Consider the following 56,585-nt stretch of genomic DNA (forward strand, 5'->3'; position numbering starts at 1 on the left):
CGGTGCAGCTGCCGGGAACGGGCGAGGACGCCACGGCCGCCGACGGCGCTGATGGCGCTGACGGCGCCGAAACGGGGACGCGCACGGACTTCCGCGCGCAGTAGCCCGCCGGCCGCGTGCACCGGTCGCCGGCGCACGCTTCTTTCACCGAAGCTAGATCCTACGCTGAGCGCTCGACGGCGAGGTCCCGCAGGATCTCGCCGAGCCAGGTGACGGCGGGCGGTACGGGGCCACGCCGGGTCACGAACGAGACGCGGCGCTCCCCCAGATCCTGGACTGCAGGACGGAGGACGACGCCGAAGTCCTCGTCCACCGCGGCCGCCGTGGTGAGCGCGAGGCCGAGCCCCTCCGCGACGAGGCCGTGGATCATGGTGAGGTCGTCCGTGCGCATGACCTCCCGCACCGGCTGCCCGAGCGAGTGGTACACGCGACGAAGCACCCGGTCAGAGGCCTCATCCGGATTCCGGCTGCACACCCACGCCGCCTCCCCGAGCTCCGCGAGGTCGATTTCGCTCTGCTCGCTCAGCGGGCCGTCGCGCGACACCATCACCCGGTAGGGCTCCGAGAGCAGGGTGGCGCGCTCGATATCGGGGACGGCGAGCGTGAGCTCGTCGGACACGTCGTAGATGAGCCCGGCGTGGACCTCGCCGCCCCGGAGCAGACGCAGCACCTCCGTCGGCTCGGCCTCCACGACCTCCACGCGCACCGAGGTGCGCTGCTGCAGTCGAGCGATCGAGGCCGGGAGGAGGCGCGCCCCGATCGAGGAGAAGGTCCCGATCCTGAGTGTGACGACGCCCGCGTCACGCTGGTCGGCAACCGCGCGCTCCGCACGCTCGACGCGCGTGAGCACGGGCGCGATGTCGGCCGCGAACGACGCGCCGAGCGGGGTGAGCCGCGCCCCGCGGCGGTCCCGGACAACGAGTGGCACCCCGAGGTGCGCCTCGAGCGCGCGCAGGTGATGCGTGATGGTGGGCACGCCGTGGCCCAGTTCTTCCGCGGCCTGGGTGAGGCTGCCCGCGTCGCGGATTGCGAGGAGCACCCGGAATTGCTGCAGCGTCATCATGTCATACATTCTATGAGACCACGCGCGAAAAGATTATATATTGCAGGGGTCGATCCGAGTTCCTAACCTGGTGCCATGCAGACCGCTCCCGCATCCGCCATCGCGTCCGACGCGACCCCCAGCTCCCCCGTCGCGGGCGCGCAGCTCCCCACTGACGCGCCGTCCGCCGCCGTGGCCGGTGCGGGAGCCTCGCCCGAGTCCGAGCGCGTGCCCGCTCGCCAGCACGAGACGCCCTACGCGGACGCGATCCGCTCCCTCGCCGGAGAGGACTGGCAGCGCCTGCACGTCCCCGGTCACCAGGGCAGCGCTGCGAACGCCCCGGGCGTCGCGCGACTCGTCGGGGCGGACGCCCTGACGATCGACTTCCCGATGCTGTTCAGCGGCGTCGACCAGGAGACCTGGCGCCTCACGACGCCGGGCCGCGTAACCCCGCTGATGCGCGCGCAGGAGCTCGCGGCCGAGGCGTGGGGCGCGAGCCGCACCTGGTTCCTCACGAACGGAGCCTCGGGCGGCAACCACGTCGCCACGACCGCGGTCCGCGCGCTCGGCACGGAGGTCGTCGTGCAGCGCAGCGTCCACTCGAGCGTCATCGACGGCATCACCCACGTGGGCCTCACTCCGCACTTCGTCACCGGCCACGTCGACACCGGACTCGGATCCGCCCACGGCGTCACGGCCGAGCAGGTGGCCGAGGTGCTCGCTGAGCACCCCGAGAGCGCCGCGGTCTACATCGTCACGCCGAGCTACTTCGGCGCGGTCGCCGACGTCGCCGCGATCTCGCGCGTCGCCCACGATCACGGGGTGCCGCTCATCGTCGACGAGTCGTGGGGCTCCCACTTCGGCCTGCACCCGCAGCTCCCCGTCAACGCGGCCCGCCTGGGCGCCGACCTCGTCGTGTCGAGCACCCACAAGGCCGTCGGCTCGCTCACCCAGTCGGCCATGCTGCACCTGGGCCACGGCCCCTTCGCCGAGGCGCTCGCCCCGCTCGTGGATCGCGTGGTGCGCTCGCACCAGTCGACGAGCTGCAGCTCCCTCCTCCTCGCCTCGCTCGACGAGGCCCGCAAGAACATCGTCACGCGACCCGAGCTCGTCGAGCAGGCGCTCGCCTCCGCCGAGGACATCCGCGCCCGCGTGCGCGCCGACCGCCGCTTCCGCGATGCGACGCCCGACATCCTCGCGAGCCCCGACGCGATCACGAACGACCCGTTCAAGGTCGCGATCGACACCCGCGGCGCCGGGATCACCGGCAGCGACGCGCACTACCAGCTGCTCCGCGACCACCGCATCTACGCCGAGCTGTCGACGCCCTCCGCGCTGCTCCTCCTGATCGGCGCCGTTTCTCCCGTCAACGTCGACCGTTTCTGGGACGCCCTGCAGTCGCTCCCGGAGGCCGAGATCGAGCCGGAGCGCCCGATCGTCCTTCCGGCCCCGTGCGAGCGCGCGCTCGGCCTCGGCGAGGCCTTCTTCAGCGCGACCGAGATGGTGCCGTTCGAGCAGGCGATCGGCCGGGTGTCGGCAGACTCGCTCGCCGCCTACCCGCCGGGCGTCCCGAACGTGCTGCCGGGCGAGCGCCTGAGCGCCGAGGTCGTCGCCTTCCTGCGCACGACCGCTGCGGCACCGTCCGGATACGTCCGCGGCGCCGCCGACCCCGAACTCGCGACGTTCCGCGTCGTGGCCTAGGCTGCTTCCCGGCCACCCCACCGCCGCCGCGCTCCCTGCGCGGGGCATCCGACCCGCACAAGGGAGTGTCATGTCCAAGCCCTCACCCGCTGTCTCCACAACGTCCGCCGCGCCAGCGGCGGACGCCGGGGGGATGCAGCGCGGCCTGAAGAACCGCCACCTCCAGCTCATCGCGATCGGCGGCGCAATCGGTACGGGGCTGTTTCTCGGCTCCGGCAAGCTGATCAGCGTCTCCGGCCCGGCGATCCTGTTCGTCTACATGGTGATCGGGTTCTTCGTCTTCTTCATCATGCGGGCGCTCGGCGAGCTGCTGCTCTCGAACTTGAACTACCACACCTTCGGCGACATCGCGAAGGACATGCTCGGCCCCTGGGCCGGGTTCTTCGTGTCGTGGAACTACTGGTTCTCGTGGGTGATCGCGTGCGTGGCCGACATCATCGCGATCACGGCCTACGTGCAGTGGTTCAACCCGAACATTCCGAGCTGGCTGCCCGCCCTGATCACGGCCGGCGCGCTCCTGATCCTGAACCTGCAGCCCGTGAAGTACTTCGGCGAGACCGAGTTCTGGTTCGCGATCCTGAAGATCGTTGCGATCCTCGGCCTCATCGCGGTGGGCGTGATCCTCATCGTGACCGGGTTCAAGAGCCCCGACGGCACGCAGGCCTCGTTCGCGAACCTGTGGGAGCACGGAGGAATGTTCCCGATGGGCGCGAGCGGTTTCGTGCTCGGCTTCCAGATGGGGATCTTCTCGTTCATCGGCGTGGAAATGGTCGGCACCGCGGCGGCCGAGACGGAAAACCCGCGCAAGACGCTGCCGAAGGCGATCAACTCGATCGTGCTCCGCATTCTCATCTTCTACGTCGGCGCGCTCGCGATCATTATGAGCGTGACCCCCTGGGATCGCATCTCCCCCGACAAGAGCCCGTTCGTTTCGACACTCGCGCTCGCGGGCTTCGGTCTCGCCGCCGCGGCGATCCAGCTCGTCGTGCTGACATCGGCGGCGTCGAGCGCCAACGGCGGCCTCTACTCGGGCACCCGCATGCTGTTCGGCCTCTCGAAGGACGGTCACGCCCCGAAGTCCTTCTCGCTGACCGATTCGCGGGGCGTGCCGAAGCGGTCCGTGTTCTTCACCGGCGTCTTCCTGTTCGCGGCGATCCCGCTCCTCTTCGCGGGCGACGGCGTCGTCTCGGCGTTCACCTTCGTCTCCTCGATGTGCGCCACGATGATCCTGTTCACCTGGGGTTCGATCGTGGTCAGCTACATCGTGTACCGCCGCCGCTTCCCCGAGCGGCACGCCGAGTCCGGCTTCAAGATGCCGCTCTCCCGGGTCGCGCCCTGGCTCGTGCTCGCGTTCTTCGTGTTCATCGCGGGCACCCTGCTCTACGGCGAGGACACCCGCCCGCCGTTCCTGGCGACGCCGCTCTGGTTCCTGCTGCTGACCGTGCTGTGGCAGCTGCGCAAGCGGAAGCTGCAGCGCGAGGGCCGGCCCCTCACCGCCGCGATCGAGCTGCCCGGGACCGGCGCCGACGTGCGCGAGGGCGACGAGTAACCGCGCCGCGGCCGTGAGTCACGAAGGGCCCGGGCGGATCCGTGAGGGATCTGCCCGGGCCCTTCGCATGCCCGGCTCACGCGAACGCCGAAACCCCCGTGATGTCGCGGCCGATGATGAGCGCCTGCACCGTCTCGGTGCCCTCGTAGGTGTGGAGTGCCTCGATGTCGGCGAAGTGGCGTGCGACACGGTTCTCGAGCAGGATCCCGTTGCCGCCGAGGAGGTCGCGGGCGTTGCGCGCCATGTCGCGGGCCGTACGGGTGGCCGTGTACTTGCCGAGCGAGGCGCCGGGGCCGGAGAGCTCGCCGCGCTCCTCCGCGCGGGTGAGCGACATGAGCAGCGACTGCAGCGTGGTCAGCTGGCTCAGCATCTCGGCGAGACGGGCCTGCACGATCTGGGAGGCGGCGAGCGGGCGGCCGAACTGGACGCGCTGCTTCGCGTAGTGCACGGAGGTCTCGTAGACGGCGGTGGCCTGGCCGAGTGCGGCCCAGGCGACGCCGAGGCGGGTGGCCTGCAGGATGCGGGCCGTGTCCTTGAAGCTGCGAGCGCCCGGCATGCGGTCCTCTTCGCGCACGCGGACGCCCGCGAGCTCGATCTCGGCCTGCCAGATGCCGCGCAGCGACACCTTCCCCTCGATCGTCTTCGCGTGGTAGCCCTCGGCATCTTGCGGGACAAGGAAGCCCTGCACCTGGCCGTCGTCGCCGCGCGCCCAGACCACGGCGAGCTGGCCGACGCTGCCGGATCCGATCCACTTCTTGTTGCCCGTGATCTCGTAGCCGTCCTCGACGGCCACCGCGCGGGTCTCGAGGCTCACCGAGTCGGAGCCGTGCGTGGGCTCGGTGAGCGCGAAGGCGCCGAGTTCGGTGCCGCGGGCGAGGGGCTCGAGCCAGCGCTCCTTCTGCGCGTCGGAGCCGCAGCTCGCGACCGAGCGCAGTGCGAGGCCGCCCTGGACGCCGACGATCGTGGCGACCGAGCCGTCGCCGCGGGCGAGCTCCATCGTGGTGAGGCTCGCGGCGAGCAGGCTCTGCTCGGGGAACCCGGGGACGGAGACGCCGTCTCGCAGGAGGTCGAGCTCGCCGAGACGAACGGCGAGGTTGAGCGGGTACTCGGCGCGATCCCAGATGCCGGCGATCACGGGCCGCACCTCCTCCTGCACGAACGCGCGGGCACGATCGCGGTAGGCCTGATCCTCGGCGGAGATCCCGGTGAAGACACCGGCCATGTCGGTGTCGATGGGCTCCCAGAGCTGGTATTCCGGCTCGACGGTGCCCTGTGGCTCTGGTGCGTTCTTCGCGTTCGACATCGGGTTCCTCTCCGCCTCGGCGTTCGCGGAGGCATCGTTGCTTCGAGGATGCCTGAGACTCCGTCTCTCGTCAAGCCCGAGTTCGATCATCAGCGGGGTGAAATCCGCGAGAATTCAGGATCTTCAGATGTGAAACCAAGTCTCATTCGGCGATGCTGTGCTACGTTCAAGGCATGTCCACGAGACCATCGCGCCCAGCGCCCACCCTCGACAGCTCGGCCGCGGCGATCCGCTGCATCGCCGATCGCGGGTACGAGGCGACCACGGCCGGAGATCTCGCGGACGCCGTGGGAATGAGCCGCAGCACGTTCTTCCGCCGCTTCGGCAGCAAGGACGACGTGGTGTTCGCCGATCACGATCAGGCCCTCGAGACGCTCGAGGCCTTCCTCGCCGCCACCGAGCTCCCCCTCGCCGCGGCGCTCGTGCAGGGCACCGCCGACGTGCTTCGCCTCCTGATCCGCGACCCTGAGGCCGCCCGCCTCCGCTTCGACCTCATGCGACACACCCCGGCGCTCCGGGATCGCGAGCTCGTGATCACGCACCGCTACGAGCGCGTCTTCGCCCGCACCATCAGGGACCGCGCACCCGAGGGCACGCCTGAGTGGGTCGCCGCGGCGCTCGCGGCCTCGCTCGTCGCGGTCCACAACCAGACACTTCGCGACTGGCTCCGTGGCCGCGTGGCGGACGCCGACGCTGTCGCGACCCGCGATCTCCGTCGCGCCGTTTCGCTGTTCGAGGGCTACCTCTCACCCGACGCCGAGGGCGAGCGACGCCGCGTGGTCGTCGCGGTCTACGACGCGGCGGGATCGCCCGAGGCGATCCTCGACGCGGTCGCCGCGGAACTCGAGCGCGGGTAGCGCGCGCGAGGCGGGCGGATCCATGTGGAATCCGCCCGCCTCGTTCGCTGCCCTTCCGGGATCTGCGCGGGATCAGTGCCCGCGCGCGATCCACTCCTGCAGCTGCGGCTTCTCCGCGCCAATCGTGGTCGAGTCACCGTGCCCCGTATTGACGACGGTGTCGTCGGGCAGGGTGAAGAGCTCGCGCTCGATCGAATGGATGATCGTCGGGAAGTCGCTGTAGGAGCGGCCCGTCGCGCCAGGACCGCCCGCGAACAGGGTGTCCCCCGTGAACACGGTGCCGAGCTCGGGCGAGTAGAAGGACGTCGAGCCGGGCGAGTGCCCGGGCGTGTGCAGCGCCTTCAGCGTGATCCCGGCCACGACGTACACGTCGCCGCCCTCGATCTCGGCGTCGGGCTCGTCCCGGTACACCGCATCCCACAGCATCCGATCCTCGGGGTTGAGGAGCAGCGGCGCGTCAAGCAGGTTCGCCGCCTCTCGCGCGGCGCGGATGTGGTCGTCATGGCCGTGCGTGAGCAGCACCATGTGGGTCTTGCGGTCGCCGACAGCATCCTTCACGGCCTGCGCGTCGTGGGCGGGATCGATCACGATCACCGTCTCGTCGTCACCGACGATCCAGACGTTGTTGTCGACGTCCCACGTGCCGCCGTCGAGCGAGAACGTTCCGCTCGTGATCAGGCGTTCGATACGGGCGCCGCCCGCCTGCCCGGTCACAGTTCCACCACCGAGCGGAGCACCGTACCGTCGCCCATCTTCGCGAACGACGCCTCGACGTCGCCGAGGCCGACGCGCTCGGTGACGAAGCCGTCGAGGTCAAGCCGCCCGAGCTTGTACTGGTCGATGAGCATCGCGAAGTCGCGACTCGGCAGGCAATCGCCGTACCAGGACGACTTCAGCGATCCGCCGCGGCCGAACACGTCGAGCAGGGGCAGCTCGAGCTGCATCTCGGGGGTCGGAACGCCCACGAGCACGACTCGACCGGCGAGGTCGCGAGCGTAGAACGCTTGCTTGTAGGTCTCGGGGCGCCCCACGGCGTCGATCACGACGTCGGCGCCGAAACCGCCGGTGAGCGCCTGGATCGCAGCCACGGGATCCTCGTTCTTCGAGTTCACCGTGTGCGTCGCGCCGAAGCGCTTCGCCTGCTCGAGCTTCGCGTCGTCGATGTCGACGGCGATGATCGTGGTGGCCCCGGCGAGCTGCGCTCCCGCGATCGCTGCGGTGCCGACGCCGCCGCAGCCGATCACGGCGACCGACTCGCCGCGCTTGACCTCGCCCGTGTTGATCGCGGCGCCGATGCCAGCCATCACGCCGCAGCCGAGCAGGCCGACCGCCGCGGCGTCCGACTCCTCGTCGATCTTCGTGCACTGTCCGGCAGCGACGAGCGTCTTCTCGATGAACGCGCCGATCCCGAGCGCCGCGGACAGCTCTGTGCCGTCCTCGAGCGTCATCTTCTGGGTGGCGTTGTGCGTGTTGAAGCAGTACTGCGGCTGCCCCTTCGCGCAGGCCCGGCACTGGCCGCAGACGGCGCGCCAGTTCAGGATCACGCGATCCCCAACGGCGATCTCCGTGACGCCCTCGCCGACGGCCGATACCCGTCCGGTGGCCTCGTGGCCGAGCAGGAACGGGAAGTCGTCTGAGATTCCGCCCTGCTGGTAGTGGAGATCCGTGTGACAGACCCCGCTCGTGATGATGTCGACGACGGCCTCGCCCGGACCCGGATCCGGAACGATGACGGTCTCGATCGTCGCCGGAGCATCCTTCTCCCTGACGACGACGCCCTGTACTCGATAGGCCATGTGGTGTCCTCTCCCCCGCGCTTCCGCTGGAACAAGCACGCGTGCGTGCGGGCCGATTCGGCCGCTTCGCCGTGCCTCATCAGGCTATCCTGCGTCGCACGCGGGGGCCAGCCGGGTGCTGTCCCGGTGCGGCTCAGTCCCCGAGGCACGCGCCTCGCCGGTCACGGAGGGCGCGTGCGCCCGAACTGGCGCACGCCCCGGGATGGGTCGAACGCCCTGTGCCGAACCCCTCGGCGCCCCTGGCCCCTGGAACGACACCCTGCCTATGATCGGGGCACCTGCGGGGCCGGGTGATTCCTCGTCTCGAATTCTCCCCCCACGAGCCGGACGAGGATCCGGACCCCGCAGCGTTCTCACCGCGCCGATGCTTCTTCCTCGGTGCGGTGCGCCGACGATCGCCGCACCGCCCGGCCGGCGCCCGATCGAAAGGCACTTCCGATGACCAGTACGACGATCGACCTGCCCGTGGCCCGCGTACGAGTCCCGCAGATTGCGCTGTGGCTCGCACTCCTGCTTCCGCCCGTCGGCGCGGCGATCGGTATCGGGGCCGCGGTGTTCCTCTTCGACGCGATCGACCCTCTCACGGGGGATTACGGGCTGTGGGTCATGGCCCAGATGGCGATCATCTTCGTGGCGGCGGCGCTGATCGGGAGCGCGGCACTCCTCGGCGCGCGCGGGGACGCGCCCGTCTGGGCGGCGCTGCTCGGGACGGGGGCGGGCTTCGTCGTCGTGAGCGTCGACTACCTGCTCTACGGCAACGAAATGCTCTCCCAGCCGGGATTCTTCGCCGCTTTTCCCGGGCTGCTCGCGGCCTCCATCGTGCTCGCGATCGCGGGGGGCCTGCGCGTGCGCAACCCGCGCCCTACATCCACTTCTTCCGTTTGAAGAACCAGAAGAGTCCCGCCGCGAACGCGAACATCAGGACCACCGCCGTCGGGTACCCGAAGGCCCAGTGCAGTTCCGGCATCACGTCGAAGTTCATTCCATAGATCGCCGCGATCAGGGTCGGGGCGAACAGGATCGCGGCCCAGCCGGAGATCTTCTTCATGTCCTCGTTCTGCCGCTGCGCCACGAGGGTCGAATTGACGCTGAGCACCTGCGAGAGCGAGCTGCGCAGCTCCGTGACCTCGCTGATCACGCGCACGAGATGGTCGGCGACGTCCTGCAGATAGGCCTGCAGCTCGTCGGGGATCGCGTATTTCTCGGCGCCCCGCTGGAATCCTCGGAGCACCTGGGCGAGCGCCGTGTTCGCGTGAAGCAGGTCGATGACCTCCTCGTTCAGACGGTAAATGCGCTCGGCGGCCGAGTCGTCGCCGCTGAACACCTGGCGCTCGATCTGCTCCTTGTCGATCTGCAACCCGTCGAGCACGGGGAAGCAGGCGTCGACAATTGCGTCGAGCAGCTGATAGACAAGCGCCTCGGATCCCAGCCTGATCAGCTCGGGATTCTGCAGGCGGAGCACGCCCTTGAGGCGATCGTCGATGCCGGTGCCTGCCGCCTCCTCGGAGATGATCGAGCCGTCGAGGAGCCTCCCGTCCTGGCAGATCAGCACGAGCGCGCCCGGTCGGGTCAGGATGTGGAACTCGCTGAACTCCACCTCCTCGGTCGCGTCGATGTAGCGCGCCGCGCGCACCGCGATGAAGAGTACGTCGTCGTAGCGTTCGAGTTTGGGGCGCTGATCCGCGTGCAGCAGATCCTCGACGAGCAGCGGGTGGAGCTCCCACGCCGTCGAGAGCTCCGCGATATTCGTGGGAGTCGGGTGGGAGATGAGGGTGACAGCCATCCCCTCGGGCGTGTTGCGCGCGAAGGAGAGCGCATCAGCGAGTCGTTCCGAGTGCCAGCGATCCTGCTGCACGCCGTCGACGATGCGCGTGGTGAGGCTCGGGACCTCGGGTTTCGCGGGTGCCACCGCCGTTCTCGCGGCTGATCTGCCGAGCAGGTTCACCGCGCGACGTGGAGTGTGATGCGTGCTCTGACCTGCCATCGGTCACCTTCTCTCGATCCGTGAACCCCGTAACAGTATCGTGCGGCTCGCATGGGTGCCCGATCAGCAGGAGCGGTCGGGCTGATCGCCGTGTCGGGCCCGCTGCACTTCGCGGGGTTTCCGGTTCACAACGCCGAGGAGTCTGCCTCGCGGTCGAGGGCGAGGCGCACCCTGCGCTCCTCCTCGTCGTCGAGCCCGGTAAGCCGGGGGGACGTTCGCGTCTCCTCGTAGGCGAGCGCGTCCCGCAGCGTGTGGGTCAGCGGCCGGGTGACGAGGCCCGCCGCGCGCGCCCGCTCCGTGTTCATCGTCGCGAAGCCGCGCCAGTCGGCATCGTCGATCCACAGCGGGAGCGTCGCGGGTCCCATCCACCCTCCGACCCCCAGCTCGGCGAGTCGGGCCGCGGGGACCGGGCGCACGGGCACATCGCTGCCGGCCACCTCGGCTGCCGCCTCGAGGACGCGCTCCAGCGTCGTCGTCGGGCCGGTCGCGTTGAACACCCCGTCGATACGCTGTTCCGCGGCTGCAACGATCCAGTCGGCCAGGTCGCGGACGTCGATCATCGCGCACGGGAAGGTCGGATCGTCCGGAGCGATCACGTCGGGGCCCGTGGGATGAGCGAAACGCCACGGCCAGTATCCGCTGCGGCCCGTGGCATCCCCCGGCCCGGCGATCAGGCCGGATCGGACGATCGTCGCCGGCCCGTCCACCGAGCGAACCGCCTGCTCACACGCAACCTTCGCCGGTCCGTACTGCGACATGTCCGCCATCACGTCGGATGCGAGGGGTGCCAGCGTCGCCGCGTCCTCGTCCTGCTCGATCCGGGAGAAGTCCGCATAGGCGTTGCCTGATGAGACGAACACCCAGTGCCTGGTGCGCAGCTCGCGAACCGCTCGCCGGACCTGGCCGGGTTGCCGCGAGACGTCGATCACCGCGTCCCAGCGCCGGTCGCGGACGAGTCGCAGACCGTCGCTTTCGTCGCGGTCCGCGCGAACGAAGTCGACCCCGCCGGGGGCCTCATCCGTGCCGCGGGCGAGGCAGGTCACCTCGTGGCCCCGGACGAGCGCAGCCAGCGCGATCGCCCGTCCGAGAAACGCGGTTCCGCCAAGCACCAGAATGTTCATGCGACCAGCTCATCAGGCCGGCCGCGGAGGCGAAACCGGGTTCGCTGATGGCGGAGCACCATCGGGCCGCGGATCACACGCCGCCGGCTCACACGGCCGCACGGCCCCCTCGACGGATCAGGCCGGCCCGCACGAGCAGCAGATAGAGCTCGCAGCCGAGGCAGAAGCCGAACGCCGCGTTCAGGAACGCAGCCACGAACGCCGCCGCCCCCGCGATCACGAGCGCCCACGGCACCCCGATCAGGTGCAGGATCAGGCCAACCCCGACCACGGCGAGGCCAACGCCCTGCGCGAATCGCGGCGGTCTCGCGTCCTCCCACTCCCCCGGCGGGGTCAGTCGAGGCTGCACCAGGGAGCGGAAGAGCGCGGCCAGCGGTTGCGTCCGCGCCGAGACCAGCGACCAGGCGAAAAGCACCGCGACCGCGGCCTGCAGCAGGAACCCCGGGTCGAGGGCGCGTTCCGCGAGCGACGCCCCCGGCAATCCCGGCGAAACGCCGATCGTCGAGAGATAGACGCCGACGAGGAGCAGGGCCGAGGTGATCCCGGCGCCGAATCTCGGTCCGCGTGGATCGATGCTGCCTTCGGGGCGGGAGGGCGAGGCGTTCGTCATGGTGATTCTCCGGTGAGTTCGTTGACGGCAGCGGCGAGCTGCTCACGGGTGAGTGCTCCGCTCAGCCGAGATCGGAGGATCCCGTCTGAGCCGATGGTGAGCACTGTGGGGGTCTGCAGCAGCCGATACTTGGTGGCGACCTCAGGTTTTCGCGTGACGTCCAGGTGCAGGAACTGCAGGGACGCGTGCTGCCCGGAGAGAGCGGAGAGGTGGCGCTGCACGCCGGGGCACCGGGAACAGAACTCGGTGCTGAACTGCACCACCGCGCCCGCGGGTCCGAAGCGGTCCAGCCCGAAGTCCGCGGGGTCAAGGGCCTGTCCACTGCCGTCCCCGCGCTTCACACGCGACGAGCGCCGCCGAAGCACGAGTCCGATCAGCGTCGCGAGCGACACGAGGGCCGCCACACCGGCCGCGCCCGCGAGCGGATCCACTACCGCCCCTCCCAATCGCGCCCGGCCCGGCCGGCCACGCGCGCGAGCCCGGCGAACGCCCCGACCCTGAACAGCTGATGCGAGCGGGCACGGCCACCGCTCGCCGACCCCGCGAGGGCAGTCGGCTCGGCGGAACGAGTCGGAGGCAGCTCCTCCTCGCTGATCCGGGCGTGGAAGAAATCGGGCGCCGACAGCGAGACGGCGCACATGACCCGCGCCCGGGGGCCGGGTGCGGGTGCGTCGTCTCTGGAGGTGCTCATGCCATGCAGGCTAATCAGATTCCCGCGAGAGTTCGCCTGTTTTACTCCCTGCTACGCCGCGCAGGGAGACGCCTGAGAACGCCACGCACCCCCGCGCGGGACGGCGTCCGGAAGCGATCCAGCGGCGCGAATTGCGACGCGCGAATCCGAACTCCTGATCAGCAGCGGTGTGTGGGGCGCGGCCGCACCCGCGAGCCAGAGCTAGCCGAGCTGCTCCGAGAGTTCGAGCCAGCGCTCCTCCTTCTCCGCGACCTCGGACTGAAACGCCCCGAGCTCATCGCCGAGGGAGGCGAGACCCGCGTAGTCGGACTGATCGTGCGAGGCCATCCGCGCGTGGACACCCGCGATTTCGGACTCCAGCTTCGCGAGCCGCCGCTCGATCGCCTGCACCTCCTTCTCGAGGGCGCGGCGCTCGGCGCCACCGAGCGCGGGGGCCTTCTGGCCCGCGGCGGACAGGGGTGCAGACGCGCCCGATCCCGATCCGGACACCGATCCCGCACCCGCCCCGCCCCGAGCGGCACCGGCCGGCGCCGCTGCCGCAGCCGCCTTGGCCCGCTCCTCAGCGGTCCGAAGCTTCAGGTACTCCTCGACGCCACCGGGCAGATGCCGCAGGCGACGGTCGAGGATCGCGTACTGCTGGTCGGTGACGCGCTCGAGGAAGTACCGGTCGTGGGAGACGACGATCAGCGTGCCCGGCCACGAGTCGAGCAGATCCTCGATCGCGGCGAGCATGTCGGTGTCGAGGTCGTTGGTCGGCTCGTCCAGGATCAGCACGTTCGGCTGATCGAGCAGGATGAGGAGGAGCTGCAGGCGGCGCTTCTGCCCGCCGGAGAGATCCTTCACCGGGGTGGAGAGCTGGGCGCTCGAGAATCCCATTCGCTCGAGCATCTGCCCCGGCGTCAGCTCCTGCGCCTTCGATCCCGAACCGACGGTGAAGCTCGTCCGGAGGCGGCCGATCACCACGCGGACCGGATCGTTCAGGTGTTCCTCGAGCTCGTCGAGGCGCTGCGTGAGCGTGGCGACCTTGACGGTCTTGCCGCGCTTCACGCGGCCGCTCGTCGGTTCGATGTCGCCGGAGATGAGTCCCAGCAGCGTCGACTTTCCCGCCCCGTTGACGCCCAGAATGCCGGTGCGCTCTCCGGGGGCGAGCAGCCACTCCACGTCCTCCAGCACCACGCGATCGCCGTAGGAGACGCCGGCGTCGAGCAGGTTGACGACCTCCTTGCCGAGACGCGCCACCGCGAGCGAGCGCAGCGAGACCGCGTCGCGGATCTCCGGGACGTCCTCGATCAGGGCGTTCGCCGCGTCGATGCGGAACTTCGGCTTCGAGGTGCGCGCGGGCGCGCCACGGCGCAGCCACGCGAGCTCCTTGCGGGCGAGATTCTGGCGCTTCTGCTCCACGGCGGCCGCCTGGCGATCCCGCTCGACGCGCTGCAGCACATACGCGGCATAACCGCCCTCGAAGGGGTCCACGATGCGATCGTGCACCTCCCACGTCGCCGTGCAGACCTCGTCGAGGAACCAGCGATCGTGGGTGACGACGAGCAGCGCGCCCTGGCCGCGCGGCCAGCGGCGCTGCAGATGATCCGCGAGCCAGGCGATGCCCTCGACGTCGAGGTGGTTCGTCGGCTCGTCGAGGAACAGGATCTCGTCGTCGCCGACGAGGAGGCGGGCGAGCGCGACGCGGCGGCGCTGGCCGCCCGAGAGGCCCGACACCTCGGCATCCCAGTCGAGATCGGCGACGAGACCCGCGATCACCTCGCGAGCCCGCGGATCGCCGGCCCACTCGTGCTCGGGCCGATCCCCCACGATCGCGTGGCCGACCGTCTCCCCATCAGGGAAAACGTCGGCCTGATCGAGCACGCCGATCGTCGTTCCGCCGCGCATCGTGACCTGCCCGCTATCGGGTTCGCGGCGCCCCGCGAGCATCATCAGGAGGCTCGATTTGCCGTCGCCGTTGCGGCCGACGATACCGATCCGGTCGCCCTCGGCAACGCCGATCGTCACGGAGTCGAAGACGGTCTTCGTCGGGACCTCGAGGTGCAGGGCCTCGGCCCCCAGGAGATGCGCCATAACTGTTCAGGTGCTCGTTTCTGCGTGGAATGCTGCGCGCGGCGGGGCCTGCGCGCGGAGATTCCGGGAATCCCCGGCCGCATGCAGTCTACCGCCGGTCGTCACGGCGAAACGGGGCGCCGGTTCAGCTCTGGATCGGGCCGCTGATCAGGCGGCGGAACGGTCTGCGGATCGGTCTGCGGATCAGACGCTGCAGCAGGATCCTCCGCAGCAGGATCCGCCGGCCGCGTCGTCACCGAGAAGGTTGAGGATCTCCGCGGACTCGGCCGCGGCGAAGCCGGCCGCTCCGGCGATGCTCGCCTCGGGGTTGGTCTGCACGTCAGCTGCGCTCGCAGCGGCAGCCGACTCGGCTGTCGCGGGGTCCGCGGTCTTCGTGGTGTCGCTCATGTGGATGCTCCGATCGGGATATTCGCGTATTACGCGGTGGATACGGGGACGACGCAGTGATCCTGCGCCGCAAGAATCTCAGTTCGCGGGGGCCTCAACGGTGCCCCGGGCGAACCCGAGCACCTGCTCGAGGACGCCCTCGAACGCCTCGACCGGCTGTGCCCCCGAGACACCGTACTTCTGGTCGAGCAGGAAGAACGGGACGCCGTTGATGCCGAGCGAGCGCGCGCGCATAATGTCGCGCTGCACCGCCTGCCCGTACTCCTCGCTGTCGAGCGCCGCCAGCACCTCGTCGGGATCGAGCCCGGCCTCCGCGCCGAGCGCGGCGAGGGTTTCGGGGTCCGACATGTCCGCACCCTCCGAGAAGTACGCGCGGAACAGGCGATCCAGTGTCTCCTGCTGCAGCCCGCGCTCCTTCGCGAGGTGCAGGATCCGGTGCGCGCGCTGCGTGTTCGCGTGCTTCACCCGCGCGAAATCGAACTCGATGCCGTCGGCCCGACCGAGCTCGGTCATCTGCCCGAGCATCTGTTCGACCTGCGGCGCCGGCATGCCCTTGTGGCGCACGAGGAAGTCGATCTCGCTGCCCTGGAAATCGAGCGGGGTGTCGGGGGCGAGCTCGAAGCTGTGCGTTTCGATCTCCAGCGCGACGTCGGGGTGCTTCGCCGTGAACGCCTCGGTGGCGCTCGCGAAACGCTGCTTGCCGATGTAGCACCACGGGCACGCGATGTCGGACCAGACGTCGATCTTCACAGACTCACTCATGCTCTCCTCAACTCTCCTGCTCCCCGCACTATTCCTTGTTCCGTAGCCGTTCCCAGCGCCACGCGCCCCTGGCGCTCCGAACTCAGGCGCCCGGGACGGGATCGGGGCCGGCGCCGTGCTCGTCGACGTAGGCTCCAGGTCCCTCCTCCGCGGCCTGCGGCTCCATGTACGTGAACTCCAGCAGGTTGCCGTCCGGGTCGCTGAGACTGCGCTGGTACATGAAGCCGTAATCCTGCGGATCACGGTGCTCCCCGCCTCCCGCGGCGAGGCCAGCGGTGACGGTGGCGTCGACGTGCTCGCGGGAATCCCGGGTGAGGGCGACGATCACCTGGGCACCCGTGCGCGGATCGACGATGGGCTTGTCCGTGAACTGCGCGAAGTGGCCGTGCGTGAGGATCATGAAGAAGGTGTTCTCATCCCACACGACGCAGGCCGCGTTCTCGTCCGTGAACAGCGGATTGATCTCGCAGCCGAGCGCGGTGTAAAACGCTTTGCTTCGTTCGAGATCGGTGGTGGTGAGGTTGACGAAGATCATGCGAGTCCCCTTCGGCTCGTTCCGGTGTGCGCTGACCCCTCAAGCATGCAAAACACCGGGGAGCTTGCCAAGAGCAAATCGTGAAATTCCTCTGAAGCGTCTCTCGCCCAGCCCTGCTGCCCAGCGGAACAGCCCGGAGCGCGCGTCGGTCCGGCCGTCCGTCCAGGCTCAGGGCGCGTCGAGCACCCGCGCGCCGGGAACCGGACCGGAGGCGGTGAGGGCGCGGATCCCGTTGCGGGTGAGCATGCCGAGGAGCTCGGCGGCCTCCTGCGGGCTTCCCGTGAGAAAGGCGACCGTGGGCCCCGATCCGGAGACGATTCCCGCGAGCGCGCCCCGCGATTCGCCGAGCTCAAGCAATTCGGTCAGCTCTGGGGCGAGCTTCAGGGCCGCGACCTGGAGGTCGTTGTGCATCGCTTCGGCGAGGGAGCCAGCGTCTCCCACGCGCACCGCCTGCAGCACCGCGGTGTCGACCTTCACGAACTCCGGCTGCGGGCCGAGATCGCCGAGGTGCACGTCGCGATGCTGGTCGAGCGTGCGGTACACGACCGGGGTGCTGAGGCCCGAGTCCGAAAGCGCGAGCACCCAGTGGAACGCGCCCTTTGCGAGCGCGGGGCTGAGCTCGTCGCCGCGCCCCGTGCCGACGGCGGTGCCGCCCTCGAGCGCGAACGGGACGTCAGCGCCGAGCTCCGCTGCGAGCGGGAGGAGTCCGGCGCGGCCGAGGCCCGTGCCCCAGAGCTCGTCGCAGGCGACGAGCGTCGCGGCGGCGTCGGCCGAGCCCCCGCCCATGCCGCCCGCGATGGGGACGCGCTTCAGCACCGTGAGTTCCGCGCCTCCCGAGTAGCCGGTGCGCTCGGCGAGGAGCTTTGCGGCCGCCATGGCGAGGTTCGAATCGTCGACGGGCAGGTGGTCGGACTCGATCGGGCCGGTGAAGCGGAGCGAGAAGGCATCCGCCTCCGTGGCCGTCACCTCTTCGAACAGCGAGACGGCCTGGTAGAGGGAGGCCACGTCGTGGTAGCCGTCATCCTGGAGCGCGCCGACGCGGAAGAAGACGTTGATCTTCCCGGGTGCGCGCACGGTGACCGAACGCCGCTGATTCGTGCCCATGTCATAACGGTAGCGCACCGCGGGTGCACGATTTTCCATCCCGGGAGCGGACCCAGGTCGCGTAGCGGTTCCGATCAGGATCCCGCGGCGCGGCAGATCGCGAGGAAGTCCTCGATTCCGAGCTGTTCCGCGCGCGCCGTCGGGGCGACTCCCGCGGCCTCGAGCACCCCGACGGTGCGGGACGTGTCGCCGAGCACGGGCTGGAGCGCCTGGCGCAGCATCTTGCGGCGCTGCGCGAAGGCCGCGTTGACGAGCTCGAAGGTGAGCGCCCGCTCCGCCTCACTGCCGCGCGGCTCGGCGCGGCGCTCGTAGCCGACGAGCACCGAGTCGACGCCGGGAACGGGCCAGAAGATCTGGCGGCTGACCTTTCCAGCGATCCGCCACTCCCCGTACCACGCGGCCTTCGCGCTCGGGGCGCCGTACTCCTTGGAGCCGGGACCGGCGGCCACGCGGTAGCCCACCTCCGCCTGCACCATGACGAGGCCGGCCCGCAGCTCGGGGATGAGCTCGAGGAAGTGCATGAGGATCGGGACCGAGACGTTGTAGGGCAGGTTCGCGACGAGGACCTCCGGCGCCGCCGGCAGCGCTGCGAGCTGCTCAGCGGTGATCTCGAGCGCGTCGCTGCGAATGACGCGCAGGCGCGCGGGACCGTCCGTAGGGAAGACGCCCGGTTGCATCGCGCGGGCGGTCGCGGGAAGCTCCTCAGCGAGGCGGTGATCGATCTCAACCGCGGTGACGTCTGCGCCCGTCTCGGTGATGCCGAGTGTGAGGGAGCCGAGGCCGGGGCCGACCTCGATCACGCGATCCCCGGCTTCGACGCCCGCGAGGCGGACGATCTTGCGCACCGTGTTCGGGTCGATGACGAAGTTCTGGCCGAGCTTCTTGGTGGGTGAGACGCCGAGTCGCTCGGCGAGTTCGCGCACCTGAGCGGGGCCGAGGAGGCCGGCGGAATCGGCCCGCTCGGCCGGTCCATTCACCTCGTCGGTTTCGGGGCTCATGCCTCGTCCGTCTCGGGGTCCCACAGGCCGTAGACGCGTTCCGTGTTCTCCGCGAGGCGCGCGCAGAGCTCGTCGAGGGGCAGGCCGAGCGTCTCCGCCATGCGGCGCACCGTGTGCGGAAGCAGGTAGGGCGCGTTCGGGCGGCCGCGGAACGGCTCGGGGGTGAGGAACGGCGCGTCCGTCTCGCAGAGCACGAGCTCGGGGCGGGCGACCGTCAGCGCCTCCCGCAGGGCCGGCGCGTTCTTGAACGTCATCGTGCCGGCGAACGACATGTACCAGCCGTGCTCGTTGCAGACACGGGCGAGCCTCTCGTCGCCGGAGAAGCAGTGGAACACCGTGCGCTCCGGGGCACCGACGCGGAGCAGCGTCGCGACGACCTCGTCGTGCGCGTCGCGATCGTGGATCTGCAGCGCGATCCCGTTCGCCTTCGCGATCTCGATGTGGGTCTCGAACGACTCGATCTGCGCGTCGCGGCCGTCCTCACCCGTACGGAAGAAGTCGAGCCCCGTCTCGCCGACCGCGCGCACGCGCGGCTGCGCAGCGAGCCGCGAAATCTCGGAAAGATGCGAGCTGAGCAGGCCCTCCGCGAACAGGCGCGGGGCCTCGTTCGGGTGCAGCGCGACGGCCGCGAGCACGCGGGGATCGCTCGCGGCGAGCGCGGCGCTCCACCGGCTCGTCTCGAGGTCGGTGCCGACCTGCACGACGCCGCGCACGCCGACCGACTCGGCAAGATCGAGTGACTCGACGGGCTCAGGCTGATCGAAGCCGTCCTCGAACTCGAGGTGGGTGTGATTGTCGTAGACCGGGATCGGCAGCGGCTCGGGAGCTTGCGGGCGCGTCAGATCGCGGCCCTCGGTCGCCGTGCGCTTGCGAATGCCGCCCGCGGGGGCCTCGGAGCTCACTTGGCGGCTCCCTCCCCTGCCGCGTCGGTCTCGATCCGCGGGAAGAGCACCTCGAGCGGGCCCTGCTCGGTGCCCGGCAGGAGGCGGCCCCAGTTACCGGCCTCGCGGATCGGCTGCGCCTCGAGCGCGCCGAAGGAGGCCTCGGCGCCGAGCGCCGTCCACAGCTTCGCGGTGGCGCGCGGGATCACGGGCGCCAGCAGCTCGGCGAGCGCGCGGAGCCCCTCGGTTGCCGTGTAGAGCACCGTGCCGAGGCGCGCACGACGCTCGGGATCCTTGGCGAGCGCCCAGGGCTCCTGCTCCGTGATGTAGCCGTTCAGCGCGTCGACGAGCTCCCAGATCGCGGCGATGGCCTCGTGCACGGCGAAGCCGCGGATGCTGGCATCGGCGCGCAGCGCGACCTCGGCAGCGAGCTCGCGGATCGCGATGTCCGCCGGCTCCTCCGTGCCGCGCTCGGGCACCCGGCCCTCGAAGTACTTACGGTTCATGGCGAGCACGCGGCTCGCGAGATTGCCGAAGCCGTTGGCGAGCTCCGCCTGGTAGCGGGCCGCGAGATCCTCCCAGCTGAACGAGCCGTCGTGCCCGAAGGAGATGGCGCGCATGAAGTAGTAGCGGAAGGCGTCCGAACCGAAGGTGTCGGTGATCTCGTTCGGGGCGATGCCCGTGAGCTTCGACTTCGACATCTTCTCGCCGCCGACGAGGAGCCAGCCGTGCGCGAACACGTGCTCGGGCACCTCAAGGCCCGCCGCCATCAGCATGGCCGGCCAGATCACGGCGTGGAAGCGCAGGATGTCCTTGCCCACCAGGTGGTTCGCGGGCCAGCGACGGCCGAACTCGGCCTCGTCCTGGCCGTAGCCGACGGCGGTGATGTAGTTGAGCAGCGCGTCGAACCAGACGTAGGTGACGTGCGACTCATCCCAGGGGATCGGGATACCCCAGTCGAACGACGTCCGCGAGATCGAGAGATCCTCGAGGCCCTGCTGCACGAACGCGACCACCTCGTTGCGCGCACTCGCGGGCTGCACGAAGTCGGGGCGCGCCTCGTAGAGCGCGAGCAGTCGATCCTGGAACGCGCTCATCTTGAAGAAGTAGTTCTTCTCCTGCAGTAGCTCGAGCGGCTTCGAGTGGATCGCACAGACCTTCTGGCCCTCGAACTCCCCGGTCCCATCAACGATCTCCGACTTGGGCTTGAACTCCTCGCAGCCCACGCAGTAGAGCGCCTCGAACTCCCCTGCGTAGACGTGACCGTCATCGTAGAGCTTCTGCAGGAACTTCGCGACGCCCTCCTCGTGACGCGCATCCGTGGTGCGGATGAAGTCGTCATTCGAGATGTCGATCTGCTCGAGCAGCGGCTTCCACGCCGACTCGACGAGGCGGTCCGCCCACTCCTTCGGGGCGACGCCATTCGCCGTCGCGGTGCGCAGAATCTTCTGGCCGTGCTCATCGGTTCCGGTGAGCAGCCAGGTGTCGTCGCCGGCCTGGCGGTGCCACCTGGCCAGCACGTCCGCGGCCACCTCCGTGTACGCGTGCCCGATGTGCGGGGCATCGTTGACATAGAAGATGGGCGTGGTCAGGAAGAACGAGGAGCGCGTGGCCATGAGGGCCATTCTATTCGGAACCGCCGACATTCTCGGCCAGATGACGGTCCACGAGGATCTCCGCCTCGTGCCGCACCGGGAAGTTCACCGAGTTCGCGATGAAGCAGTTCCGATTCGCCTCGACATGGGCCTCGCGCGCGGCGTCCACCATCGCCGGATCGGCCACCGTGACGACCGGCCTGAGCAGGATCTCCTCGAACGCTCCCCCGAGGCCCCGCTGGCGCATCACCCCGACCGGGCGATCCCGGTACGCCGTCACCACCACCCCCGCGCGCACCGCGGCGTGCAGATACGACAGCATGTGGCACTGGGCCACCGCGGTGAGCAGCAGTTCCTCCGGGTTCCAGCGATCGGCGTCGCCGTGGAACGTCCGATCGGCCGATCCGGGCAGCGGCGCCTTCCCCGCCGCGCGGATCTCGAGCTCCCGACCGTACTCGCGGTACCCGCTCGTGCCGGTCCCCCGGTTGCCCTGCCACTCGATCTCGACCCGGTACTCGTGCAACTCGCGCATGCGGCGATCCTAGTCCGGGACGCACCCTCCCCGGAATGATCCCCGCTCCGGAGTAGACTTCGGCGTATGAGCGAAGCGACCCAGCAGCCTGAAACCGCAATCCCCCAGGAACGTCTCGTCGTCACCGAGATCCCCGGCCCCCGCTCGAAGGAGATCCATGCGCGACGCACGCGCGTGGTCCCGCCCGGCGTGCACAGCGTGCTCCCGGTCTACATCGACCGCGCGCACGACTCGATCCTCGTCGACGTCGACGGCAACCGGATCATCGACGTCTGCGGCGGAATCGGCGTCACCACGATCGGGCACACCGACGACGCGGTCGTCGCGGCCGCAACCGACCAGCTCAACCGCGTCACCCACACGCTCTTCACCATGACCCCCTACGAGCCCTACGTGCAGGTCGCGGAATACCTCGCGAAGCACGTCCCCGGCTCCTCCGAGGACGCCCCCTACAAGACCCTCCTCATGAACTCCGGCGCCGAGGCCGTCGAGAACGGCGTCAAGATCGCGCGCAAGTACACCGGCCGACCCGGCGTCGCCGTGCTCGAGCACGGCTACCACGGCCGCACCATGCTCACCTCGAGCATGAACCACAAGGGCGCCCCCTACGCGCTCGGCTACGGCCCCCGCGTCGGCGACATCTACCGCGCCCCCAACTCGTACCCGCTGCACGACGGCCTCACCGGCGCCGAGGCCGCAGCCCGCACGATCGCGCACCTCGAGAAGACCGCCGGCGCAGCCGACCTCGCCTGCCTCGTCGTCGAGCCCATCCAGGGCGAGGGCGGCTTCATCGTCCCCGCCGACGGCTACCTCCCCGCGCTCGCGGAGTGGTGCCGCGAGAACGGGATCGTCTTCATCGCCGACGAGGTGCAGGCCGGAATGGCCCGATCCGGCGCCGTGTTCTCGATCGAGCGCTTCGGCGTGCAGCCCGACATCGTGCTGTCCGCGAAGGGCATCGCCGGCGGCCTGCCGCTCGCCGGCATCACGGGCCGCGCCGAGATCATGGACAAGTCGCTCCCCGGCGGCCTGGGCGGCACCTTCGGCGGCAACCCGGTGTCCTGCGCCGCCGCGGTCGCCGTGTTCGAGCAGATCGAGAAGAACAACCTGCTCGCAGAAGCGAAGCGCATCGAGAGCGTGTTCGGCGACGGCCTCCGCGCACTCCAGGAGAAGCACCCGGCGATCGCCGAGGTGCGCGGCCGCGGGGCGATGCTCGCGATCGAGCTCACGAAGCCGGGCACCCTCGAGGCCGACCCTGAGCTCGTCGATCGCGTGATCGCCGAGGCGGCGCAGCGCGGCGTGCTGCTCCTCAGCACCGGCATCTACAACCAGGGCATCCGCTTCCTGCCGTCGCTCAAGATGAGCGACGCGCTCATCGGCGATGTGATCGCAGTGCTCGACGAGGCACTCACCGCGGCCGGGTCGTAAGCTTCGGGCCCGATCAGGGCAGAAAGGGCGCCGTACGGATCGTTCCGTGCGGCGCCCTTTTCGATCATTCGCGGCCGGATGGGTCCGCGAATACGCCCCTCAGGGGGCGTAGGGAACGACTAGCTCTCCAGCTCCTCGACGCTGATCCCCGACGAAGCCAGGCTTCCCGTGTCGATCACGTCGCCCACCGCGTGCACGTCGATCACGATGACCGTCACGTTGTCGCGACCCGCGTTCTCGACGGCCTGCGCCACGAGCATGCGCGCGGCGGTCTCGGCCGTCGGCTGCGTCGCGAGGAAGTGCTGGATTCCGATGTCGGTGAGCTCCTTGGTGAGCCCGTCGGAGCAGATCATGATCCGCTGGCCGGGGATCAGAGCGAGCGACGTGTAGTCGGGGATCGGCGCCTCGTTGAAGCCCACCGCGCGCGTGATCACGTTGGCGTGCGGATGAACTTCCGCCTCCTCCTCCGTGATGGCCCCGGTGTCGATGAGGTGCTGCACCACGGAGTGATCGACCGTGATCTGGCTCAGGGCGCCCTTGAAGTACTGGTAGACGCGCGAGTCGCCGATGTTGAAGACCTTCCACGTCGGCGCATCCTCGTTGCTGATGCAGACGCCGGTGACCGTGGTGCCTGCACCCAATTCGGTGTCGCCCGCGTCGAGCTCGATGTCGTCGACGGCGTCCCCGAGCGTCTCGTCGATATCGCTCTCGCTGATGCTCAGGCGACCGCCGAGCTCGGCGAGACGCCGCACGACCGCTGCGGAAGCGATCTCGCCCGCGGAGTGGCCGCCCATGCCGTCAGCGACCGCGAACACCGGCGGAGTGGTGACGTAGCTGTCCTGGTTGTTCTCGCGCCGACGGCCCGTGTCGGTGCAGGCGAACCAGGAGAGTTCGATCTCGGTTTCGATGTCTTCATGGAAGCGTAAACGTCGACGCGACGCGTTCTCCCCGCGCGCGGTCACCAACTTCTCCCAATGAACACTCGAATATCCTACCCTGCCGTATCCGCGGTCCCGGACCGGGCGCCCGGCGCACCGAGATCGGTGACGAGGGTCAGCTGGCCGTTTTCGGGAACGCGGAGGATCTCAAGGCCTGCTCCGGGGGCCCAGGCGATCAGCTCGTCTGCCGAGGCGATCGCCGCGCCGGACCGGGCGAGCCGTCGCACGAGATCGCCCTTCGCCGCCTTGTTGAAGTGATTGAGCGCGCGCACCGTACCGTCGGCCCCGCGCTGCACGACCGCGAGCGCCTCCCCCGCGCCCGCTGGCAGCGGCGCGAGCTGCGCGTAGTCCTTAGAGCGGAGGTCGAGGAGGAACTCCCCCTCCGGCCACGGCAGATCGGCGTGCGCCTCGGCCCACACCCGCTTCAGCGGGGCGCCGAGATCGGGCAGACGAGAGCCGCCCGAGACCCGGTACGCGGGAATCTCATCGTCCGCCGCGATCAGACCGAACAGCGCCGACTGAATGAGGACGTTGCGATCGATCCAGGCCCGAGCAGCATCGTCGAGCGTGGCGGCGTCGAGCGCGTCATAGAGCACGCCCGTGTACCGATCGATCGCCGGCATCGTCCCGCTCGTGCCGAGCTCGAGGTTGCGCTGCAGCTCGCCGCGGTTCTTCACGCCGAGCTTCAGCGCTTTCGCGGCCGTCTCCTCGTCACCGCTGAGGGCGACGAGCGCGGCCCGAACGCGCGCTCGGGCCTCGGCGAGCGCGTCGCCGTGCGACAGCTCCTCGGCGGACAGGCGGCCCGAGCCGCCCGCGCGCTTCGTCTCTGACGGCGGGAGGAGGACGAGCATTGCGGGCCTTTCGCGAGATCGGGATGAACCGTTGGGGAGAGCCGGAGGAACTGGAGGAACCGGCGGAGCCGGTGCACTGGGGCCCGGCGGGGGCGTGATACGACGAGAGGCCGGCCGGGCGCCCTGGGGCGACCGACCGGCCTCTCGTGCGAGTGTGCGCTGTTACGCGGCGAGCGTCGCCTGGCCGGCGACGATCGTGATCGTGTTGTGGTCGACCGAGAGGAAACCGCCCTCCGCGTCGATCGCAACCTTCTCACCCGCGGCGGTGGTCACGCGGACCGCGCCACCCTCTGCCAGGATCGCGAGCATCGGCTCGTGACCGGCGAGGATGCCGATCTCGCCCTCGAGCGTCTTGGCGACGACCTGCTTGGCCTCGCCCGACCAGACCGCGCGGTCGGCCGAGACGACACTGACGTTGAGCGTCGCCATGGCTTAGGCCATGTCCTTCTGCATCGCTGCCCACTTCTCCTCGACGTCGGAGATCGAACCGACGTTGAAGAACGCCTGCTCGGCGACGTGGTCGAACTCGCCCTTGGCGATCGCGTCGAACGACTCGATGGTGTCCTTGAGCGGAACCGTGGAGCCCTCGACACCGGTGAACTTCTTCGCCATGTAGGTGTTCTGCGAGAGGAACTGCTGGATGCGGCGTGCGCGTGCCACGGTGATCTTGTCCTCTTCGGAGAGCTCGTCGACACCGAGGATCGCGATGATCTCCTGGAGCTCCTTGTTCTTCTGGAGGATCTGCTTGACCGTGGTGGCCACGCGGTAGTGATCCGCGCCGAGGTAGCGGGGATCGAGGATGCGCGACGTCGAGGTCAGCGGATCCACAGCCGGGTACAGGCCCTTCGAGGCGATCTCACGCGAGAGCTCGGTGGTCGCATCGAGGTGGGCGAAGGTGGTCGCCGGGGCCGGGTCGGTGTAGTCGTCCGCGGGGACGTAGATCGCCTGCAGCGAGGTGATCGAGTGACCGCGGGTCGAGGTGATGCGCTCCTGGAGGATGCCCATCTCGTCGGCGAGGTTCGGCTGGTAGCCCACAGCGGAGGGCATGCGGCCGAGCAGCGTCGAGACCTCGGAACCGGCCTGCGTGAAGCGGAAGATGTTGTCGATGAAGAGCAGCACGTCCTGCTTCTGCACGTCGCGGAAGTACTCCGCCATCGTCAGGGCGGAGAGGGCGACGCGGAGACGCGTCCCCGGCGGCTCGTCCATCTGGCCGAACACGAGGGCGGTCTTGTCGAAGACGCCGGCCTCGTCCATCTCGTGGATGAGGTCGTTGCCCTCACGGGTGCGCTCGCCGACGCCGGCGAACACGGAGACGCCGCCGTGGTCCTGGGCCACGCGCTGGATCATCTCCTGGATGAGGACCGTCTTGCCGACGCCCGCGCCACCGAACAGGCCGATCTTGCCGCCCTGGACGTACGGGGTGAGGAGGTCGATGACCTTGATGCCGGTCTCGAAGAGCTGGGTCTTCGACTCGAGCTGGTCGAAGGCCGGGGGCTCGCGGTGGATGCTCCAGCGCTCGCTGACCTCGATCTGCTCGCCCTCGGGGAGGTTGAGGACGTCGCCGGTCACGTTGAAGACCTTGCCCTTGGTGATGTCGCCGACGGGGACGGTGATCGAGTCACCGGTGTCGAAGACTTCCTGGCCGCGGACGAGGCCGTCGGTGGGCTTCAGGGCGATCGCGCGGACGAGGTTGTCACCGAGGTGCTGTGCGACCTCGAGGACGAGCTTGCTCGGCTCCGAGCCATCGCCGAAGTCAACGGTGGTCTCGAGTGCGTTGTACACGCCAGGGATCGCGTCGTGCGGGAACTCGATGTCGACGACGGGGCCGGTCACGCGAGCGATTCGCCCGACGACCTTCGTTGCGGCCTCAGACGCCACTGCGGCGGTTTCGGTCATGATTCTCTCTCTTCGTGCTTCTACTTAGCTTGACAGCGCGTCGGCGCCGCCTACGATCTCGGAAATCTGCTGGGTGATCTCGGCCTGGCGAGCGTTGTTCGCGAGGCGAGTGTAATCGCGGATCAGGGAGTCGGCGTTGTCGCTCGCCGACTTCATCGCCTTCTGCGTCGCCGCGTGCTTCGCGGCAGCCGACTCGAGCATCGCATTGAAGATGCGGGACTCGATGTAGGAGGGCAGGAGCTGATCGAGGACTGCGTCCGCGTCCGGCTCGAACTCATAGAGCGGCTGGGCGGAAGCGTCGGGCTCCGCGACGCCCTCAACGACCTCGAGCGGGAGCAGACGGTGCACCTGGGGCACCTGGCTGACCATGCTGACGAGGTGGTTGTAGACGAGGTGGATTTCCTGTGCGCCGCCCTCTGCTGCGGGACGGGCGAAGATCTCGAGTACGGACTCGGCGACCTCCTTGGCCATCTCGAAGGTCGGGTTCTCGGTGTCGCCCACCCAGACGCGCTCGGAGGCGCGGCGGCGGAACGCGAAGTACCCCTGGGCCTTGCGGCCGATCAGGTAGTACACCACGTCCTTGCCCTCGGAGCGGAGCAGCTCGGTGAGCTCTTCCGCTTCGCGGAGCACCTGCGAGTTGAACGCGCCGGCGAGGCCGCGGTCCGAGGTGAAGATCACCACTGCGGCACGTTCGACCTTTTCGGCCTCCATGAGCAGCGGGTGATCGGTGTTCGAGTGCGTTGCGACGGCCGAGACGGCGCGCGTGATCGCGGTGGCGTAGGGCGTCGAAGCCTCGACGCGGGCCTTCGCCTTCTGGATGCGCGAGGCTGCGATCAGCTCCATCGCACGGGTGATCTTCTTGGTCGTCTGGGCAGAACGAATCTTCTGCCGGTAGACCCGAAGTTGCGCTCCCATGTCTCTCCTGTAGTGGTCGGGGCTGGCTGGTCAAGCGGTCTGGCCCGGGCGGGGGCGTGAACCCCCGCCCGGATCAGGACTACTTCTTGACGACCAGCTGCTCCTGCTTGATCTCGGCCTCGTCGAGCGTGTCGAACTGCTCGGCGAGCGTCTTGCCCGCAGAGGTGCGGAACTCGCTCTTGAACTTCTCGATCGCGCCCGTGATCTCCGCGACGGTGGTGTCGTCGAGGACGTTGGTCGCGCGGAGGGTGTTGAGCGCCTCCGAGTTGCGGCCGAGGTAGTCGAGGAACTCGCGCTCGAAGCGGAGGATGTCCTCGACCGGGACCTCATCCAGGTAACCGTTCGTGCCGGCCCAGATGGAGACGGTCTGCTCCTCAACCGGGTACGGGGTGTACTGCGGCTGCTTGAGGAGCTCGGTGAGGCGTGCGCCGCGCTCGAGCTGCTTGCGGCTGGCCGCGTCGAGGTCGGACGCGAACATCGCGAAGGCCTCGAGAGCGCGGTACTGGGCGAGCTCGAGCTTGAGCGTGCCCGAGACCTTCTTGATCGACTTGACCTGCGCGTCGCCACCGACGCGGGACACCGAGATGCCCACGTCGACCGCGGGACGCTGGTTCGCGTTGAACAGGTCCGACTGGAGGAAGATCTGGCCGTCGGTGATCGAGATCACGTTGGTCGGGATGTACGCCGAGACGTCGTTCGCCTTGGTCTCGATGATCGGGAGACCCGTCATCGAACCGGCACCCAGCTCGTCCGAGAGCTTTGCACAGCGCTCGAGCAGGCGGGAGTGGAGGTAGAAGACGTCGCCCGGGTAGGCCTCGCGCCCCGGCGGGCGGCGGAGGAGGAGCGAAACGGCGCGGTAGGCCTCAGCCTGCTTCGACAGGTCGTCGAAGATGATGAGGACGTGCTTGCCGTCGTACATCCAGTGCTGGCCGATGGCCGAGCCGGTGTACGGGGCGAGGTACTTGAAGCCAGCGGGGTCGGAGGCCGGCGAGGCGACGATGGTGGTGTACTCCATCGCACCCGCGTCCTCGAGCGCGCCCTTCACCGAAGCGATGGTCGAGCCCTTCTGGCCGATCGCGACGTAGATGCAGCGAACCTGCTTCGTCTGGTCGCCCGACTCCCAGTTGGCCTTCTGGTTGATGATCGTGTCGATCGCGATCGCGGTCTTACCGGTCTGGCGGTCGCCGATGATGAGCTGGCGCTGGCCGCGGCCGACGGGGATCATGGCGTCGATCGCCTTGATGCCGGTCTGGAGCGGCTCGTGCACCGACTTGCGCTGCATGACGCCGGGAGCCTGGAGCTCGAGGGCGCGGCGGCCCTCGACGCCGGTGATCTCACCGAGTCCGTCGATCGGGTTGCCGAGCGGGTCGACCACGCGGCCGAGGTAGCCCTCGCCGACGGGAACGGAGAGGACCTCGCCGGTGCGGGTGACCTGCTGGCCCTCCTCGATGCCGGTGAACTCACCGAGCACCACGACGCCGATCTCGTCCTCTTCGAGGTTCTGTGCCAGGCCGAGCGTGCCGTCCGCGAAGCGGATGAGCTCGTTCGCCATCACGCCGGGGAGGCCCTCGACGTGCGCGATGCCGTCTGCCGCGTCAACGACCGTGCCGACCTCGGTCTTACCCGACTGCGACGGCTCGTACGACGCTGCGAAATCCTTCAGCGCGTTCCGGATCTCGTCCGGGCTGATTGAGAGTTCTGCCATTTCGTTTCCTCTGTCTGTTCCGGAAGCGAAAGCCCCGGAGGTGAAAGTTGTTGCTCTACGCAGCGAGCTGCTGGCGGAGATCGTCCAGGCGGGCCCGGATGCTGCCGTCGATGACGTCGTCGGCGATCTGGATACGGACGCCCCCGATGAGCTCGGGGTCGATCACGGTCGTGATCTTGACCGGGCGACCCGCGGTCTTCTCGAGTGCCGCCGCGAGACGGATCTGCTGCACCGGGGTGAGCGGCGCCGCGACGGTCACGGTTGCGAGCTCGGAACCGCCCTGATCAGCAGCGACGCGCGCGGCCTGACGCAGCGCGGCGTCGAGGCGACGTCCGCGCGGCTGGGCCGTGAGGCGGCTGACGACGGTGACGGCCGAGGGCGACACCTTGCCAGCGAGGATGCGCTCGATGAGCGCGACCTTGCCGGCGGGGTCAGCCAGCTTGCTGCCGAGGCTGAGCTGGAGTTCGTGGTTGCGATCGAGGAGATCGGCGACCGCGAGGAGCTCATCCGAGAGCGAGGAGTTCGCGAGGCTCTCGGCGCGCAGGCCGAGCTCCTCGACGCCGGCGATGAACTCGTCAGAGTTCGACCAGCGGCCCCGAACGGCGGCGGTGAGCACTGAGCGCGCGCCAGCGGAGAACCCGCCGAAGAGGCGCTCGACCACCTGGGCCTTCGCCTCGGGCGCCGCGGAGGCGTCCCCGAGTGCCGACGCGAGTGCCGGGCTCGAGGCGATCTGACCGGCGGCGGCGAGGAGCTCGCCGCCCGCGGTCGACTCGATGCCCGCCGTGATCGCGGTCCGTGCCTGTGCGAGTGCTTCGCGTGACGCGCTTCCCATTACTGAGCCGCCTTCTCGGACGCCTCGAGGTCGACGAGGAAGCGGTCCACGAGAGCGGTCGCCTTCTGGTCGTCGGTGAGCGATTCGCCGACGACGCTCGAGGCGAGGTCGATCGCGAGCGAGCCCACGTCCTTGCGGAGCGAGACGACGGCGCTCTGGCGCTCCGCCTCGATCTGCGCCTGCGCGGCCTGGGCGATGCGAGCCTGCTCGGTCGTCGCATCCTCCTTGGCCTTTGCGACGATCTTCGTGGCGTCGGCGCGAGCCGCGTCACGGATCTCGCCGGCCTCCTGGCGAGCGCTGGCAAGCTGGGCGGTGTACTCCTGGAGAGCCGCCTCGGCCTTCGCCTGGGCCTCATCGGCCTTGGCGATGTTGCCCTCGATTGCCTCAGCACGCGCATCAAGCATCGCCTGCATCTTGGGGAGGAAAACCTTCCAGAACGCGACGAGGATGATGACGAAGACAACCGCAGACCAGACGATGTCGTAGGTCGCCGGGAAGAGCGGGTTCGGGGCCGCTCCCTCTGCAGCGACGATGACTGCGTTACTCATCAAGCCTCCCTTTCGAGACTAAGGAAAGGTGGACGGCTTACTGGAAGATGAAGTGCGTCGCGATACCGATGAGCGCGAGGGCCTCGGTGAACGCGATACCGATCCACATGAGGACCTGGAGGCGGCCGGCGAGCTCGGGCTGGCGAGCAACGCCCTCGATGGTCTTGCCGACGACGATGCCGAGGCCGATGGCCGGGCCGATGGCCGCGAGGCCGTAGCCGACCGTCGAGATGCTGCCCGAAACTTCTGCGAGAACAGACACGTTAGGTGTTTCCTTCCGATTGGTGAGTACGACGGTTGCCGGACTCGATTAGTGCTCTTCAGCCAGCGCGAGCTGGATGTAGACGCCGGTGAGAATGGTGAAGATGTAGGCCTGGAGGAACGCCACCAGGATCTCGAAGAGGGTGAAGGCGAAGCCCACCGCGAAGGTGCCGACGCCGAAGAGCTTGAACAGCCCCTCGCCCTCGAGGAGGAAGAAGTTGGTCGCGCTGAAGAAGAGCACGAGCAGGAGGTGACCGACCAGGAGGTTCATCAGGAGTCGGAGCGTCAGGGTGACCGGACGCAGGACGAAGGTCGAGAAGAACTCGATCGGGGTCACGATGATGTAGAGCGGCTTCGGAACGCCCGAGGGGAACAGGGAGTTCTTGAAGAAGTTGCCGGGGCTCTTCTTGATACCCGCGTAGATGAAGGTCGCGTAGGAGACGATCGCGAGGACGAGCGGCAGACCGACGACGGCCGAGACACCGATGTTGAAGCCGGGGATGATGCCGGTGATGTTGAACGCGAGGATCGTGAAGAAGATCGCGGTCAGGATCGGCAGGAAGCGGCGGCCATCGACCTTGCCCAGGAGATCCTCGGCGATGTTGACGCGCACGAAGTCGAGCGCCATCTCGGTGATCGACTGCCCGCGGGTGGGGATCACGCGCATCTTGCGGGTGCCGAGCCAGAACAGCAGCAGCAGGAGGAGGGTCATGATCACGCGGATGATCATGATGCGGTTCATCGCGAACGGCGTGCCCTCGAAGAGCACCACATCGGGGAAGAAGTCGGAAATCGACGGCGGGTGGAACCCGCCCCCTTCGGATGCGAAAACAGCAGGGGTCACGAGGTGCAGAGCGTTAGCGAACAGCGCCATTCTCCTGACTTCGGTGCGGCGGTGAGCTCACACGGTGTCGAACGGTGGTCGTGCCCCCAGCGCTCACAGGCACACTCATGGTGAGGCCCGGCGGGGAACAAAGAAGATTCTAGCAAGAATTTCGCCGTCGGAGAAACCATTCGTGACACTTCGGCAGAATTGCGTTTCTCCGGGACTTGTGATCAGTCTCGCGGGTCCGAGACGATCGGGAGCCGAGACCTGGTGAGAACGATCATGTCGATCACAAGGGACACGATCACTCCCGCGACGACGCCGAGGAACAGGATCGTCGGATTGAGCCACGGCTGGTCGCGCAGCAGCACCGCGGCGACGATGAAGGCGACGATCTTGATCAGCCACGCCCCCATCACGATCCCGAAGAACGCGGCGACGTAGAAGTCTTTCTCGATGAAGCGGTTCGCAAAGGTGATGCTCCCCGCGGTGAGCGCGAGGAAGACCCCCGCGAAGGCTGCGCCGAGGACGCCGCCGACGAGTCCCGTCGAACCGGAGACGAACCAGCCGATGACGCCGAAGATCACGATCAGCGCGAGCGACGCGAGGACGCCCCACTTGAGTGCGCGGAGCAGGATCGGCTGCGAGCTCGGCATACGGATCTCCGCCGGCGCGTCATCCGCCGCGCCTTCCTGGCCGGAGGGGGCACCCGCCTGCGCTTCCTGGACCGCAGCGGCCGGGGCGGGCACCTCGGGGGTCGCCGTCGCGGGCCGCGTCGGCGCCGCGTGCGCTCCGGGCGCGCCGGATTCCACGGCTCCGGGCCCGGAGGGCTCCGCTGCTGCGGCGGGGAGCACGGGGGTCTCGGATCCTTCGGGCGCGTTGCTCTCGGGAAGCGGGGATGAGCTCACTCGGAGTTCCTTTCCTCGGACGCGCCCGCTCCCGGGTGCCCGGCGTTGACGGCGTCGGCGGATTCGCCGCGCCCCTGCAAAGTTATCAAGCCTCGCTGGGCGAGAAGCTTCTTCGCCCTCCGCAGCGGGAACAGGAGCGTCAGCAGGGTGATCACGGTGCCAACGACGAGGACCACGATCGCGAGCACCGGACTGTCCTGCGTGAACACCAGCAGCACCGCCACCGAGAGCACCGCGCTCCCCAGGTAGAAGATGATCACGGCCTGCACGGGCGAGTGGCCCATGTCGAGCAGACGGTGGTGCAGGTGGAGCCGATCGGCCGAGAACGGGCTCTTCCCCGCCCGCACCCTGCGGATCACGGCGAGCGAGAAGTCGGCCAGCGGCAGCGCGAGCACCGCGATCGGCAGGATGATCGGCATGTACGCCGCGAGCACGAGCTTCAGATCGAGCGACGCCGGATTGAGCTGGCCCGTCACGAGCACGGTCGACGTGGCCATCAGCAGGCCGACGAGGAGCGCACCCGTGTCCCCCATGAACATGCGCGCGCGGTGCCAGTTGAACGGCATGAACCCCGCGCAAATCGCGACGATCACGATCGCGATCAGGCTCGCGAGCGTAATCGAGTCGAGCCCGCCGACCTGATCGTGCAGGATCCGCGTGTAGATGAAGAAGATCGCGTTGACGATGATCCCGACGCCGGCGACGAGACCGTCAAGGCCGTCGACGAAATTGACCGCGTTCATGACGAGGGTCATGAGGAACACGGTGAGCACGAAATTCACGACGGGCGACGCGACGACGAGGGTGTCCCCCACCGGCAGCGACACGATCTGGACGCCGTTCCAGGCGAGCAGGCCGGTCGCCGCGAACTGCGCCGCGAGCTTCACCATCCAGTCGAGGTCGAGCAGGTCGTCGAGGATCCCCACTCCCGCGATGATCGCGCACGCCCCGATCAGGGCCCACATGATCCCGCTGTCGGTGAAGAGCGGCGCGAAGTCCGGCTGGGTGCGCGCCACGGCGAACGCCGCGAGCAGGCCAACGAACATCGCCACACCGCCGAGCCTCGGGGTCGGCGTCTGATGCACGTCGCGCGAGCGCAGCTGCGGCGCGAGGCCGTACTTCCGCGCGAGCTTCAACACGATCGCCGATGCGATCGCCGTCACGACGACGGCGACGGCTGCGACGATCAGGAAAGGGAGCACGTCAGTCCTCGAACGTGACCTCGGGCAGCAGTTCCTGGATGACCTCGCGGGTCACGCCGCCCTCGCGCAGGATCCGCAGGACGCCGCCCTCCTCCGTCAGCCGGGTCGCATCGATGATCGTCGAGGCCACGCCGTCGCCGTCGATCGCTCCGACCTCGAGGTACACGTCGACCGAATCGCCGAGCATCTCCCTCGCCTCCGCCGCCGTGCCCGCGGCAGGCTTCCCGGTGAGGTTGGCGGAGGAGACCGCGAGGGGACCCGTCTCCCGCAGCAGCTCGAGCGCGATCGGATGGTTCGGGATCCGGAGCGCGACGGTTCCGCCCGTATCGCCGAGGTCCCAGCTCAGGCCGGGATTCGCGGTCGTGATGATCGTGAGGGCTCCCGGCCAGAACTTCTCCGCGAGCGCGGACAGGGGCGACGGCACCTCGGCCGCGAGCGCCGCGAGCGTGCCCGTGTTGGGGATCAGCACGGGCGGCGGCGACTGACGGCCGCGGCCCTTCGCGTCAAGCAGTCGCTGCACCGCAGCGGGGGTGAACGCGTCGGCCGCGACGCCGTACACGGTGTCCGTGGGGAGCACGACGAGCTTCCCCTGCCCGATCGCCCGGCGCGCGGTGCGTGTTCCGGAGAGCAGATCGGAGGGTTCTGAGCAGTCGTAGACCTCGGCCATGAGGATAAATCCTACTCCTCGGAGCCTGCGCGCTGCCGCGCACGCGCCCGGCTCAGCGGATCGCCGTGGTCGCCCGGTCCCTGCCGGTGAGATCGGGGTGGGTCGCGGCCGCGCGCCACCCGTCCGCGGTGAGGAGCTCCCTGATCGCCGCGCCCTGCCCCTCGGCGTGCTCGAGGACGAGCGCGCCGCCCTGGCGCACGAGGCCGAGGCCGGCCCGGCTGATCACGCGGATCAGGTCGAGACCGTCCTCGCCGCTGTACAGCGCGAGCTCGGGATCGTGATCGCGCACCTCGGGGTCGCGCGGCACCATCGCGGCCGGCACGTAGGGCGGATTGGACACGAGGACGTGGCAGCGGCCCGCGAGCGCGGCGACCTCGGCGAGTGCCGGTGCGGTCGCGGTCGCGCGCCCGGCGCCCGGCGCCGATTTTCCGCCGGCCGCGGGCCCCGAGCCAGCCGCGGCCCGCGGTTCCCCGGCGGCCCGTCGCGGATCAAGCTCGGCGACGTCCCCGTGGATCAGGCGCACGCGGCCGTCGCCCCACTCGGCGACGTTGCGTGCGGCCCACGCTGCGGCCTCGGGACTCTTCTCGACCGCGTAGATCCGCGCGGTGGGAACCTCGTGCGCGAGCGACAGGGCGATCGCCCCGCTCCCGGTGCAGAGGTCGACGGCGATCGGCTCGGGATCGGGGGAATTGAGCAGGGCGTCGATCGCGAACTGGGCGACTCCCTCGGTTTCCGGCCGCGGCACGAACACTCCCGGCCCGACACTGAGCTCGATCCCCCGGAACGGCGCGCGCCCGGTGAGGTGCTGCAGCGGCACCCGGCTCGCCCGCTCCTCCGCGAGCGCCCGGGAACGCCCTGCGGCGGCCGGCGCGACCGTCTCGCCGAGCACCGCGAGCACCTGAAGCCGCCCGCGCGGGACGCCGAGCACGTGGGAGAGCAGAATCGCAGCATCGACACCGGCGTCCTCGACGCCTCCGGCGGCGATGAGGGCCTCGAGCTCGGCGAGCAGCGCGGCGATCGAGACGGGGCCGGCGGGATCGGCGACGCCCGCGGGATCGGCGGATTCGGGGTGGTTCACTCCCCCACTCTCCCACACGCGATTCGCGCCGGCCCGCGCCGCCGAGCGGCGGGGCAGTGATCCCCCGCATGTCCCGGGAATGCCGGGCGTAATACAGCGTTGCATTTCATAAGCGCACAGAACGTGTTGGATAACTCCACGCTATAGTTCTGTTGGCCTCGTCCCGACGACTCCCTGGAGGATCACCCATGGCACGCAGCTTCGCCAACATCACCGAAGCCTTCGGCAACACCCCGCTCGTTCGCCTCAACCGCGTGACCGACGGCGCAGCCGCCGAGGTCTACGCGAAGCTCGAGTTCTACAACCCCGCCGGATCGGTGAAGGACCGCATCGGCATCGCGATCATCGACGCCGCAGAGCAGTCGGGCGACCTGCAGCCCGGCGGCACGATCGTCGAGGGCACGAGCGGCAACACCGGAATCGCGCTCGCCTTCGTCGGCGCGGCTCGCGGCTACCGCGTCATCCTCACGATGCCCGAGACCATGAGCATCGAGCGCCGCAAGCTCCTCGCGGCGTACGGCGCCGAGATCGTCCTCACCGAGGGTCCCCTCGGCATGAAGGGCGCGGTCGCGAAGGCCGAGGAGATCGCCGCAAACACGCCGGGCGCGATCCTCGCGAACCAGTTCGGCAACGCCGCGAACCCCGCGATCCACCGCGCCACGACCGGCCCCGAGATCTGGGCCGACACCGACGGCACGGTCGACATCTTCGTCGCCGGCATCGGCACGGGCGGCACGATCACGGGCGCGGGCGGCTACCTCAAGGAGCAGAACCCCGACGTCAAGGTCGTCGCTGTCGAGCCGATCGACTCGCCGCTCCTCACCGAGGGCACCGCCGGCCCCCACAAGATCCAGGGCCTCGGCGCGAACTTCGTGCCGGAGATCCTCGACCGCGACGTCTACGACGAGGTCGTCGACGTCGCCCTCCCCGATGCGATCGCGAAGGCTCGCGCGCTCGGCACCGACGAGGGCATCCTCGCGGGCATCTCGGGCGGCGCGGCCGTCTGGGCCGCCACCGAGGTCGCGAAGCGTCCCGAGAACGCCGGCAAGAAGATCGTCGTCATCGTCCCCGACTTCGGCGAGCGCTACTTCTCGACGGTCCTCTACGAGAACCTCGAGGTCTGATCCCCCGGATCGGCACCCCAGACGGCAGTGGCCGTTCGACCGGCGCACCGGGCGGGCGGCCACTTCGGCACATGAAAGGCCACCAGTGAGTTTCTTCTCCGGAGTTCGTGAGGACATCCGCGCGGCACGCGACCACGATCCCGCCGCGCGCGGCTCCGCCGAGGTCTTCTTCGTCTACTCGGGGCTGCATGCGGTCTGGTGGCACCGCCTCTCACACGCGATGTGGACGCGAGGCATGCGCTTCCTTCCGCGCGCGATCTCCCAGGCGATCAGGTTTTTCACTGGGATCGAGATCCATCCGGGGGCCACGATCGGCCGCCGCCTCTTCATCGACCACGGCATGGGCGTGGTGATCGGCGAGACCGCCGAGATCGGCGACGACGTGCTCATCTACCACGGGGTCACCCTCGGCGGGACCGGCCACCAGGGCGGCAAGCGCCACCCGACGATCGGCGACCGGACCGTCATCGGCGCCGGCGCGAAGCTGCTCGGCGACATCGAGCTCGGGCACGACAGCGCCGTCGGCGCGAACGCCGTGGTCGTGCGCTCGGCCGGCCCCTGGACGACGCTCACGGGCATTCCGGCACAGGCCCGGCCGCGACGGGGAGCGCCCGTCGCGGAAAGCCCCGATATGGCCGACTTCTACGTCATCTGAGCGGGGCTCAGCGCAGCCGCCGTCCGTGCTCGACCATCCACCGCTTCGTGCGCCGCATCTCGACGAGCACCATCGTGATGCCCAGGATCCAGAACGGGATCTGCACCGCGAACGCCACCCGGAACGCTCCGAGCGAGTAGTTCTCGGGTGATCCAGCGCCCTGCAGGTCGAGGACGAGCCCGATGAGCAGGATCACCGCGAGCGACGAGGTGAACCCGCCCGTGTTCACGAGCCCCGTGCCGAAGCCGGAGAAGCTGCGCGGTGTGTGCGAGCGCGACACCTCGAACGCGATCATCGACGCCGGCCCGCCGAGCGGCATCACCACGATGAGGACCACGAGCAGCCAGGTCGGCGGGTTGCCCGGCCACAGCATCACGGCGATCCACGACGCGATGATCCCGCCCGTGATGCCGAGGCTGATCCAGACGCGCCGCTCGAGGAATCGCGAGCTCACGGGACCGAGCACGAGCCCCGCGAACATCGACGAGACGACCGTGAGGCTCAGCAAGCCAGCGGCTGCGGGCGGTTCGAGACCGACGCCACCCACGAGGAACGGCGTCCCCCACAGCAGGATGAACACGTTGGACGCGAACGGCGTGGTGAAGTGCACCCAGTAGGAGAGGCGAACGCCCGGGATCCGCAGCAGCCGGCGGGCCCGGTCGTAGAGGCTCAAGACGCGGGTGCGGGGCCTCCCGACCGCGGGAATCAGCCCGGTCGAGGGAGGCGCCATGACCGTCACCCCGGTCGGGGCGTCCGCGCCGAGCTTCCTCGCCTCGCGTGTCGTCCGGCTCGTGCGGTGGAAGACCCGCTCGGCGACGGTCGCATCGCCGGGATAGTTGCGCAGCACGAGCGTTCCGAGGATCGTGATCAGCACCCCCACCGCGACGACCCCGAGGAAGCCGTTCATCCAGCCGGCCGACGCGACGAGCAGTGCGAGCGGGGCGACCGAGACGAGCTGGCCGGCCTGCCCGATCAGGCCCGTAACCTGGCTCACCGTGGGCAGCTGGCGCACGGGGAACCACTCGGGCAGGATTCGCATCACGCTGATGAAGGTGCACGCGTCCCCCGCCCCGACGAGCACGCGCGCGAGGATCGCGAGCTCGACGTTCAGCACCGTCGCCATGATGAGCTGGCCGGTGAGCATCAGCACGCCACCGCTCAGAATCAGGGCTTTCGCGCCGAAGCGGTCGAGGAGCACCCCGACCGGGATCTGCAGGCCCGCGTAGACGATGAGCTGCACGACGGGGAAGATCGCGAGCGTCGTCGCGTCGATCCCGAAGTGGTCCTGCGCCGCCGGGCCGAGCGCTGCGAGGGTCGAGCGGTTGATGATGGCGACCGCGTAGGCGATCGCCGCCACTCCCCAGACAACCCACGGGAGGAGGGGTCTGCGGGCGCTCATCCCACCATGCTACTCCCGCGCGGGCCTGACTCGCCCGCTGTGCCGACGCCGGGCACCCGCCCGCTCAGGCGCGCGGGGGAAGCGGCGGCCCGTCGGGGAAGTCACTGCGGGTCAGATCCATGAACAGCGCGTCCTCGAGGTGACCGCCGGGCCGCACCTGGTAGTCGCGGAGCACGCCGATCCGCTGAAAACCGAGCCGCTCGTAGCTGCGGATCGCGCCGTCGTTGTTGATGTTCGGGTCGAGGGTGACGCGCGTGATCCCGTCGGCGAACTCGTCGCGGATCGCGAGCGCGAGGGCCTCCTCGCCGATCCGACGTCCCCGAAAACGAGTGCCGATGAACAGGTGCATGACCGTGGTCGGGTACTCGGCGTCCGGCCCGCGCATGATCCACAGCGCGCCCGCGCACTCCCCCTCGACCTCGATGATGCGGGTGATCTCGGGGGCCTCGAGGAATTCGGCCCGCACCCGCTCGGGCGTGTACCCGACCCACCACAGCGCGACCTCGGGTTCGAGCAGGATCGCGAGCAGCGGTTCGGCGTCCTCCTCACGAGGCGCGCGAAGCGTCACGAGGGGGCCGGTGATGGGGAGCGGTGCTGCGTTCATCCGGCAAGCGTAGCGCGGGGCGGGGACGGCGCAACAGTGCCAGTTTCTGACTCACCTGGCGCACCTTTCCCGTCCTGCTCTCGGCCGCGCGATCGGCGCCCGCACCCCGGCTGAGGGGCACGGACCCTACGGGCCGAACGACCGGAGCCCCCGCCCAGCAGCGCGAACGCTGCACGGGGCGGGGGCTCCTGAACCGTGTGGTGAGCTGCGATTACGAACCGAGGTCCGCGAGTCGCGCCTCCTCGTCCATGCGAACGCAGGACTCGATCACCGGGTCGAGCGCGCCGTTCATGACGGCGTCGAGGTTGTACGCCTTGTATCCCGTGCGGTGATCCGCGATGCGGTTCTCCGGGAAGTTGTACGTGCGGATCCGCTCGGAGCGATCCATCGTGCGGATCTGGCTCGAGCGATGCGCACTCGCCTCGGCGGCCGCCTCTTCCTGCTGCTTCGCGAGCAGGCGCGCCCGGAGCACGCGCATCGCGGCGTCCCGGTTCTGCAGCTGGCTTTTCTCGTTCTGCATCGCCACAACGATCCCCGTGGGGAGGTGCGTGATACGGACGGCGGAGTCGGTCGTGTTGACCGACTGGCCGCCGGGGCCCGAGGAGCGATAGACGTCGATCTTGAGGTCGTTCTGGTTGATCTCGACCTCTTCGGGCTCGTCGACCTCGGGGTAGACGAGCACGCCCGTCGTCGAGGTGTGGATGCGGCCCTGCGACTCGGTCACGGGGACGCGCTGCACCCGGTGCACGCCGCCCTCGTACTTGAGGTGCGCCCACACGCCCTGCGACGGGTCGCTCGCGTTCGACTTGATCGCGATCTGGACGTTCTTGTACCCGCCCAGGTCGCTCTCGTCCTTCTCGAGCATCTCGGTCTTCCAGCCCTTGGACTCCGCGTAGTGGAGGTACATGCGGAGCAGGTCGGCGCCGAACAGCGCCGATTCGGCCCCGCCCTCGCCGCCCTTGATCTCGAGGATCACGTCGCGGGCGTCGTCGGGATCGCGCGGGATCAGGAGTCGGCGGACCTTCTCCTGCGCCTCCGCGAGCCCCTCCTCGAGGCCGGGGATCTCCTCGGCGAACGCCTCGTCCTCGCGCGCGAGTTCGCGCGCGGCTTCGAGGTCGTCGCCGAGCTGACTCCACTGCTCATAGGCGGACTTGATCTTGCTCAGCTCCGCGTAGCGGCGGTTGACCTTCTTGGCGCGGCCAGCGTCGGCGTGGAGCGCCGGGTCGGCGAGCTCCTCCTGCAGGTTCGCGTGCTCGAGGAGCAGCGATTCAACCTGTTCGAACATGCCTGTCGTTCCTTTCGGACCGGGGATCAGGCGCCGAAGCCGGTGCGGCGCGCCTCGGCGAGGAGGGCCGCGTTCGACTCGGCCGCGCGGATCCGATCGGCCGCCTTGGCGTCCGACTCGAGCTCGAGCAGCGTGCCACGCAGCGCGGTGAGCGCGTGCGACTCCGCTTCGCCGAGCAGGAGGTCCTCATGACGGGTGCCGGAGTGCTTGAGCTTCAGCACCGGGGTCGAACCGACCGCGCCGAAACGGGCCTCGCTGTTGACGACGCGGCGCGCCTCGCGGAGCAGCAGCGCGTCGCCATCGAGCTCGGGCTTCGCATCGATCACGGCGATCACGGTCAGCGATCCGCCGTTCTCGAGGTTGCGGCCCGAGGCGAGGAGGCGCTTGATCTGCGCGAGCGCGAACTCGTCGATCTCGTCGTGGCCGGGGCGCGCCTGAGCGTGCTGGGCCTGCGCGTAGGCGCGGGCAAGCCGGTTCAGGGAGTCGACGAGGATCACGACGTCGTGGCCGAGCTCGACGAGTCGCTTGGCGCGCTCGAAGGCGAGCTCCGCGATCGTCGCCTGATCCTCGGCGGGGCGCTCGAAGGAGGCCGCGACGACCTCGCCCTGGACGGTGCGTTCGAGGTGGGTGATCTCCTCGGGCTGGGCCTCCGCGAGGACGAGCATGAGGTGCGTCTCGGGCTTGCTCGCCGCGACACCGGCTGCGAGCTCCGTGATCACGTCGACACCCTCGACCTTGGACGGCAGGGCGACGAGCGCGCGCTGGCCGAGGCCGATGGGGGCGAAGAGGTCGATCGCGCGGCCGGCGACTGCGCTCTGGGTCGACTCGACGAGGAGGCGATCCTGCGGGAAGACCGGGGTCTGCTCCGCGAAGTCGCTGCGCTTCTCGTTCTCCTCGACGGGACGGCCGTTGATCGAGTCGATCTTCACGATCGCGTTGTACTTCTGACGGCCGCCGCCCTCGCCCTCGCGGGGCTGGCGGATCGCGCCGACGATCGCGTCGCCGCGGCGCAGGCCGTACTTCTTGACCTGACCGAGCGAGACGTAGACGTCGCTCGTGCCGGGGAGGTAGCCGCTCGTGCGGACGAACGCGTAGTTGTCGAGGACGTCGAGGATGCCCGCGATCGGGAGGAGCACGTCCTCCTCGGTGATCTCCGGCTCGAAGTCGTCGCCCTGGCCGCGGCGCTTGCGATCGCGCTGACGCGTGCGGCTGGAGCGGGTCCCGCCGTCGGCGTTGTCGTTGCGCTCGCTGCGCTCGTTGCGGCCGTTACGGCCGTTGCCGCGCTCGCCGTTCTTCTGGTTCTGCTGGCCCTTGGCCTCGTCGCCGCCCTCCGAGGCGTTTGCCTCATTGTCGGTCTGATCGGCCTTCTGTCCGCGACCGCGGCGGCCACGGCCGCGCGCGGGCTTCTCGTCGTCGGCCGGGGCGTCGGCATCGTTCTTCTCGGCGGCGGGAGCGGCGTCGGCGTTCTCGCGAGCGCCCTCGCTCTCGGGCTTCGCAGCCTTTTCGGCCGGCTCAGCCTGCTCAGCCTGCTCGCCCTGGTCGGTCGAGGCGTCGGCGTCCTTCGCGGCCTTGGTCCGGCGGGAAGCCGTGCGCTTGGCGGGCTTTTCTGCGGCCTCGGTCCCGGCGGCCTCCGCTGCCGGGGTGGACGCCTCGGCGCTCGCGGCATCGGACTCCGCGGGTGCGGCCTCGACGGCCTGGGCGCGGCGGCTGCGCGTGCGCTTCGCGGGTGCGGGAGCCTCGGCTGCGGTGTCCTCCGTGGCGGCCGGCGCCTCGGCGGCAGCGGCGTCGGCACCCTCGGCGGGCGCGTCAACCTTCTTGCGGCTGCGCGTCGCGCGCTTCTTCGGCGCCTCCTCTGCAGCGGCAGGAGCCTCCGCGGCGGCGGGAGCCTCGGCGGCGGGAGCCGCGGTCTCAGCGGCAGCGGCGTCGGCACCCTCGGCGGGCGCATCAACCTTCTTGCGGCTGCGCGTCGCGCGCTTCTTCGGCGCCTCCTCGGCAGCGGCAGGGGCCTCCGCGGCGGCGGGGGCCTCGGCGGCGGGGGCAGCAGCCTCAGCGGCCGGCTCGCTCACGGTGCCGGCGGCGGCGCTCACGCGACGCGAGGCCCGGCGGCGCACGGGCGCTGCGTTTGCCGCGTCATCCGCGGCGGATACGGTGTTCTGTTCTTCAACGTTGGATTCCACGTCTGTCCTCTCGGAGTGGCCGCGGGGTATCCGCCCTCAGAGGAGCGGGGCCTCCCGCGAACGGTGCACATGTGTGCGTCACGAACGCCGGACATGAACGTCACGGCGGGTAAACGATCCACACCCGCGATCGCGGGACACGGCGGAATCCGAAAACTATCGAACCGGATCCGCGGGGATCGCCTCCACTGTAGCACCCTTGGAATCGACGGCCAGGATCAACACCCTCCAGTCGGGATGCCGTTCGGCGACGAGATCCGCTGCGGCCTGCCGCTCGGCGGGGCCGTCCGTGAGCACGAGCACGGACGGGCCGGCTCCCGAGACCACCGCGGGATACCCGGCGTCGCGCAACTCCCCGATCAGGTCGCGAGTCGCGGGCATCGCCTCACCGCGGTAGTTCTGGTGCAGCCGGTCTTCCGTCGCCTCGAGCAGCAGCTCGGGGCTCTGCGTCAGCGCCGCGATGAGCAGTGCTGAGCGCGACACGTTGAACACCGCGTCCTCGTGCGGCACCTGGGCGGGCTGCAGGCTGCGGGCCAGCCGCGTCGACATCGTGAAGCTCGGAACGAGCACGAGCGGCGCGACCCCGCGGTGCACCATGAGGCGCTTGAAGCGGGGGCCGGTCTCGTTGGTCCAGGCGATCGTGAGGCCCCCGAACAGGGCGGGCGCCACATTGTCGGGGTGGCCCTCGAGCTCGGTGGCGTAGGCGAGCAGCTGCTCCTCCGTGAGCTCGATCGGGTCGTCCGGGTCGCTCTCGAGCAGGCCCGCGGCGATCATCACGCCGGCAACGATCGCGGAACCCGATGACCCCATGCCGCGGCCGTGCGGGATCCGGTTCTCGGCGTTCAGCTCGAGACCGGGCATTTCGCGGCCGAGACTGCGGAAGACATGCGCGGCGGCCTGCACGACGAGGTTCGACTCGTCGGTCGCGACCTCCCCCTCGCCCACTCCAGACACCGTGACGCTTGCGCCGGGCTCCTCGCGGGTCGTCGCGGTGACCTCGTCACCGTACGCCAGCGCGATCCCGAGCGTGTCGAAGCCGGGCCCGAGGTTCGCGCTCGTTGCGGGAACGTGGACGCGGACCGCGCGGCGCGCGGCGCTCATGCGCGGCCCTCCAGGCGGAGGACGCTCGTCACGGCGAGCACTTCTTCGCTCGCGCGGAGGGCGTCGACGGTCGCGGCGAGGTCGGCCTCGCGCGCCTGGTGGGTGCCGATCACGAGGGCTGCACGGCCCTCGCCGTCGCTGCCAGGTGCGACGGTCTGCTCGACGCTCGCGGCCGAAACACCGTGCTCCGCGAGGAGCCCGGCGATCGCGGCGAGCACGCCGGGACGATCGTGCACCTCGAGCATGATCTGGTAGGCCGTCGTGACCTCTCCGACCGGGAGGATCGGGAGTTCGGCGTGCAGCGAGCCGGGGATCCCCGGGCCGCCGATGACGTGGCGCCGCGCCGCGGAGACGAGGTCGCCGAGCACCGCGGAGGCCGTCTCGGCCCCGCCCGCTCCCGCGCCGTAGAACATGAGTTCGCCCGCGGCCTCCGCCTCGACGAACACGGCGTTCTTACCGCCGTAGACCGCAGCGAGCGGGTGATCGCGCCTGATCAGGGCCGGGTAGACGCGTGCGGAGACGCCGTCGACGCCGTCGCTCGAGGTGAGACGCTCGGCGATCGCGAGCAGCTTGATCACGTAGCCGGCGCTCTTCGCGGCCTCGACCTGCGCCGCGGTGATGTTCGCGATGCCCTCGCGGTACACCGAGTCGACGGGCACCTCGGTGTGGAAGGCGATGCTCGCGAGGATCGTGGCCTTCTGCGCGGCGTCGTAGCCCTCGACGTCGAGCGTCGGATCCGCCTCGAGGTAGCCGAGCTCGCTCGCGACGCGCATCGCGTCCTCCGCGCTGTCGCCGAAGCGGTCCATGCGGTCGAGGATGTAGTTCGTCGAGCCGTTGACGATGCCGAGCACGCGGGTGACGTGATCGCCCGCGAGGCTCTCGCGGAGCGGGCGCAGGATCGGGATCGCCGCCGCGACGGCGGCCTCGTACGACAGCTGAGCGCCTACCTGCTCCGCGGCGTCGGACAGCTCGGGGCCGTGCGCCGCGATCAGGGCTTTGTTCGCCGTGACGACGTCAGCCCCGCCCTGCAGCGCCTGCAGGATGAGGCCCCGCGCGGGTTCGATCCCGCCCATCAGCTCGACGACGATGTCAGCGCCCTGCACGAGGCGCTCCGCGTCCGTGGTGAAGAGTTCGCGCGGCAGCTCGACATCGCGCTTCGCGTCGACGTCCCGCACCGCGATCCCCGCGAGGGAGAGCCGCGCGCCGATGCGCGCCGCGAGCTCGTCGCCGTGCTCGAGGATCAGCCTGGCCGTCTGCGCTCCGACCGAGCCGCAGCCCAGTAGAGCGACGCGGAGGTCACGGTAACCGTTCACTTCGATACCCCATTCTCACCAGTGGTGTGTGCCGCGGCCGAGTCGATGCTCTGCGCCACGAGTTCTGATTCGGACTGCCCGCGCACGATGAGCCGTGGCGTACCGCCCTTCACCGCGACCACGGGCGGTCGCGGGACGTAGTTGTAGTTGCTGGCGAGCGACCAGCAGTAGGCGCCCGTCGCTGCGACGGCGAGCACGTCGCCCGGCTCGACGTCGCCGGGCAGGCGGTCGCGCTGCACGACGATGTCGCCCGACTCGCAGTGCTTCCCCACCACGCGGACGAGCCGCGGCTCGACATCGCTCCTGCGGTTCGCGATCCTGACCTGATAATCCGCGCCGTAGAGCGCCGTGCGGGCGTTGTCGCTCATGCCGCCGTCGACGCTCACGTAGAGCCGCTCGGTCGCGCCGCCGTCCGCGGGATCCGCCTCGGCGTCGCTGCCCGCGAGATCGACGGTCTTCGTGGTGCCGACCGTGTAGAGCGTGATCCCGGACTGCCCGATCACGGAGCGGCCGGGCTCGAACGCGAGGCGCGGAATCGGCACGCCGACCTCGGCAGCGGTTTCGGCGACGATGTCGGCGAGCTCGCGCGCGATCACCGCGACGTCAGGTGCGGCATCCGCCTCGGCGCTCGTGTAGGCGATCCCGAATCCGCCGCCCAGATTGAGCTCCGGGATCGGGCCGCCAGCGATCTCCGCGAGCGCCGGGTAGGCGCCGAGCAGACGGCGCGCCGATTCGCGGAATCCCTCGGTCGCGAAGATCTGGGAGCCGATGTGGCAGTGGAGGCCGACGAAGTCGAGGCTGTCGTGCGCGACGATCGCCGCGACGAGCCGGGGCGCCTCCGCGAGCGGCTGGCCGAACTTCTGATCCTCGTGGGAGGTGGCGAGGAAGTCGTGGGTCGAGGCGTGCACCCCGCTGTTCACGCGCAGGCGCACGCGCTGGCGACGGCCGGCCGCGCGCGCGGCGGCCGCGATCCGCTCGGTCTCGATCTCGCTGTCGATGATGATCGTTCCGACCCCGGCCTCGACGGCTCGGGTGATCTCGGCGACGGACTTGTTGTTGCCGTGGAAGCCGATCCGCTCGGGCGGCACCCCGGCCGCGAGCGCGACCGCGAGCTCGCCGCCGCTCGCGACATCGACGAAGAGGCCCTCCTCCACCATCCAGCGGGCGACCTCGATGCAGAGGAACGCCTTGCCAGCGTAGTAGACGGTGGCCGAGGTGCCGACGCGTTCCGCCTCACCCTGCAGCGCCTCGCGGATGGCGCGGGCGCGGGCGCGGGCGCCATCCTCATCGATGACGTAGAGCGGCGAGCCGAACTCCTCGACCAGCTCGGTGACGGGGAGGTCTCCCAGCTTGAGGATTCCGCACGAGCTGCCGCGCCGGGCGGACGTCGGGAAGACGCGGGCGTCGATCTCGTTCGGATCCGCCATCGCCGCGGGGTTCGCGGGCGGCGCGGACTGCGACTCGGTCATCGGTTCACTCCTGGTCGGCTGGCTGCGGGATCGGGGTGTCGGTCGACGCTCGCGCGGGCTCCTGCGTCGGAGACCGGTGGCGAGCGGACCCGGATTGGCCCCTGAAGCCGTGCGAACGGGGGCCTTGGCCCCGGAACGAACCCGTCCAGCTTAGCGCGAGACGCATGCCCGTCGCGTCCCGATCCGCACGCAGGGTGTCACTTTTTTCCCGCGGATTACCCCGCGGCGCAACTGCCGGGGGCCCGCTCCTGGGGATCAGCGGCGAGCTTCGGCGACAGGTCCGCGCTGACGGCGACCGCTCCGGACGAGGTGAGCTCGATATTCGTGAGGGTGACGCCCCGCGGCAGCCGGTCGCTGATGCAGAACACGTGCGGTTTCAGCATGGGGGCGAGCAGGTCGCCGGTCGCGGACGCGATCTGCGTGGCGGACAGGTCGAAGCCAGCGGCGCTCGCGCCCTTCGGATCGATCTCGACCTTCCCATCGACGACTTTCAGGCCGAGGGTGGCCGAGAGCGGCACCTTCTGACCGAGCATGTCGACCGTGTGGCTCACGACGAGGCCGCCGTCACGCACCTCGGCGCTCTGCGCGAGGCCCTGCGTCACCATCTCAGCGAAGCCGCTCAGTTGCTCCTTCGGAACGGTGAGTTCCGCGGTGCCGTCGCTGATCTCGCCGGTCGTCACTGCGAACGGCACCCGCTTCGCGTGCACCTTCACGTCGGCGGCGAGCCCCTCGATGAGCGGGGCATCCGGCACAGAAACGGTCACGTCGCCCACACCGCCGCCGACCGCGCTGACCAGCTGCGATCCGCCGAGCTCCACGTCAACCGGGTGATCGGCCGGGAGCTTCAGCTGGCTCTGCACCGCCCCCGTGATAATGCCGGGCAGGATCAACCGGAGCGCGAGCTCCGCGGCCCCGACGAGCGCACCGATCACGAGCAGCGTGACGAGGAGGCGCACCCACCACGGCCAGCCGCTGCGGCGACGCCGCGCGGGAGCCTCCTCGAAGATGGCCGTGTCCATGGCGCTCGTTCCTCTCTAGAGCCGCTCGGGGGCGGAGACGCCGATCAGGTCGAGACCGTTGCGGAGCACCTGGCCCGCCGCGTCGTTGAGCCACAGGCGGGTGCGATGCAGATCCTCGACGGGCTCCTCGCCCATCGGGATCACGCGGCAGTTGTCGTACCAGCGGTGATAGGCCGCCGCGAGCTCTTCCAGGTAGCGGGCGATGCGGTGCGGCTCGCGCAGCTCGGCGGCACCGGCCACGATCGCCGGGTACTGCTGCAGCTTGCCGAGCAGATCCGTCTCCGTGGCGTGGGTGAGCAGCTCGGGCGCGAACGCGCTGCGGTCGACGCCGGCCGCGGCCGCGTTGCGATCCACAGCGGCGGTGCGTGCGTGCGCGTACTGCACATAGAACACCGGGTTGTCGTTCGTGCGGCTGCGCACCTTCTCGCCGTCGAGCGCGAGCGGCGAGTCCGCCGGGTAGCGGGCGAGCCAGTAGCGGAGCGCGTCGGTGCCGAGCCACTCGAGCAGGTCATCGAGCTCGATGATGTTGCCCGCGCGCTTGGAGAGGCGTGCCCCGTTCAGGTTGACGAGCTGGCCGATGAGGACCGTGATGTCGGTCTCCGTGTTGTCGCCTGCGGCGCCAGCGATCGCCTTCAGGCGGCCGATGTAGCCGTGATGATCCGCGCCGAGCAGGTAGATCTTCTCGCCGAAGCCGCGATCCTTCTTGGACAGGTAGTACGCGGCGTCCGCAGCGAAGTAGGTGAAGATGCCGTTGCCGCGGGTGAAGACGCGGTCCTTGTCGTCGCCGAAGGCGGTCGTGCGGACCCAGATCGCGTCGTCCTCCTCGAAGACGTGACCCTCGGCGCGCAGCCGGTCGATCGCGCCCTCGATCGGGCTCTTCTCGCCGTTCTCGCCCGCGGTGTGGAGCGAGCGCTCCGAGAAGAAGACGTCGAAGTGCACGTTGAAGCGCTCGAGCGAGTCCTTGATCTCCGCGAGCTGCAGCTGGTAGCCGAGCTCCTGCGCCTGCTCCAGCGCCGCCTCGCGGTCGCTCGCGGCGATCTCCGCGAGGTCCGGGATCTGCTCCGCGACGCGCTTCCCGAGCGTCTGAATGTACTCGCCGGGGTATGCGTCCTCGGGCGCTTCCTCGCCGAGGGCGGCTGCGAGGACGGAGCGGCCGAACTTGTTCATCTGCGCGCCGGCGTCGTTGATGTAGTACTCGTTGACGACCTCCGCGCCCGCCGCGCGCAGCACGCGCGCGGTCGAGTCGCCGAGCGCGGCCCAGCGGGTGTGGCCCATGTGCAGGGGCCCCGTGGGGTTCGCGGACACGAACTCCATGTTGATGCGCTGCCCGGCGAGCGCGTCGCCGCGGCCGTACGCCTCACCCTGCTCGACGACGCGGCGGGCCGTCTCCCCGGCGCTCGCGGCGTCGAGGGTGATGTTGATGAAGCCGGGGCCCGCGATCTCAGCCTTCGCAACGCCGTCGATCTCGGCGGCGCGCGCCGCGATCTCCTCGGCGAGCTCGCGCGGGTTCGCCCCGATCCGCTTCGCGAACTTCATCGCAGCGTTCGACGCCCAGTCGCCGTGATCCCGATTCTTCGGTCGATCGACCTTCGTGTCCTGCTCCGTGACGACGACATCGGAGCCGCGGGCGGCAACGATCTCGGTGAGGATGCTGGCGAGGTGCTGGGCGAGTTCTTGAGGCGTCACGAGGACCCAGTCTAGTTCCCCGCGCCGACACTCGCGGAACGCTCACCACAGGCGACCCGATCCCGATCCGCATCGGCGCCGCGCCCGATCGTTCGATCCGGACCAGGATCGGCGTTGGGCCCTGGCCTGCGCTCCGGCCCACGCGCCACAGTGGTCCGGCGATCCGGCTCTCGGTCAACCCCGCGCCAGCACCCCGGCGAATCCGCTCCCCCGGAGTGCGCTAGGGTAGAACGGTCGCAATTGCTCGCCTCCGTAGCTCAGGGGATAGAGCGCCGGTTTCCGGTACCGTAGGTCGGGGGTTCGAATCCCTCCGGGGGCACTGCGACTTGAGAGGCTCCCATCGCTCCGGCGGTGGGGGCCTCTTCACGTTCCCTGTGCGGGCGGGGCGTCGGTCACCCGCGATTTCTCCGAGAAGGAATCCCATCGTCAAGCCTGGACTGCTCCGAGCCCCTAAAGTTGCGTCGGTTTCCCAGTGATGCAACTTTAGGGGCGCAAAGTTGCATCACGGCTTGACTGTCAGTGTTTGCGGGCGTCCCGCACTCGCTTGACCTAACACTTCTCTGAACAGACGTGTACCCTAGTGTTATGCAACGTGTGAGCGAGTTCGCGAAGGCGAAGGGCATCAGCAGGGGCCGAGCCTACGAGCTGGTGCGCGCAGGGGTCCTGCCAGCGCACATCCTGGCTGACGGAAGCATCATCCTCGATGACGCGGCAGCGCTGTGGGAGCCACGAAAAGCACGGCCGCTGTCGCAGGCCATGGCGTGGAAGCTGCTCCAGGCTCTCGACGGAGCACGAGGTGAAGGACTTCGCGACTCTGAGCGGGCGAGGATCAGAGGCCACCTCGCAGCGGTGCAACAGGCTGAGAGCCCAGCGCGCGAGCTCGCCGCGAAGGTAGCCCGGCGATCGCAACTGCGAGAGTTCGAGGCGCACGTCGAGGACGTGAGGGATCTCCGCGCGGACGAGAGGCTACAGATCTCGGGGGTGGGAGCCCCTGGCTCTGGAATGAACGCGGGAGACGTGGTTGAGGGGTACGTCGATCCGGCCAAGGTCGACGCCGTCGTAGCGGACTACCTCCTGAAGGAACGGCGAGGAGGGAACGTTCGACTGCGCGTTGGCCGTGTTCCCGTGGTTGGGAACGCAGCACTGGCAGCAGACCTTGCCGATTGGGGCCGAGCGCGGGAGCTCCGCGAGGCCGAGCGAATCCTGAACGAACTGTTCGAGCGATGACGCTGAAGCATCTCGATCTGACCAACCTTGATTCCGAGGCCGAAGCAGCATGGGTGGGCGTGCTGGACCTCGCCGAGGTGTGCCCGGAGGGTTGGTCGCTTGCGGGAGGGCAGGCGGTGATGGTGCAGACCGCGTTGCGCGGGCACCGTCCAGAACGCCCCAGTTCTGACGCCGACCTCGTCATTGACTTGCGCTCAGATCCGGGAGCAGCGCGGAAGCTCGTCGACGCCCTCCGCGAGATCGGATTCTCCCCAGCATTGCGAGACGCGCACGGGAGAGTGCATAGGTGGGAGCGTGAGGATGCTCAGATCGACGTTCTCCAGCCCCGCTATCTTGGAGATCGAGCGGAGCGAGGGCTGAGTCGTGCCGGTCTGGAGACGATCGCCGCGCCCGGGGCACAGCATCTCCTCTCCCGCACTGAGCAGGTGAACGTCACTCTGGGAGAGAGGTCTGCACCAGTGCGGACCCCGACAGCGTTGGGGATCATCGTGGCGAAAGCTGCCGGGTTTCAAGAAATCATCGAGGATCGCTATCGGGTACGGCATCTTGCGGACATTCTTACCGTGGGCTCGATCGTCAGCGGCCGCGACCTGAGAAGAGAGGCTCCGTACACACGTCTCGAACGGCAGCGAGTAGGAAACGCGATCGGAGTAATTCGGGGAGGAAAGTATGCACAGGAGCTGATGGCCTGGTTCCCGAACGACCTCTCTGAGAGAGCGGAGAACCTCACCGCTTTGCATCGGGCACATTCTGCTCGCCCCGCGCTGAAACGCCGAGCGATGAGGGAGACGTGAACAACTGTGCCGCTCCCTCCGCTCGAGGGAGGCCAAGCTCAACCCCCCGATACACCTGCATCGGTCGAGGTCGGAACGGTCAGATCAAGCCTGATGAGGAACAATGGACGTTTTCCCAGTGCGGCTTCCTTTCAATGGCTTCGTGACCGCAGAGGAGACGCACCAGCACATGTCTCAGCGCCCGAACTACTTACAGCAGTATCGCCCCCCTACCGCGCCGAGCTCATCTCTGGCACCGCAGTTTCGTAGGCGTACGCTTCCTCTCCGTGGGCCGCCGCGTCGATCCCCTCCTCCTCGACCGTCGGCGGCACGCGCAGGCCGGTGATCCGCTTCACCCCGAGCGCGATGAGCAGCGAGGCCACGAAGGAGTACACGACCACAGACAACACCGAAATCGTCTGCACCAGGAGCAGCCCGCCGTTCCCGCCGGTGAAGAGGCCGTCGTGGAAGGCGAAGAACCCCAGGTAAAGCGAGCCGATCACCCCCGCGACCAGGTGCAATCCCACCACGTCGAGCGAGTCGTCGTAACCGAGGCGGTACTTCCAGTCGATTGCGAAGGCGCAGGCGACGCCCGCAATGAGGCCGAGCAGCAGCGCCCAGAGCGGGGCGAGGTTCGCGGCAGAGGGCGTGATCGCCACGAGGCCGGCGACCGCGCCCGACGCTGCGCCGATGACACCCGGCTTCTTGCCGCGGATCGTGTCGACCAGGATCCAGCCGACGATGCCGGCGGCGGGCGCGCCGAGGGTGTTGACGACGATGAGGCCAGCCTCCGGCCCCTCGGTCGCGAGACCCGAATTGAAGCCGATCCAGCCGAACCACAGCAGCGCGGCGCCGATCGTGACGAGCGGCACGCTGTGGGGCTTATGCGATCCGGGGCCGAAGCCGAGGCGCTTCCCCGCCACGAGGGCGAGCGCGAGGGCCGCCGCGCCGGCGTTGATGTGGATCACCGTGCCGCCGGCGAGGTCGATGACGTCCGGTGTGCCGAGTGTCGCGCCGAGATGCTGGATCCAGCCGCCGCCCCAGACCCACGCCGAGACCGGGAAGTAGACGAGCGAGGCCCACACGCCCGCGAAGAGCACCCACGAGCCGAGACCGACGCGGTCGGCGATGGCGCCCGAGATGAGCGCGGTGGAGATCATCGCGAACACCGCGCCGAATCCGACGGAGATGAACTTCGCGGGATCGGTTGCGAGCAGACCGAAGTCTTTGAACGGGCTTCCCGCGAAGCCGGTCTCGCCAGCGGCGAAGAAGTTCATGCTGTAGCCGAACAGGATCCACAGCACCCCAACGACGCCCATCGCGCTGACGCTGAAGAGCATCATGTTGACGACCGAGCGCACTCGCACGAGGCCACCGTAGAAGAGGGCAAGTCCGGGAGTCATAATGAGGACGAGCGCGGTGCTCACGAGCGTCCACACCTCCCCTGTCGTGAGTTCCATAGCCGCCGACCACCTTTCTTCCGCATGAGTCCGAGTACTGCTCCTGCGTTTCAGTGTGCGTTCGCGCTGTTTCCGAGGCGTCTCCGAGCGGTTTCATCGCGGTCACATGACCGTGACGGTCGTGTTTCGCGCGCTCGCATCGCGGGGAACTCCGGATCGAGGAACGCCCTCACTCCCCGCGGGATCTCCAGGAAGGTGAGGGGCTACGTTATGCGGAGCGGATCACTCGCCCTCGCCGCTCCCCCGGGATTCGCGCGAATCCCGCAACTCCTGACCAGAAACCAGGCCGGGGAGCCCGCGGCCGTTGCGGGTGGTAAGGAGCAGCACCAGCGAGAAGCCGGCGAACAGCAGGGCGAAGAGCCCGCCGGGTGCCGGAAGCGCGCCGAGGATCGCGTAGCCGGTCACGCCGCCAAGCGCGCGCATGATTCGGGCGAGCGGCTGCGGCAGCCGGCCGCCCGCGTATCGGAGTTGCACGGCAAGATCTCCGATGCTGCGACCCGTGCTGAGGATCACCACGACCCAGAGGAGCGAAGCGAACGCGACGCTGCCGATCCCGGCCAGCTCGCCCGCGCGAGTCGTTTCGGCGGGCGACAGGGTCATGAGGTTCGTGGCCGCGAGCACCGCGCCGATATTGACGGTGAACTGCACGAGCGCGAAGGCGAGGCCGTCCGAGATCATTCCGAGGAAGCGGCGGCCGCGCGTCACGGGGCGGGGCAGGGAAGCCCCTGGCAGTGCGCCGGTGCGGCGCCACGCCCGCGGAACAATGAGGGCGAACAGCGAGCCGATGAGTGCACCGGAGGTGTTGGTGACGATGTCGACGACGTCGAACATGCGGTAGGCGCACGGGTAGATTCCCCAGGCTCCCGTGAGCTGCGTGGTCTCGATGAGGGTCGAAACGAGGAGTCCCGTGATCCCGGCGACGAGGATCCCCCTGCCGCCGAGCACGCGCACGAAGAAGCCGAGCGGCAGGAACAGCAGGACATTCAGGGCGAGCTGCAGGAACTGCGGCGTGCGCAGCGGGTTTCCCTGCGCGGCCAACGCGGTGCGGAGGTCTGCGGCGAGTGTCCCCAGGTCGAAGTTGGGCGGCACGCAGTCGAAGGAACCGGGCTCCGGGAGCGGGAGCAGCGTGTACGTCCAGATGGCCCAGAAGTAGACGAGCGCCGCGATCCAGAGCAGGACGCGCCCCGCGCTGAGCGTGCCCCGTCGACGGTAGCTCGCCGCGACGAACGGCACGAAGAGGACGACGCCGACGATCAGGCCGAGGCCGAGCGCCCACGCAGCCGAATAGAGTTCTTGACCCACCCGGATAAGCTACCGGGTTGCGGCGCCCCGACTCTGCAAGCAGAGCGAGAATCAGCGAGGCGGTGAACCTCGCGCGCGGCTACGCCCGCGCGACGGGTTCACCCTCCCGCCACACCCGCGTCACCAGCTCGGAGGCAACATCGCCGACCTTCGTGCCGATGCAGAGGCTCGTGAAGGCGAGCACCGCTCCCAGGAGTCCCGCGGGTTCGAACGCGGTCAGCGCGACGAGACCGATCGTGCCGGGAACGAGCAGGAGGAACGCGGGCTGGAAGGACACCGTCGCGGGAACCGCGAGTGTCAGCCGCTCGACGAGGCGTGCCGCGACGAAGAGCGTCGCGGCGGTGATCCCGATCGCAGCGACGTTTCCGCACAGCGGCGTGAGGATCGTGAGCACCGCGTAGGCGCTCGTCATCATCACGACGTTCACGAGGGTGAGGGCGCGGCCGGATCCAAAGGCGAGTCCGATCCCGACGGCGAGGATCACAACGCCTACCCACGAAAACCAGATGGGAGGCAGTTCATGCCACCCTGACCCGAGCGCGGCCGCCTCGCCGGCTCGACCGACGAGGGCAACCGAGTCGGTGTCGATCTGCAGGCCGGTGATGGCCCGGCCGGACGCGATTCCTGCCGTCATGAACCCGAGCACGATGAGCCCGTACATGAGCCGCGCCGAGCCGGTGACGATGTCGGTCGCGGTGAGTTCGAGGAGCGCGTTCGTGATGAGCGCTCCGGGAACGAGGATCGCGATCGGGGCGCACACCGCGAAGAGCGGCACGGGGCCGGTGCCGAGCACGCTGGCCGCGATCCCGACCGCGGTCGTGGAGACGAAGGCGGTCACGAACGGGGCGATCGCCACGGCGCCCCCTCCCCTGCTGAGCAACCGGGTGGTTACCCCGACGAGCCCGCCCGCGACCGCGGCGAGCGCGACCGCCCACCACGGGCAGCGGAACAGGATTGCGAGGCCGAGCGCGATCAGGATCCCGCCGACGACCCACTTGAGGCCGGGCAGGGTTCGGCTGGCCGCGCGGATCTGCCCGACCTGCTCCGGGATGACGCCGAGTGGCTGCACGCCCCGCTCGATCCGCCTGGCGAGCCGATTCACGGCCGCCGCCTGCGCAAAGGTGAGCTCGGACTTGTGGGCGTGCACGACGACGGTGCTGCCGCTTGCCTCCTCCGTGACCATGACCATTTCGGTGAACACCGTGGAGCGGTAGCCGCCCACACCGTGCCGTTCGGCCGCGCGGTTGAGGGTCGCGGCGACATCGGTGACCGAGACGCCCGCGTCGAGGAGCGCGGCTCCGAGTTCGCCGAGGAGGCGTGCGGCAGTGTGGGTCATTCGGCGGCTTTCTCGCTCGGGAAGCGGCCTCAGACGGAGCGGACGAGGCGGTCGAGGCGGCGGATCGGCGGCGCCCCGTTCGATATTCGTCGCAGCCTCACTGCCCTGTCAAGTGCCGAATCACGCGCGCGTTGTGTGCCCGAGACCCCGCGGAATTCGGCGAGCGCGCTTGGACGAGGCCCGGATCACCGGCGCGGCCGCGATCCGGCGAGGCGTCGCCCGGGCCGCTCGCCTGCTCGTTTCCGATTCCGGTCCCTCACGGAGGTGATCCAGTGCTGAACGAAGAAGACGCACGCTCCGATGACCGGGAGGCAGATAACGGCCGCCATCCAGCTGAAGAACCAGGTATTCGAGTGCTTTCGATACTGCTTCGTCAGCAAGAAGAGCGCGGGGATCACGAACGCGGCGCAGAGGACGGTGAGCGCCCAGGAGGGCACGCTCCCCCAGGGCGTTTCAAGGGGTAAATCGTTGACCACGGGCTGCCTTCGGTGTCTGCTGCGTTGACGCCGCTCGCGATGGCGCGGCGCGACCCGATCGAATGGGTCCCCGCGCGATCACGGAATCATCAGGCGGTTTCGCTCCCACGATAGCGCGGCAGCCGAGACGCCGGAATCGCGGCGGCCGCGCTCACTCCCGCGAGGATCAGGAATCCGATCTTCAGCGTGCGGAGCCGCTGTTCCTCGTTGAGCCCAACGGCGGCCTCAATCTGCGCCTGGGTCGCGGATGTCTCGGCGAGCCGCTCCTCGAGGGCTTGATTGCTGATGAAGTTGGCGCGGTCGAGGCCCGCCTGCTCGGCGATGTCCTGCGGCAGCTCCGGGTGCGCCTCGACGGCGGTCGCGATGCCCGCGCTCAGGATCGTGACGAGCACCGCCCCCATCACGGCCGTGCCCACGGCGGACGCGAGGTTCTGCGTCGTTCCGCGGATCGATCCGACGTCGCCGGCGAGTTCCTTGGGAACCGCGGTCACGAGCACGTTGAAAACGAGCGTGACCAGGGCGCCCTGCCCCATCCCGAACACGATGAGGCCGAGGATCGTGGGCAGGGTCTCCCAGTTGTTCGTGACGACGAACGCGAGCCACACG

At 69.4% G+C, this 56,585-nt stretch carries 55 protein-coding genes and 1 tRNA gene (2 of these 56 cut by a window edge); 11 read left to right on the top strand and 45 right to left on the bottom strand.

Going from position 1 to position 56,585, the window contains the following annotated elements:
* Window positions 1-104 carry the final stretch of an amino acid permease gene (locus JD292_RS10625; RefSeq protein ID WP_200132727.1) on the top strand. The gene continues 1,402 nt to the left of window position 1, outside the view, so the window shows 104 of its 1,506 coding nt (coding positions 1,403-1,506); its start codon lies off the left edge, out of view; the stop codon is at window positions 102-104.
* A gap of 56 nt (window positions 105-160) precedes the next feature.
* Here JD292_RS10625 and JD292_RS10630 read toward each other — a convergent pair whose 3' ends face one another.
* Window positions 161-1,063 (bottom strand): LysR family transcriptional regulator, encoded by a 903-nt coding sequence (locus JD292_RS10630; RefSeq protein WP_200132728.1) that lies wholly within the window; start codon window positions 1,061-1,063, stop codon window positions 161-163.
* 75 nt (window positions 1,064-1,138) lie between these two features.
* On the opposite strand from JD292_RS10630, the gene JD292_RS10635 reads away from it, so the two are divergent.
* Both JD292_RS10635 and JD292_RS10640 read left to right on the top strand, forming a co-directional pair.
* On the top strand, window positions 1,139-2,743 hold the full coding sequence (locus JD292_RS10635; RefSeq protein WP_200132729.1) for an aminotransferase class I/II-fold pyridoxal phosphate-dependent enzyme: 1,605 nt from the start codon (window positions 1,139-1,141) through the stop codon (window positions 2,741-2,743).
* Window positions 2,744-2,813: 70 nt separating this feature from the next.
* Window positions 2,814-4,292, top strand: coding sequence for an amino acid permease (locus JD292_RS10640; protein ID WP_200132730.1), 1,479 nt, complete (start codon window positions 2,814-2,816; stop codon window positions 4,290-4,292).
* Between the two features lie 76 nt (window positions 4,293-4,368).
* Here JD292_RS10640 and JD292_RS10645 read toward each other — a convergent pair whose 3' ends face one another.
* Entirely contained in the window at window positions 4,369-5,595 is a 1,227-nt protein-coding gene (locus tag JD292_RS10645; protein ID WP_200132731.1) for an acyl-CoA dehydrogenase family protein, read from the bottom strand.
* 173 nt (window positions 5,596-5,768) lie between these two features.
* Between JD292_RS10645 and JD292_RS10650 the strand changes: the two genes are divergently transcribed.
* On the top strand, window positions 5,769-6,452 hold the full coding sequence (locus JD292_RS10650) for a TetR/AcrR family transcriptional regulator (RefSeq protein ID WP_200132732.1): 684 nt from the start codon (window positions 5,769-5,771) through the stop codon (window positions 6,450-6,452).
* A gap of 72 nt (window positions 6,453-6,524) precedes the next feature.
* Here JD292_RS10650 and JD292_RS10655 read toward each other — a convergent pair whose 3' ends face one another.
* On the bottom strand, window positions 6,525-7,166 hold the full coding sequence (locus JD292_RS10655; RefSeq protein ID WP_200132733.1) for an MBL fold metallo-hydrolase: 642 nt from the start codon (window positions 7,164-7,166) through the stop codon (window positions 6,525-6,527).
* On the bottom strand, window positions 7,163-8,248 hold the full coding sequence (locus JD292_RS10660; RefSeq protein ID WP_200132734.1) for an S-(hydroxymethyl)mycothiol dehydrogenase: 1,086 nt from the start codon (window positions 8,246-8,248) through the stop codon (window positions 7,163-7,165). Before JD292_RS10660 ends, JD292_RS10655 begins: the two co-directional genes overlap by 4 nt.
* Window positions 8,249-8,686: 438 nt before the next feature.
* Here JD292_RS10660 and JD292_RS10665 point away from each other — a divergent pair, with 438 nt between their 5' ends.
* On the top strand, window positions 8,687-9,133 hold the full coding sequence (locus tag JD292_RS10665; RefSeq protein WP_200132735.1) for a hypothetical protein: 447 nt from the start codon (window positions 8,687-8,689) through the stop codon (window positions 9,131-9,133).
* Here the strand turns inward: JD292_RS10665 and JD292_RS10670 are convergent.
* The 14 genes from JD292_RS10670 to JD292_RS10735 form a co-directional block, all read right to left on the bottom strand.
* The gene (locus JD292_RS10670; protein WP_200132736.1) at window positions 9,111-10,232 is read right to left on the bottom strand and encodes a magnesium and cobalt transport protein CorA; all 1,122 of its coding nucleotides are present in this window, start codon (window positions 10,230-10,232) and stop codon (window positions 9,111-9,113) included. The two genes, JD292_RS10665 and JD292_RS10670, sit on opposite strands and share 23 nt — an antisense overlap.
* Before the next feature lie 125 nt (window positions 10,233-10,357).
* Window positions 10,358-11,353 (bottom strand): NAD-dependent epimerase/dehydratase family protein, encoded by a 996-nt coding sequence (locus JD292_RS10675; RefSeq protein WP_200132737.1) that lies wholly within the window; start codon window positions 11,351-11,353, stop codon window positions 10,358-10,360.
* Window positions 11,354-11,441: 88 nt separating this feature from the next.
* Window positions 11,442-11,963 carry a DUF4395 domain-containing protein gene (locus JD292_RS10680; RefSeq protein ID WP_200132738.1) on the bottom strand — a complete coding sequence of 174 codons (522 nt, stop codon included), beginning with the start codon at window positions 11,961-11,963 and terminating at the stop codon, window positions 11,442-11,444.
* Window positions 11,960-12,394: a thioredoxin family protein gene (locus tag JD292_RS10685; protein WP_200132739.1), complete on the bottom strand. Its 435-nt coding sequence runs from the start codon at window positions 12,392-12,394 to the stop codon at window positions 11,960-11,962. Before JD292_RS10685 ends, JD292_RS10680 begins: the two co-directional genes overlap by 4 nt.
* Window positions 12,394-12,654, bottom strand: a complete 261-nt coding sequence (locus tag JD292_RS10690) for a hypothetical protein (RefSeq protein ID WP_200132740.1) — start codon at window positions 12,652-12,654, stop codon at window positions 12,394-12,396. Before JD292_RS10690 ends, JD292_RS10685 begins: the two co-directional genes overlap by 1 nt.
* A gap of 201 nt (window positions 12,655-12,855) precedes the next feature.
* A complete protein-coding gene (locus JD292_RS10695; RefSeq protein ID WP_200132741.1) occupies window positions 12,856-14,727 on the bottom strand; it encodes an ABC-F family ATP-binding cassette domain-containing protein in 1,872 nt (623 codons plus the stop codon).
* Between the two features lie 183 nt (window positions 14,728-14,910).
* Window positions 14,911-15,114 (bottom strand): hypothetical protein, encoded by a 204-nt coding sequence (locus JD292_RS10700; protein WP_200132742.1) that lies wholly within the window; start codon window positions 15,112-15,114, stop codon window positions 14,911-14,913.
* 78 nt (window positions 15,115-15,192) lie between these two features.
* A complete protein-coding gene (locus JD292_RS10705) occupies window positions 15,193-15,876 on the bottom strand; it encodes a DsbA family oxidoreductase (RefSeq protein WP_200132743.1) in 684 nt (227 codons plus the stop codon).
* A gap of 82 nt (window positions 15,877-15,958) precedes the next feature.
* The gene (locus tag JD292_RS10710) at window positions 15,959-16,411 is read right to left on the bottom strand and encodes a VOC family protein (RefSeq protein ID WP_200132744.1); all 453 of its coding nucleotides are present in this window, start codon (window positions 16,409-16,411) and stop codon (window positions 15,959-15,961) included.
* Between the two features lie 168 nt (window positions 16,412-16,579).
* Window positions 16,580-17,515, bottom strand: coding sequence for a 4-(cytidine 5'-diphospho)-2-C-methyl-D-erythritol kinase (locus tag JD292_RS10715; RefSeq protein WP_200132999.1), 936 nt, complete (start codon window positions 17,513-17,515; stop codon window positions 16,580-16,582).
* A gap of 74 nt (window positions 17,516-17,589) precedes the next feature.
* Entirely contained in the window at window positions 17,590-18,513 is a 924-nt protein-coding gene (rsmA, locus tag JD292_RS10720) for a 16S rRNA (adenine(1518)-N(6)/adenine(1519)-N(6))-dimethyltransferase RsmA (RefSeq protein WP_200132745.1), read from the bottom strand.
* On the bottom strand, window positions 18,510-19,415 hold the full coding sequence (locus tag JD292_RS10725) for a TatD family hydrolase (RefSeq protein ID WP_200132746.1): 906 nt from the start codon (window positions 19,413-19,415) through the stop codon (window positions 18,510-18,512). Before JD292_RS10725 ends, rsmA begins: the two co-directional genes overlap by 4 nt.
* Window positions 19,412-21,010, bottom strand: a complete 1,599-nt coding sequence (gene metG / locus JD292_RS10730) for a methionine--tRNA ligase (protein ID WP_200132747.1) — start codon at window positions 21,008-21,010, stop codon at window positions 19,412-19,414. The genes JD292_RS10725 and metG overlap by 4 nt, the downstream gene beginning before the upstream one ends.
* A gap of 10 nt (window positions 21,011-21,020) precedes the next feature.
* A complete protein-coding gene (locus JD292_RS10735; RefSeq protein WP_200132748.1) occupies window positions 21,021-21,521 on the bottom strand; it encodes an OsmC family protein in 501 nt (166 codons plus the stop codon).
* A 66-nt stretch (window positions 21,522-21,587) separates the two neighbouring features.
* On the opposite strand from JD292_RS10735, the gene JD292_RS10740 reads away from it, so the two are divergent.
* Window positions 21,588-22,946: an aminotransferase class III-fold pyridoxal phosphate-dependent enzyme gene (locus JD292_RS10740; protein WP_200132749.1), complete on the top strand. Its 1,359-nt coding sequence runs from the start codon at window positions 21,588-21,590 to the stop codon at window positions 22,944-22,946.
* A 119-nt stretch (window positions 22,947-23,065) separates the two neighbouring features.
* Here the strand turns inward: JD292_RS10740 and JD292_RS10745 are convergent, their stop codons facing one another.
* The 14 genes from JD292_RS10745 to JD292_RS10810 all read right to left on the bottom strand — a co-directional run bounded on the left by JD292_RS10745 (window position 23,066) and on the right by JD292_RS10810 (window position 35,573).
* The gene (locus tag JD292_RS10745) at window positions 23,066-23,908 is read right to left on the bottom strand and encodes a PP2C family protein-serine/threonine phosphatase (RefSeq protein WP_200132750.1); all 843 of its coding nucleotides are present in this window, start codon (window positions 23,906-23,908) and stop codon (window positions 23,066-23,068) included.
* Between the two features lie 29 nt (window positions 23,909-23,937).
* Complete coding sequence (locus JD292_RS10750; protein WP_200132751.1) at window positions 23,938-24,735, bottom strand: YaaA family protein; 798 nt, start codon at window positions 24,733-24,735, stop codon at window positions 23,938-23,940.
* Window positions 24,736-24,897: 162 nt separating this feature from the next.
* Window positions 24,898-25,164 (bottom strand): F0F1 ATP synthase subunit epsilon, encoded by a 267-nt coding sequence (locus tag JD292_RS10755; RefSeq protein WP_200132752.1) that lies wholly within the window; start codon window positions 25,162-25,164, stop codon window positions 24,898-24,900.
* Window positions 25,165-25,167: 3 nt separating this feature from the next.
* Entirely contained in the window at window positions 25,168-26,631 is a 1,464-nt protein-coding gene (gene atpD / locus JD292_RS10760; RefSeq protein WP_200132753.1) for a F0F1 ATP synthase subunit beta, read from the bottom strand.
* Window positions 26,632-26,655: 24 nt separating this feature from the next.
* The gene (locus JD292_RS10765) at window positions 26,656-27,546 is read right to left on the bottom strand and encodes a F0F1 ATP synthase subunit gamma (protein ID WP_200132754.1); all 891 of its coding nucleotides are present in this window, start codon (window positions 27,544-27,546) and stop codon (window positions 26,656-26,658) included.
* Between the two features lie 79 nt (window positions 27,547-27,625).
* Complete coding sequence (atpA, locus tag JD292_RS10770; RefSeq protein ID WP_200132755.1) at window positions 27,626-29,251, bottom strand: F0F1 ATP synthase subunit alpha; 1,626 nt, start codon at window positions 29,249-29,251, stop codon at window positions 27,626-27,628.
* Between the two features lie 55 nt (window positions 29,252-29,306).
* Complete coding sequence (locus tag JD292_RS10775; protein ID WP_200132756.1) at window positions 29,307-30,083, bottom strand: F0F1 ATP synthase subunit delta; 777 nt, start codon at window positions 30,081-30,083, stop codon at window positions 29,307-29,309.
* Window positions 30,083-30,631, bottom strand: coding sequence for a F0F1 ATP synthase subunit B (locus JD292_RS10780; RefSeq protein WP_200132757.1), 549 nt, complete (start codon window positions 30,629-30,631; stop codon window positions 30,083-30,085). The genes JD292_RS10775 and JD292_RS10780 overlap by 1 nt, the downstream gene beginning before the upstream one ends.
* A 37-nt stretch (window positions 30,632-30,668) precedes the next feature.
* Window positions 30,669-30,893 carry an ATP synthase F0 subunit C gene (atpE, locus tag JD292_RS10785; RefSeq protein ID WP_200132758.1) on the bottom strand — a complete coding sequence of 75 codons (225 nt, stop codon included), beginning with the start codon at window positions 30,891-30,893 and terminating at the stop codon, window positions 30,669-30,671.
* Between the two features lie 48 nt (window positions 30,894-30,941).
* Window positions 30,942-31,766, bottom strand: a complete 825-nt coding sequence (gene atpB / locus JD292_RS10790; RefSeq protein WP_200132759.1) for a F0F1 ATP synthase subunit A — start codon at window positions 31,764-31,766, stop codon at window positions 30,942-30,944.
* Window positions 31,767-31,948: 182 nt separating this feature from the next.
* Window positions 31,949-32,626: a Cg1360 family ATP-synthase-associated protein gene (locus JD292_RS12255; RefSeq protein WP_233614158.1), complete on the bottom strand. Its 678-nt coding sequence runs from the start codon at window positions 32,624-32,626 to the stop codon at window positions 31,949-31,951.
* Window positions 32,623-33,828, bottom strand: coding sequence for an MraY family glycosyltransferase (locus JD292_RS10800; RefSeq protein WP_200132760.1), 1,206 nt, complete (start codon window positions 33,826-33,828; stop codon window positions 32,623-32,625). The genes JD292_RS12255 and JD292_RS10800 overlap by 4 nt, the downstream gene beginning before the upstream one ends.
* Before the next feature lies 1 nt (window position 33,829).
* Window positions 33,830-34,495 carry an L-threonylcarbamoyladenylate synthase gene (locus JD292_RS10805; RefSeq protein ID WP_200132761.1) on the bottom strand — a complete coding sequence of 222 codons (666 nt, stop codon included), beginning with the start codon at window positions 34,493-34,495 and terminating at the stop codon, window positions 33,830-33,832.
* Window positions 34,496-34,547: 52 nt separating this feature from the next.
* Window positions 34,548-35,573, bottom strand: a complete 1,026-nt coding sequence (locus JD292_RS10810) for a N5-glutamine methyltransferase family protein (protein ID WP_369411233.1) — start codon at window positions 35,571-35,573, stop codon at window positions 34,548-34,550.
* Window positions 35,574-35,761: 188 nt separating this feature from the next.
* Here JD292_RS10810 and cysK point away from each other — a divergent pair, with 188 nt between their 5' ends.
* Both cysK and cysE read left to right on the top strand, forming a co-directional pair.
* Entirely contained in the window at window positions 35,762-36,697 is a 936-nt protein-coding gene (gene cysK, locus JD292_RS10815) for a cysteine synthase A (protein WP_200132763.1), read from the top strand.
* 85 nt (window positions 36,698-36,782) lie between these two features.
* Complete coding sequence (gene cysE, locus JD292_RS10820; protein ID WP_200132764.1) at window positions 36,783-37,352, top strand: serine O-acetyltransferase; 570 nt, start codon at window positions 36,783-36,785, stop codon at window positions 37,350-37,352.
* A 7-nt stretch (window positions 37,353-37,359) separates the two neighbouring features.
* On the opposite strand, the gene JD292_RS10825 is transcribed toward cysE, so the two are convergent.
* From JD292_RS10825 to argS, 9 genes are all read right to left on the bottom strand, one after another.
* Window positions 37,360-38,751, bottom strand: a complete 1,392-nt coding sequence (locus JD292_RS10825) for an MFS transporter (protein WP_200132765.1) — start codon at window positions 38,749-38,751, stop codon at window positions 37,360-37,362.
* Between the two features lie 64 nt (window positions 38,752-38,815).
* Window positions 38,816-39,355, bottom strand: coding sequence for a GNAT family N-acetyltransferase (locus tag JD292_RS10830; RefSeq protein WP_200132766.1), 540 nt, complete (start codon window positions 39,353-39,355; stop codon window positions 38,816-38,818).
* A 211-nt stretch (window positions 39,356-39,566) separates the two neighbouring features.
* Entirely contained in the window at window positions 39,567-40,640 is a 1,074-nt protein-coding gene (gene prfA, locus JD292_RS10835) for a peptide chain release factor 1 (protein ID WP_200132767.1), read from the bottom strand.
* Between the two features lie 26 nt (window positions 40,641-40,666).
* Window positions 40,667-42,817, bottom strand: coding sequence for a hypothetical protein (locus JD292_RS12515; RefSeq protein ID WP_200132768.1), 2,151 nt, complete (start codon window positions 42,815-42,817; stop codon window positions 40,667-40,669).
* Window positions 42,818-42,973: 156 nt separating this feature from the next.
* On the bottom strand, window positions 42,974-43,918 hold the full coding sequence (gene thrB / locus JD292_RS10845; RefSeq protein ID WP_200132769.1) for a homoserine kinase: 945 nt from the start codon (window positions 43,916-43,918) through the stop codon (window positions 42,974-42,976).
* Window positions 43,915-45,231 (bottom strand): homoserine dehydrogenase, encoded by a 1,317-nt coding sequence (locus JD292_RS10850; RefSeq protein WP_200132770.1) that lies wholly within the window; start codon window positions 45,229-45,231, stop codon window positions 43,915-43,917. Before JD292_RS10850 ends, thrB begins: the two co-directional genes overlap by 4 nt.
* Window positions 45,228-46,700, bottom strand: coding sequence for a diaminopimelate decarboxylase (lysA, locus tag JD292_RS10855; RefSeq protein WP_200132771.1), 1,473 nt, complete (start codon window positions 46,698-46,700; stop codon window positions 45,228-45,230). Before lysA ends, JD292_RS10850 begins: the two co-directional genes overlap by 4 nt.
* A gap of 215 nt (window positions 46,701-46,915) precedes the next feature.
* The gene (locus JD292_RS10860) at window positions 46,916-47,719 is read right to left on the bottom strand and encodes an LmeA family phospholipid-binding protein (protein ID WP_200132772.1); all 804 of its coding nucleotides are present in this window, start codon (window positions 47,717-47,719) and stop codon (window positions 46,916-46,918) included.
* A gap of 15 nt (window positions 47,720-47,734) precedes the next feature.
* On the bottom strand, window positions 47,735-49,405 hold the full coding sequence (gene argS / locus JD292_RS10865) for an arginine--tRNA ligase (RefSeq protein WP_200132773.1): 1,671 nt from the start codon (window positions 49,403-49,405) through the stop codon (window positions 47,735-47,737).
* Between the two features lie 246 nt (window positions 49,406-49,651).
* Between argS and JD292_RS10870 the strand changes: the two genes are divergently transcribed.
* The 3 genes from JD292_RS10870 to JD292_RS10880 all read left to right on the top strand — a co-directional run bounded on the left by JD292_RS10870 (window position 49,652) and on the right by JD292_RS10880 (window position 51,426).
* Window positions 49,652-49,724, top strand: a tRNA-Arg gene (locus JD292_RS10870).
* Window positions 49,725-49,999: 275 nt separating this feature from the next.
* On the top strand, window positions 50,000-50,632 hold the full coding sequence (locus tag JD292_RS10875) for a hypothetical protein (RefSeq protein WP_200132774.1): 633 nt from the start codon (window positions 50,000-50,002) through the stop codon (window positions 50,630-50,632).
* The gene (locus tag JD292_RS10880) at window positions 50,629-51,426 is read left to right on the top strand and encodes a nucleotidyl transferase AbiEii/AbiGii toxin family protein (protein WP_200132775.1); all 798 of its coding nucleotides are present in this window, start codon (window positions 50,629-50,631) and stop codon (window positions 51,424-51,426) included. Before JD292_RS10875 ends, JD292_RS10880 begins: the two co-directional genes overlap by 4 nt.
* A 209-nt stretch (window positions 51,427-51,635) precedes the next feature.
* Here the strand turns inward: JD292_RS10880 and JD292_RS10885 are convergent, their stop codons facing one another.
* The 4 genes from JD292_RS10885 to JD292_RS10900 all read right to left on the bottom strand — a co-directional run.
* On the bottom strand, window positions 51,636-52,865 hold the full coding sequence (locus JD292_RS10885) for an ammonium transporter (protein ID WP_200132776.1): 1,230 nt from the start codon (window positions 52,863-52,865) through the stop codon (window positions 51,636-51,638).
* 222 nt (window positions 52,866-53,087) lie between these two features.
* Window positions 53,088-54,167: a VanZ family protein gene (locus JD292_RS10890; protein ID WP_200132777.1), complete on the bottom strand. Its 1,080-nt coding sequence runs from the start codon at window positions 54,165-54,167 to the stop codon at window positions 53,088-53,090.
* 79 nt (window positions 54,168-54,246) lie between these two features.
* Window positions 54,247-55,503 (bottom strand): threonine/serine exporter family protein, encoded by a 1,257-nt coding sequence (locus JD292_RS10895; RefSeq protein WP_200132778.1) that lies wholly within the window; start codon window positions 55,501-55,503, stop codon window positions 54,247-54,249.
* A 565-nt stretch (window positions 55,504-56,068) separates the two neighbouring features.
* Window positions 56,069-56,585, bottom strand: partial view of an MFS transporter gene (locus tag JD292_RS10900; RefSeq protein ID WP_233614160.1) — the 3' portion only. Its footprint extends 1,097 nt past the window's final position; the window shows 517 of its 1,614 coding nt (coding positions 1,098-1,614); the start codon falls outside the window, past its right edge; it ends in the stop codon at window positions 56,069-56,071.

The sequence above is a fragment of the Leucobacter edaphi genome (genome assembly GCF_016522535.1).
GTDB classification, from domain to species: Bacteria; Actinomycetota; Actinomycetes; order Actinomycetales; family Microbacteriaceae; genus Leucobacter; species Leucobacter edaphi.

Coding starts and splice junctions, on each gene's coding strand:
- JD292_RS10630 (WP_200132728.1), bottom strand. CDS start 1,063: ATGATGACGCTGCAGCAATTCCGGGTGCTCCTCGCAATCCGCGACGCG.
- JD292_RS10635 (WP_200132729.1), top strand. CDS start 1,139: ATGCAGACCGCTCCCGCATCCGCCATCGCGTCCGACGCGACCCCCAGC.
- JD292_RS10640 (WP_200132730.1), top strand. CDS start 2,814: ATGTCCAAGCCCTCACCCGCTGTCTCCACAACGTCCGCCGCGCCAGCG.
- JD292_RS10645 (WP_200132731.1), bottom strand. CDS start 5,595: ATGTCGAACGCGAAGAACGCACCAGAGCCACAGGGCACCGTCGAGCCG.
- JD292_RS10650 (WP_200132732.1), top strand. CDS start 5,769: ATGTCCACGAGACCATCGCGCCCAGCGCCCACCCTCGACAGCTCGGCC.
- JD292_RS10660 (WP_200132734.1), bottom strand. CDS start 8,248: ATGGCCTATCGAGTACAGGGCGTCGTCGTCAGGGAGAAGGATGCTCCG.
- JD292_RS10665 (WP_200132735.1), top strand. CDS start 8,687: ATGACCAGTACGACGATCGACCTGCCCGTGGCCCGCGTACGAGTCCCG.
- JD292_RS10670 (WP_200132736.1), bottom strand. CDS start 10,232: ATGGCAGGTCAGAGCACGCATCACACTCCACGTCGCGCGGTGAACCTG.
- JD292_RS10675 (WP_200132737.1), bottom strand. CDS start 11,353: ATGAACATTCTGGTGCTTGGCGGAACCGCGTTTCTCGGACGGGCGATC.
- JD292_RS10680 (WP_200132738.1), bottom strand. CDS start 11,963: ATGACGAACGCCTCGCCCTCCCGCCCCGAAGGCAGCATCGATCCACGC.
- JD292_RS10690 (WP_200132740.1), bottom strand. CDS start 12,654: ATGAGCACCTCCAGAGACGACGCACCCGCACCCGGCCCCCGGGCGCGG.
- JD292_RS10695 (WP_200132741.1), bottom strand. CDS start 14,727: ATGGCGCATCTCCTGGGGGCCGAGGCCCTGCACCTCGAGGTCCCGACG.
- JD292_RS10700 (WP_200132742.1), bottom strand. CDS start 15,114: ATGAGCGACACCACGAAGACCGCGGACCCCGCGACAGCCGAGTCGGCT.
- JD292_RS10705 (WP_200132743.1), bottom strand. CDS start 15,876: ATGAGTGAGTCTGTGAAGATCGACGTCTGGTCCGACATCGCGTGCCCG.
- JD292_RS10710 (WP_200132744.1), bottom strand. CDS start 16,411: ATGATCTTCGTCAACCTCACCACCACCGATCTCGAACGAAGCAAAGCG.
- JD292_RS10715 (WP_200132999.1), bottom strand. CDS start 17,515: ATGGGCACGAATCAGCGGCGTTCGGTCACCGTGCGCGCACCCGGGAAG.
- rsmA (WP_200132745.1), bottom strand. CDS start 18,513: ATGAGCCCCGAAACCGACGAGGTGAATGGACCGGCCGAGCGGGCCGAT.
- metG (WP_200132747.1), bottom strand. CDS start 21,010: ATGGCCACGCGCTCCTCGTTCTTCCTGACCACGCCCATCTTCTATGTC.
- JD292_RS10735 (WP_200132748.1), bottom strand. CDS start 21,521: ATGCGCGAGTTGCACGAGTACCGGGTCGAGATCGAGTGGCAGGGCAAC.
- JD292_RS10740 (WP_200132749.1), top strand. CDS start 21,588: ATGAGCGAAGCGACCCAGCAGCCTGAAACCGCAATCCCCCAGGAACGT.
- JD292_RS10750 (WP_200132751.1), bottom strand. CDS start 24,735: ATGCTCGTCCTCCTCCCGCCGTCAGAGACGAAGCGCGCGGGCGGCTCG.
- JD292_RS10755 (WP_200132752.1), bottom strand. CDS start 25,164: ATGGCGACGCTCAACGTCAGTGTCGTCTCGGCCGACCGCGCGGTCTGG.
- atpD (WP_200132753.1), bottom strand. CDS start 26,631: ATGACCGAAACCGCCGCAGTGGCGTCTGAGGCCGCAACGAAGGTCGTC.
- JD292_RS10765 (WP_200132754.1), bottom strand. CDS start 27,546: ATGGGAGCGCAACTTCGGGTCTACCGGCAGAAGATTCGTTCTGCCCAG.
- atpA (WP_200132755.1), bottom strand. CDS start 29,251: ATGGCAGAACTCTCAATCAGCCCGGACGAGATCCGGAACGCGCTGAAG.
- JD292_RS10775 (WP_200132756.1), bottom strand. CDS start 30,083: ATGGGAAGCGCGTCACGCGAAGCACTCGCACAGGCACGGACCGCGATC.
- JD292_RS10780 (WP_200132757.1), bottom strand. CDS start 30,631: ATGAGTAACGCAGTCATCGTCGCTGCAGAGGGAGCGGCCCCGAACCCG.
- atpB (WP_200132759.1), bottom strand. CDS start 31,766: ATGGCGCTGTTCGCTAACGCTCTGCACCTCGTGACCCCTGCTGTTTTC.
- JD292_RS10805 (WP_200132761.1), bottom strand. CDS start 34,495: ATGGCCGAGGTCTACGACTGCTCAGAACCCTCCGATCTGCTCTCCGGA.
- cysK (WP_200132763.1), top strand. CDS start 35,762: ATGGCACGCAGCTTCGCCAACATCACCGAAGCCTTCGGCAACACCCCG.
- JD292_RS10825 (WP_200132765.1), bottom strand. CDS start 38,751: ATGAGCGCCCGCAGACCCCTCCTCCCGTGGGTTGTCTGGGGAGTGGCG.
- JD292_RS10830 (WP_200132766.1), bottom strand. CDS start 39,355: ATGAACGCAGCACCGCTCCCCATCACCGGCCCCCTCGTGACGCTTCGC.
- prfA (WP_200132767.1), bottom strand. CDS start 40,640: ATGTTCGAACAGGTTGAATCGCTGCTCCTCGAGCACGCGAACCTGCAG.
- thrB (WP_200132769.1), bottom strand. CDS start 43,918: ATGAGCGCCGCGCGCCGCGCGGTCCGCGTCCACGTTCCCGCAACGAGC.
- lysA (WP_200132771.1), bottom strand. CDS start 46,700: ATGACCGAGTCGCAGTCCGCGCCGCCCGCGAACCCCGCGGCGATGGCG.
- JD292_RS10860 (WP_200132772.1), bottom strand. CDS start 47,719: ATGGACACGGCCATCTTCGAGGAGGCTCCCGCGCGGCGTCGCCGCAGC.
- JD292_RS10880 (WP_200132775.1), top strand. CDS start 50,629: ATGACGCTGAAGCATCTCGATCTGACCAACCTTGATTCCGAGGCCGAA.
- JD292_RS10885 (WP_200132776.1), bottom strand. CDS start 52,865: ATGGAACTCACGACAGGGGAGGTGTGGACGCTCGTGAGCACCGCGCTC.
- JD292_RS10895 (WP_200132778.1), bottom strand. CDS start 55,503: ATGACCCACACTGCCGCACGCCTCCTCGGCGAACTCGGAGCCGCGCTC.